We start from the raw sequence: 57,671 nt of genomic DNA on the forward strand, positions 1-57,671 counted from the left end.
AATTTCTTAACGATTCTTTTTCCGCCGTTATTTAATTCTATGATGTAAATACCAGTATTTAATCTGCTTACATCTATAGAAGTTCCGCTTAATAGTCCTGAATTAACTTGTTGTCCAAGATTATTCGTAATCCTGAAAGTAGCTCCATCGCTTTTTGCTAATGCAACATTCAACTCATTATCAACAGGATTTGGATATAAAGCAAAACTTGTGTTATCGGTAGTTTCGATTATTCCCGAAGTTATTTCTGGAGATACAATTGGACCTGCAGCTGTAATGTTTACAGTATAATCCTCTACTTGACCATAAGAGAAAGCCTCACAAGAAGTTGGGATTCCGTTGTATTTCATAGCAACTCTCAATCGTGTACTTCCTAGAGTAGCAGATGCTGGAATAGTGATTGTTCCTGTTACAGGAGTAGTTTTTGATGCTGCTTTTGTCCAAACAGTTTCACCTGAATCTGCAAAATCACCATCTTGATTATAATCTATAAAAACGGCATAACCTTCATTGTAGGTTGTAGAAGTCCAAACAGGAGTAATTGTAATTGTGTAAGCAGTTCCTGCGGCAGCATTTGTTGAAATTGCCGTATAGTTTTCGTAACCAGCTGTTCCTGTTGAGGTATTGCTGATTGTACCAAATACTACCTTACTGATTTTTTCGTCAGCAGTATTGTTTCCTTGTGATGCACAATAGCTTATTGTATTGGCTAGCGTTGTTACACTTACAGTATTACTTGCAGGAGAAACATTTCCGGCAGCATCTTTAGCCTTTACACTAAAAGTATAAGCTGTTAAAGCAGTTAATCCAGTTACAGTATAGCTTGTAGTTGTAGATGAACCTTTAAGAGTTGCTCCTTGGTAGATATCGTATCCTGTAACAGCTACATTATCTGTTGCCGCAGTCCATGTTAAATTGGTAGTTGATCCAGTTGTTCCAGATGCTGCAAGAGCAGTTGGAGCAGTTGGCGCAATTGTATCTGTAGAACCTGAATAAGCAGCTCCAACACCTACAGCATAAAATGCATTAGTTGTAGCAATTACCTCTGCAGAACCAGCACCGTATAAATCGATAGCCGATTGTATTCCTGATGTTCTTGCATTTGCAAAAGTAGAATTTGCAGTTAAATATACACTCTCTAAACGATAAGCGATTTTTGCAGCTTTATCAATTGTAATTCCTGTTACACTATAAGAACTTCCTATATCGTTTGTTCCTGTCTTACCTACAGACAAGATATAAAACCAATGGTTTAGTACACCAGAATTTGTATGAACACCACAATAATCATTGGATTGAGTAGGAGTTCCACAATTAATAACTTTCCAGTTTGTACCGCCATAAGTGTCAGGCTGACCTTCGGATTTAGGATTACTCATAGAACGTAAAGCAAGATGACCCGATCTTCTTTCGATATCTTCACCAACTAACCAAGTTGATTTTGTAGGCGCTGCTGCATATTCAATACAAGCACCCCAAATATCTGAGAAACCTTCATTCATAGCTCCAGATTCTTTTTGGTAAGCTAAGTTTGCTGTATAAGTACAAACTGCATGACCAATTTCGTGTCCTGCAACATCTATAGCAGTTAAGATGTCAAAATTAGTTCCGCTTCCGTCACCATAAGTCATAACACTACCGTCCCAGTACGCATTATCGTATGCATTACTGTAATGTACATAGCTTTTTATGATGGCACCTGCGTTATTAAAACTATTTCTACCATGTACAGTTGACCAATAGTCATATGTTTTTTCAGCTCCCCAATGCGCATCAAGTGCACCATTGTCTTTATTAGTATTTGCATACTCAGCAGCTGTCCAGTTATTATCTGCATCTGTAAAATTTACAGCAGCAGTATAACTAGTTCCTTTTTTCATATTATACGTGTTTATACCTAAACCTCTTGTTGCATCTGCCAGGATATAAGAAGACCCACTTAAAGTAGTTTGAATTACTTGCGTTCCACTATAACGTGTAGCTGCGTTTGCTGCAACAAAAGCCATTTTAAAACTAGCATCATCTTTTAGGTTCTTTGCATCGGCATTAGCAGATTTTGATTTACGTCCATGACTGTATTCTCCGAGATGCTTTATAGTTGCATTATAGAACAATATTTGACCGTTTTCTGCATCGATGTATAAATCCCCTCTACTTACCGGATTTGTCGCGTAAATGTCAAATTTATAGGCTAAACGAACCTTGTCCGTAGTTCTGTTGGTACCTTGATCTTCCATTGCGGGTAAAAATACCAGTTCGCCTTTTGGTTTTTCATAACCAATCGCTTTGGCATCTTGCGGATTTTCCCAAAGGTATTGTTGGGCACCAGTATAGCTAATTGCTCTATTAAGAGCATCTTGAGCGGATAGTTTTGGTGTAGTTTTTACTTTTTCGATGTTGTAATACTCACCATTCATAGAGACAAGTTTTCCGTCTTTGGAATGTAAGGTGTAGTTGGCAAACTCTACTTTAATACCTTGTTCATACAATTGAAATTTTTCGTGTGTGTAACCTTGTGTGTCAGACTCAGTTTTGACCCTTGCAAAAGATTGGTTTTCTTTCAATCCTAATTGATCTTTAAAGACTTTTTGAGAATCAGTACCTCTATAGGTCGATTGGTCACTAAAAGTGATTAAACTAGGTTGTCCATTTTCGGATACATTTTTTTGGCTTACACGTTTATCTGTTATTTGTGCAAACGCTGATAAGGAGAATGTGAGCACAACAGCGGTTGTTGTGGCAATTTTGGGTAATGTACTTTTCATAATCGATTTGGGGTTTAATGTTAATTTAATTATTAGTTTGTATAGTAATTAAAGCGTGTAGGTAAATACTTTAATTTGTTATAAAAATATAAACATTTTGTTAAATAAATTAACATAAATTCCAATAATCGATAAAATGCAACAATTGTTGTTAAATAATTATTAAATATTAACAAATTAAAAACAATCATCAGAAAAAACCTGTTTTTATTATTATATTATTGATTTGTAGTGTTTTGTTTGCTTCTTAACTCATTGATGTTGATTTAGTTGTGAAATATATGTGACCGCTAGGCAGAATAAGCTATGACAGAAAAAAGGCTAACATTTTTTAAGTGTTAGCCTTTTGTGTGAATTATTTAAAAAGAAGCGTTAATCGATAATCATCTCCGGAATATCGCCTTCAATTATTAAATTTGCTTCAGTTGAAGCAATAATATGTTCTACCGAAACTCCGGGTGCGCGTTCTAAAAGTTTAAAACCTTTTGGAGTTATTTCTAAAACAGCCAATTCGGTTACAACTTTCTTTACACAACCAACACCAGTTAATGGTAAGCTGCATTTTTTTAATATTTTAGATTCGCCAGCTTTGTTTACATGCATCATGGCAACAATAATATTTTCGGCAGAAGCCACTAAATCCATTGCTCCGCCCATTCCTTTTACCATTTTACCTGGGATTTTCCAGTTGGCAATATCTCCGTTTTCAGAAACTTCCATAGCACCAAGTATAGTTAAATCTACTTTTTGGCTACGAATCATTCCAAAACTAAGAGCCGAATCAAAGAAACTAGCTCCAGGAAGAGTTGTAATAGTTTGTTTTCCTGCATTAATAATATCAGCGTCTTCTTCTCCTTCAAAAGGAAAAGGTCCCATTCCCAGAACGCCGTTTTCGCTTTGAAATTCAACGTCAATTCCTTTTGGGATATAGTTTGCTACCAATGTTGGTATTCCGATACCTAAATTCACGAAATAACGGTCTTTAAGCTCTTGTGCAATTCGTTTTGCAATATCTTCTTTTGTTAACATATCTTTTTAATGTGTTAATTTTTTAAATGTGCCAATTAGTCAATTTGATAATTAGAAAATTTAAAACATTCTGTAGAGAATTATCTAATTGTCTTATCATCTCAATTATCTAATTCTTCACTCTAACAGTTCGTTGCTCAATCCTCTTTTCAAATTTTTCTCCTTGAAAGATACGTTGTACCATGATTCCGGGAATATGAATTTGATTTGGATCTAATGTACCAACTGGAACGAGTTCTTCTACTTCGGCAATTGTTATTTTTGCTGCACCAGCCATGCATGAATTAAAGTTTCTGGCAGTTCCTTTAAAGATAAGATTTCCAGCTTCGTCACCTTTCCATGCTTTTACAATAGCGAAGTCAGCTTTGAAGGCGTGTTCCATAATATGCATTTTTCCGTTGAACTCACGAACTTCTTTACCTTCGGCAACTTCGGTTCCGTAACCTGCAGGGGTGAAAAAAGCTGGTATTCCGGCTTGTGCTGCACGACAACGTTCGGCTAATGTTCCTTGCGGAATAAGTTCTACATCTAATTCTCCTGAAAGCATCTGACGTTCGAATTCGGCATTCTCACCTACATAAGAAGAAATCATTTTTTTGATTTGCTTTTTTTGCAATAATAATCCCAAACCAAAATCATCGACACCTGCATTATTAGAGATGCAAGTAAGACCTGAGTTTTCTGTTTTTACCAATTCGGCAATAGTGTTTTCTGGAATACCACATAAACCAAATCCGCCAAACATAATTGTCATGTCGTTTTTGATTCCTTGAATTGCTTCCTGAACTGAGTTGACTTTTTTACTAATCATATTATTTGTCTTGTATTGACGTATATTTTTGATAAAAATACCAATTTTAGATTAAATTATAACGATTTCGTAAAAAATAAATCTACAAGTAATTTGTCTGATATAATTTAACAACTATTGTGATTAACTGCAAAGGGAGCTATCCCGACGCTTCGGGATACGCAATCCCGACGCGTCGGGAGCAAAGTTTTTAAATCCTTTTAATCTGAGTAATCTGTGGCAAGGAAATTAAGTGCAAAGTTCACAAAGACAAAATCGCAAAGTTATTTTATAGATTAAGCTTTGTGCCCTTTGCGGTAAATCTTTTATTTCTTGGATTAATCTACAATCAATTTGTTCCAAAAAAAAATCCTTTTGCATCTTCCGAAAAATCAGAAGTAACAAAAGGATATTAGTTATTTTAAAAGCGAACTTAAACTAAAGTTCGAATTCGTCTGTGTTTTGTTCAGTGTCTGTTGTGTCTTTTACTTTCGGTGCAGAATAACAATCTACTTTTATTTGAAGATTTGCAGGTCTTTCGAAATCAGATTTAGATACTTGTAAAGCAGGGTCAGCGTAACAAAGTTTCATGAAATAACCCCAAACAGGTAGGGCAGCAGTTGCACCTTGTCCGTAAGTAATACTTTTGAAACGTGCCGAACGATCTTCGCAACCTACCCAAACACCAGTAACTAAGTTCGGAACCATTCCCATAAACCAACCATCAGATTGGTTTTGTGTTGTTCCTGTTTTACCAGCAATTGGATTTCGGAACATATATGGATATCCTGTCCAACGCTTATCACCGCTACCTCCACCTTCAGTACGTAGTCGTGAACCCGAACCACTTTCGGTAACCCCTTGAAGAAGTTTAATTACAGCAAATGCGATATCTTTATTCAGTACATCATGAGATTCTGGAATTGGCTCGTAAATTACTTCGCCACTTTTATTTTCAATTCGGTTTAAGAACTGTGGTTTTACATAAACACCTTGGTTTGCAAATGTGCTATAAGCAGCAACCATGTCTTCAACAGTAATTTCAACAGCACCTAATGCGATTGAAGGTTGTACCGGAATTTGAGATTTTACTCCCAATTTATGTGCTAGTTCAACTACAGCTTCTGGACCAACACGGTCAATTAATTTAGCCGAAACCGTATTAATAGAGTTTGCTAAACCTTGTTTTAAAGTAACCATTCCGCGGTATCTGTTATCCGAGTTTCTTGGTTCCCAGTCAGCAGTAACATGATGACGTCCTTTATGAATCATAAATGGACCATCTAATATTGAATCACAAGGAGACATATTTAGTTGCTCAATTGCAGCTGCGTAAACAAACGGTTTAAATGTAGAACCTACTTGTCTTGCTCCCTGACCTACGTGATCGTATTGAAAGTATTTGTAATTAATTCCACCAACCCAAGCTTTAATGCTACCAGTTTGTGGCTCCATTGCCATTAAACCAGCTTGTAAGAAGTGCTTGTAATAACGAATAGAATCCAGAGGAGTCATAATTGTATCTCTTTCACCTTTCCAGGTAAACACAGTCATTTTTGTTTTCTCACTAAATGACTTTATGATTTCTTCATCGCTTTTATCGGCAGCTTTCATTACTGTCCAACGGTATGAAGATTTCATCGCTTGGTTTATAATTCGTTGCGTTTCGGCTTCAGAAATATTAACGAAAGGAGCATTTTTATTTGTTTTAGATTGTTGGAAAAACTCTTCTTGTAAGTTTTTCATGTGTGCAGCAACAGCTTCTTCAGCATGTAATTGCATTCTGGAATCGATAGTCGTGTATATTTTTAGACCATCTTTGTAGATGTTATATTCAGTACCGTCTGGTTTTTTATTTTCGGCTACCCATTTTTTCATGTAGTCACGTAAATATTCTCTAAAGTAAGTTGCAGTTCCTTCACGGTGACTTTCTAGTTTGAATTTCAATGAGATAGGAAGAGCCTGTAATTTGTTTTTTTGGTCGTTAGTAATCATACCCGCTTTTTCCATTTGCGAAAGCACAACATTACGACGGTTTTTAACTCCTTGCGGATTTCTTACCGGATTGTATAAACCTGAATTCTTGAACATTCCGACTAATATAGCCGATTCATCCATTGTTAAGTCTTTTGGCTCTTTAGAGAAATAAGTTTGCGCAGCAGAACTTACCCCAACCGAATAATTACCAAAATCATATACGTTGCAATACATTGCAATAATTTCATTCTTAGTATATTGTCTTTCTAAACGAATAGCGATAATCCATTCTTTTACTTTTTGTACAATTCTAAAAGGCAAAAATTTAGATCCTTCTCCGTGAAATAATTGTTTTGCTAATTGTTGTGTAAGCGTACTTGCACCTCCGCTAGTTCCTAAACTAGCAATAGCTCTTAAAGTTCCACGACCGTCAATTCCTGAATGTTCGTAAAAACGCTCGTCTTCGGTTGCTACAAGTGCTTCAACCAAGCTTTTAGGTAAGTCAGAATATTTTAATTGTGATCTGTTTGTCTGGAAATATTTCCCGATAACAACTCCATCAGAAGAGATGATTTCGGTAGCTAAATTAGAATCTGGATTTTCTAAGTCTTCAAATGAAGGCATAGAACCAAAAATTCCCCATGAAGCAAATAAGAAAAAGGTAATAACACCTAATAAACCATAGCCAAAAATTTTCCAAAAGGTCTTTTTGTAATAATTGATGTCTTTATCAGTTTTTGTTGGATTGTTTTTTTTAGCAGCCATATAAATCTATTCTAATCTTTTTTTTCAATTCTAAAACCTACATCAGTTATTCCGTCAAGTTGTTGTACTCCAGGAACTTTTCCTGATTCTCTAACTGCTTGTTTGATATGAACTTTGTATTTTCCTTTAAACTTAACATCCTCTTTATAAAAGAGTTTGCTTTCTTTTATATCTGTAAATCCGTTCCCCATTAAAGTTCCGTCTGGATGTGCCATTTGGTATTCAAGAGTATCTACTTTTGTAAATCCGCTTTGGGTTTCGATAGCAACAATTAAAAATATATTGTTGAAGGGAAAATTGTTGTTATCTCTCAAATTTACAAACAAATTGTATCGTTTGGTCGAATCTAATTCGGGTAAGTCGAAGGTTACAATGCTGTCTTTATGCCAAGCATCTCCAACAGATTTGTATTCATCAAATACTCTTTTTTTGTCGCATGAAAAAAGAAGTATAGCCACCAAAAGAAGAATCCCGCTATTTTTTATTCTCATTTTTTGTAATAATTATTGGTTTTCTAGGGCCAGCTGGTTTTTTATCGTTCGCAGCATTATTGTTTGGCTTATTGTTATTATTGTTTCCAGCTGGTTTATTGCCTTTTGGATTTTGATTCTTTGGTGCTTGATTGTTGGGAGTAGTTGCAGGAGCAGCAGCTGCAGCAACATTTTCGCCAATAGTTTTGCGTTTTTTAGCTGGTTTTTTCTTTCTTTTTGGTTGGTCAAAACGAGTTAAGCTTTCTTGACCCATAGCATTATTGAAGTCTTTTTCAGGTTCTTGAGTGATTTCTATTGCAAAATCTTCAAGTGAAGAAACTCTGTTTTTGAGTTTGTTTTCGGCTATGATTTCTTTTACCTGATCAATTTTTAAAACATGCCAGTTTGCGAAGTTATTGGTATAAGCAAACCACATTAATCCTTTAAAAATATCTTGTTTTTGGCAAATTGCATCGCCTTTTTCAGTAACTAATTTGGTGTCGTAATCAGGAAAATCCTTAAGAGCATCCATGTAGGTGTCTAGCTCATAGTTTAAACAACATTTCAATTTTCCGCATTGTCCTGCTAGTTTTTGCGGATTCAAGGATAATTGTTGGTATCGTGCTGCTGAGGTGTTCACACTTCTAAAATCGGTTAACCAAGTAGAGCAACACAATTCTCTTCCGCAAGAACCAATTCCTCCTAAACGTGCAGCTTCCTGACGGAAACCAACTTGTTTCATTTCGACTCTTGTACTGAATTCTTTAGCAAAATCTTTGATTAAAAGTCTAAAATCGACTCTGTCATTTGCAGTATAATAAAAAGTAGCTTTTGAGCCATCTCCTTGAAATTCAATATCCGAAATTTTCATTTCTAGTTTTTGAGCTATCGCTAATTCACGAGCGCGAACTTTCATCGGCTCTTCTTTTTCGCGGGCTGCCGACCAAATATCGATATCTTTTTGAGAGGCTTTACGGTAAATTTTAGGAACTTCATTGCTAGTAGGACTAACTCCTTTTTTCTTCATTTGAATTTTTACTAATTCGCCTGTAAGAGTTACAATTCCTATGTCATGTCCTGGAGATGCTACTGTTGCAACGATATCTCCAATACTTAAAGTTAATTTATCTGAGTTTCTAAAAAATTCTTTTCTACCGTTCTTAAAACGTACTTCAACACAATCAAAAGGAGCTTCTCCGTTAGGCAAACTCATATTCGAAAGCCAATCAAAAACCGTTAATTTATTGCAGCTATCGGTGCCGCAAGTCCCATTATTTTTACAACCCTTAGGTGCGCCACCATCAGAAGTTGAACAACTTGTACATGCCATAATTTTATATGTAGTGTCGCAATAAATGCAACTTAAGTTCTTAAAAAAGATTAATGTGTAAAGATAGTATTTTTTTTAGTTTGCTTTTTAATGGATTAACACTAATGCTACGTTAAATACAAAAGACAGTCGTGTTTAAGAGAAAATTAATGGTTTTTATGATAGTATGAAACTGGATTTATCAAGAAAATTCGTTTGTTATTTATTTATCTTGCTTAAAAGGACTTATAGTTACAGGGTATTTTTTTTGAACAAAAAACTATTCTGATTATTCTTAAAAAAAATATTTAAGCTTATATTTGGTTTGTATTTATAGGTTTTATATTAAAAACTTAGCTTTTAGTGTTGGTTAAAAAACAAACAAAATATCCCTCTTTGGTACGAATTATTAGTTACTGGAATACAAATTATTATTTTGCTGTTGAGCTCATTGTCGATACTTTCAAAAATTATCAATCTTTTTATATTATTTAGAACAAAAACCATGAACAAATTATTTTACGTTTTATTCGCAATCCCTTTTTTTATTAGCTGTACGAATAAAAAGCCTTTAGATCAAAAAAACATAAATTCAGTTAAAAAAGATACAACTATTGCTAACGCTGTAGCTGTGGAAACACAAAAAGTGTCTGATTTAGATATATATAATGTTAATTCAATTTTTGGCGAAAAAGATACTATTGCGCTAATATCCCTGTCTGATAAATATCAATTAAGCGAACATAAGGATTCTCTTGCTATTCCTGATGTCAAAAAATTAGGAGAAAAAGAGGCTCAATATCTAGTGTTGAATTCGACATATAGAAACAGAATGCTATCTAAAATGAAAATTTCAGAAAAAGATAGTGTTTATGTTTACGATTATGCCACCAATATTGTCAATGCATTTTCTGTGAAATCTCTACAAGTAGTGGCTGCTATAAATGTATATGGGGCAGATTGGCCTTATTCACAAGATGATTATATGATTGGATTTGGACTAGATCCTAAATTACTAAAAGGATTCGATTCCTATTATTTGAATACTTTGGTTTGCATTGGTTCAAAGAATCCTTTTGCAATGAAGCAATTGAAAGCTATAAAGTGGAAAGAAACAACAATTGCTAAGGTGCCTGTTGTAGCTATAAATCCAGAATATAATGATTTGATAAAAATGACAAGTAAAAAAACGGCTTATAGTTATAAATCAAACGGATTTGAATATTTTTTACATGATTATATAAATGAAGAAACAGTATTGTTGAGAAGGTTGATTGTTAAAGAAGAAAAAACAAACAAGATTGTTTGTGATAAGTATTACCGTGAGAGCGAAGGTGGCTCGTTTGCACAATTAAACGATAATAGTGAGGATAAAGAAGTTAATCAATGGACTGGTAAACTGTTTAAGAACAAACCAGAGGTAGTTTTTGGTTTTGTATATGTTTCCTTCGGTTGCCCAGGGATCTCATTCTTAGATAAAAATGAACCTGATGTTTTTTTAAATTGTGATAACAGACACTAATTTAATACTATAAAAAAGAAAACCCTATTCTATATCATATAGAATAGGGTTTTCTTTTAGGTTTCCTTAACCGTAATAATCTTTACTAGACAAGCTTTTGGCTGCCAATTTGTAATTTTCGACAATCTGCTTGGTTTAAAGTCGTTTTAATTACCCCAATTATGCTATTCATTTGATTAAAAGTGAATACTTTTATAGATGAAATTATTTCAAATCACATAAACATTCAATATCATACGGCCTTAATGAAATATTTATTCTTGCTCTTTTTGTTTACTTGTAGCGTTACTTTTTCGCAAACAGAAACAGATTCTATTCCGTACAATCTTATGCTTAAAGTTAATTATGCTCCAGAGTCTCTAAGTATGGAAGATATTGACTTTAGTAAAGAAAAGCCCGAATGCATATTTGAACTTAAAGGAAAAACACCTTTAAAATATTCTTTCCGTTTACAAAATGACTCCATTGCATCCCTTTATCAATTTAAAAATAACAAATTAGAACTTCAGGAAAATGTTCATTATCAGCCATTCTTTTGGCATTTTGATAAGGATATGCTTTTCTCAAATTTTAAAATAGTTGATTTTGATAACGATGGAGACGAGGATTTACTGTGCTGGGTATTCTCTAATGTAAATGGTAATGAATGGACCATCATTTTTATAAATGACCAAACGCAACAAAAACTGGTTAGATTATATAATACTGCTGATGAAACTGATATTTGGGATAAACCTAGATTTGATAAAGAAACAAATACGATACATACGGAACTTTATGGAAGTGCTTTTGGAACTTCTGCAGAAAGTAGTTATAAATTACAAAATGAGCTTACTGTTATTCCACTAACAAAACATTTTCAGAACAGAACAGGTAAGCATATGTATGATTATGTATATATGGGAAGAAATGGTAAATGGAAGTTAAAATCTAAAAATAGAATAAAGCAATAAAATGAAACAAGTTATAATTCTGATCCTTTATTTATTATGCAATACAGTTGCATTAAAAGCGCAAAGTGCCGATATTAAACAGATTGAGAAGGGTATAAAGCTCCAAGCGATGGAAGGGAAATTTCAAAAAAAATCAGTAGATCTGAATAATGATGGGCGAATTGATGTTGTATATACTTACCAATGCGGAGAACCTAAATGCGTAGAGGTGTATTTAAATATAGACGGTACATATAAAAAAGTGATAAGCGAACCATTCGGAAATAGCAAGTTGGATGAAACCACAAGCAAAAAACAATTGCGATTGATATTACATCATTGCTGCGGCGAAAGTCCCTATGAGTCCAGACGTTTATTTGGTTTTGGTAAAAATGGGGCGTTACTAGAAGAGAACTATGTATTAACAAATAGTGAATATGTTGAAGAAAAGAATGCCATGTTGCTTCCGACTGTTTATTTAGCGACACCACGTTTTGTGAGCAACACTATAGATAATTATAACGTACGTTATTCCCCAACAATAAAAGCAACAAGCAAAAAAGGGATTGACGATTTTGTTTTTACTTGCGAGGAAGGCACAAATATTATAGCAAAATTAAAACAAAAGTCAACTATTAAAGTACTTGCAGAGAAAGTCGAAGCAGAGCGTACCTGGCTTTTTGTAGAAATAGAGAAGAGTGCCATTGCTGGGGAATGTAATCCTGTTAGTTTTGACTTTAAAGACCAAAAATTACGAGGTTGGATAAGTGGTAAATTTACTGAGAACATTGCCAAGAAATAAATTGCAAAATCATTAATGCATAAAAAAGAAACTTTATCTGCATTGGCAAATACTAAGTTTGTAAATGGTATAAAAGAATAACGGACTAGAAATAAATTAAAAGAGCCACAAATTGTGGCTCTTTTAATTATAATAGGTAAAATATTTCTATGTTTCTTTAACCGTAATAATCTTTACAGGACAGGCTTTGGCAGCCAATTCGCAACTTTCTGCAATCGCATGATTAGGTGATTTTAGAGTAAAAAAACCTTTTGCATTTACGGAATGAAGCAATACTGATTTTCCGTCTTTTTTTGACATCTGAAAATGTACCGGATCCATTTCGACGCAATAATTACAGCCGATGCATTTGTCTCTTTGTAAAGTAATAATAACCATTACGCTTCTACAATTTTATATAATTTATCAGACATTCTGATTCTGAAAGGTAATTTGAAGGTACAATCATCTCCTTTTGTAGCTTTATCTGCTACAATGTCATTTACAAACATTTCATCGATTACCATTTCCTGAGCTCCAGTGCTTGGGCCAGTTACCAGAATTCTATCTCCAACTTTAATATCGTAAGCTTCAATTTTAAATTGCCCAACTTCAGCCTTTGGAAAGAAGTGAGTTCCTTTACCCACATAGACTTTCTTTTGGGTTGCTGCTGATCCTGGAATATCACTCCATTCTCCTAATTCTTGCCCAAGATAATATCCTGACCAAAAACCACGATTGTAAACAGTGTTTAAAGCTTCCATCCAAACAGCGATTTTTTCTTTAGAGAAAGTTTTATCGTAGTAAGAATCTATTGCTTCACGATAGGTTTTTATTACCGTTGCCACATATTCGGGAGCACGACCACGGCCTTCTATTTTAAGAACCTGAATTCCAGAATCGATTACCTGATCAAGAAAATCTAGCGTACACAAATCTTTTGGGGACATAAGATATTCATTATCAACTTCGATTTCAAAACCTGTTTCCTGATCTATAACAGTATATTTTTTACGACAGTTTTGCTTGCAAGCACCACGATTTGCCGATGAGTTGTGCGAATGTAAACTCAAATAGCATTTTCCAGAAACAGCCATACATAAAGCACCATGTCCGAAGATTTCGATTTCGACTAAATTTCCGTTTGGTCCTTTTATTTGTTCTTTCTCAATTTGTTCTGTAATACTTTTTACCTGACGTAAACTCAATTCACGACTTAAAACCATCGTATCTGCAAATAAACTGTAGAATTTTATGGTCTCGATATTAGTAACATTAAGTTGGGTCGAGATATGCACTTCCATACCAATTGTTCTTGCCATTGCAATTACGGCTTGGTCAGATGCAATTACAGCGGTGATATTGGCTTCTTTGGCTTTGTTTAGTAATGTTTTTACAACTGATAAATCGTGATCGTAAATAATAGTGTTCAAAGTAAGATAGCTTCGTACGTTTTTGGTAGCACAACGATTGGCAATTTCTTGCAAATCATCCATGGTGAAATTCACGGTTGAACGTGCTCTCATATTGAGTTGTTCTACACCAAAATAAATAGAATCGGCACCATTATCTAGAGCAGCCTGAAGTGACTCAAAGCTCCCTGCGGGAGCCATAAGTTCAATTTTATTATTTGTTGTCATTTTTGATTTATTATTCAAATGACAAAAATAATGTGGGTATAGATTAGATTCCTATGATTTATATCATAGTCTATATTTTAAAAATTATTCGTAGTAGTATTAATAATCGTTGTCGACATTCATTGCGTTCCTGCGGTTGAAGCCGCAGGTTATGTTTTCTTTGCGTATGTTTTTTCAAATATAGCCCGTGGTTTCAACCACGGGGAGCGCATCGTTAAGCCTAGCAATCATTTATCCCCCAAGCCATGCAATTTTATAAAATCATCAAATTCATCTTGTCCTTTTTTCTTAAGATGATGTTGTTTTTGATTTTTTATATAATTATAAACAACATCTAACTGAGATTCGCTGACAGAGAAAGCTGCAAAACCATTCTGCCAAGCAAATTTTTCAAGGATAAGTTCTTCTCTATTTATAAAATGAGAAGAACTTCCTTTTATTTGCTTTATAATATCTGAGATAGATTTTTGCGGATTTTGTAAAAATAAGAAGTGCACATGATCAGGCATTCCATTAATGATTCTAACAGGGCATCCAAGTTCAATTAACTCTTCCCGAATGCAATCATATAAGTTTTTCTCAATTGAATAATCAATTAATTCCTGACGATTTTGGTTGCCCAAATTGCATGAATCCATAATTTCGTAAACGAATGCGACATGTAAATTAGCTTAAAATTTTAGCTAATTTATAATTTTATACAATTTATCTGATAAACGAATACGAAATGGAACTTCAAAAGTAACTCTATCGCCAATTTTAGCAGTAGTAGCAGCTATTTCGTTAACAATCATTTTTTCTAAAACCAATTCCTGATTTCCTGTAGTTGGTCCAGAGATTAAGATTGTATCACCAGCATTCAACTCTTGATTTTCGATAGTAAAAAGACCAACTTGAGCTTTTACATAATAATGTTCCGCTTTACCAAGAAGTACTTTTTTTACTTTTATTTTTTGGCGAATATCTGCTTGTTTTTGCTTCGCCAGTTCGCTAACGCTTGGGTCAACTGTACCTAAAGCGGCATTTGGTAGTTCTCCGGAATGTTTGAATTTTAAACTATCTGATTTTCCTTTTCTAAAAACCTTGTTTCCAACTTGCTTTCCGATTCTCAATCGTACCTGATCAACCAGAGGCATGTGTATGGTATCTAAACATTCAGTAGAGCAACAGTTTTCCATTGCAGTTTTACAATCATCACACTGAATAAATAATAAATGACATCCGTCATTCTCACAATTGGTGTGATTGTCGCAAGGTTTTCCACATTGGTGACATTGCGAAATGATATCTTCGGTGATTCTTTCGCCTAGACGATTATCAAATACAAAGTTTTTCCCGATAAATTTACTTTCTAAACCTTCAGCTTCAATTTGTTTGGCGTAATTAATAATTCCACCTTCTAATTGATAAACATTTTTAAAACCTTGATGCTTAAAATAAGCACTGGCTTTCTCACAACGAATTCCACCTGTACAATACATTACCAGGTTTTTATCCTCTTTATGATTCTTAAGTTGATCGTTAATTATTGGTAAACTCTCTCTAAAAGTTTCTACATCAGGAGTTATAGCTCCTTTAAAATGTCCCACTTCGCTTTCGTAGTGATTTCTAAAATCAACAACAATAGTATTTGGATCATCAAGAATTTCATTAAATTCCTTGGCTTTCAGGTGAACGCCTATATCAGTTACATCAAAAGTTTCGTCGTTTAAACCGTCAGCGACAATTTTGTGACGAACTTTAATGGTAAGTTTTAAAAAGGAATGGTCATCATGTTCTACAGCTTCATTCAATCGTATGCCTTTCATGAAATCGTAGATTTCAAGAGTTTCTCTAAAAGCCTCCAAATTTTCGGCAGGAATACTCATCTGAGCATTTATACCTTCGTTGGCAACGTAAATTCGGCCTAAAGCATCGAGGGTATTCCAGGCTACAAATAAATCATCGCGAAATTTTTTGGGATCTTGAATTTTGGCATACGCATAGAAAGACAACGTTAGTCGTTGTTTACCGGCATCATCAATCATGATGGCTCTTTCTTCTGCGCTCAAAGTGTTATACAGTTGCATGCTATAAACAGTTTTAAGTTAAGAAATTATTTTTTTGAAAGTGCAAAAGTAAGGAAAAAGGTTCAAAGTTGCAAAGGCTTGAAGTAACAAAGGTTCTGAGATACTAAGTTACCAAGGTTTTAAGTTTTTAAACGGGACTAACAAAAACAAAAAAGCACTAAATTAATAGTGCTTTTTAAATCTTTGTACCTCTGTACCTTAATACTTCTTTGAACCTAACTAGCAGAACTCATTAAAAGCATCTTGTAAATTCTCAGCAATTAATTCAGCTGGGCGACCTTCGATATGGTGACGCTCTAACATGTGAACTAATTCTCCGTTTTTAAACAAAGCCATACTTGGCGATGATGGAGGGAAAGGGAACATATGTTGTCTTGCTGCATCTACAGCTTCTTTATCAACACCTGCAAAAACAGTAATTAAATGGTCTGGTTTTTTAGCACCATCTAAACTCATTTTTGCTCCTGGACGTGCGTTTCTTGCTGCACAACCACATACAGAGTTTACAACTACTAATGTTGTTCCTTCTGATTTGATTGCGTTATCAACTTCTGCTGCACTATGTAAATCTTGAAAACCTGCTGATGTTAATTCAGCTTGCATTGGTTTTACCATTTCTTCTGGATACATATTTTTTATTTTTTAGTTTAACTTTAAGAATTGCAAAGTTACAAAGTTTAAAAACAAGAACTTTAATTCCGGTATAAAGTTTTGTTATAGTTTAGTGTTTGTTTTTAAATCAAATCATATAGTATAACATTATTCGGAATTTCTCTTATTTTGTGGGTTTACAGATAGATAAGATAAAGTTGCTATTTTATTTTTTATCAGGAAATTGATAATTGTATTGTTTCAACCGACCATTTGTACTTTCTGTTTTATGTTTAGTTGTTAAAATGGTTGACTTATTTTTCTCGGGAACTTCAAAGGTTGAAAGATAACTGCTTAGATATTTTTTGAGCATTTGTATGCTGTCAATTTCAACCGAGTAAACTATTCTTTTCCCTTCATTTTTTATCATTACAAGATTTGCTTTCTTTAACTCTAATAAATGTTTAGATATTGTTGATTGTGCCAACGGAATTAATTCGACGATTTCACCGCAAGTTCTGTTGTTTTTTTTCCAGAGCAGGGTCATAATCTGAATTCGCGTAGGATGTCCAAGTGCTTTGCAAATTTCTCCTACTACTTTTGTCTCGATATCAAAGTTTAAGTGTTTAGTAACTCCCATAAATTTGCCAATTAATTTACTATCGTTATTGTACGATTACATTAAATGTACATTAGTCTTAATTGTAAAGTTACAAAGTTTAAAAGTAAGAATTTTAATTCCTGAATAAAGTTTTTGTAATAGTTTAAAGTTTGTTTTTAAACCAAACACAATACTATATTTTCTTCTACTTTGTGGCTTTTCAATGGGAGAAATCAAGGATATCTACATTGCCTGTTTTATTATTTTATCAGGAAATTGATAGTTGTATTGTTTGAAATGGCTATTTCTACCTCTTGGTTTACGTTTAGTTGTTAAAACGGTAGCCTTGTTTTGTTCGGAAAGTTCGATGGTCGAAAGATAACTAGTCAAATACATTTTAAGCATTTGAATGTTTTCAACTTCAATAGAATAAATTGTTTTCTTTCCTTCGTTTGTTACAATTACAAGATTAGCTTTTTTTAATTCTAATAAATGTTTGGATATAGTTGATTGTGCCAGCGGAATTAATTCAACAATTTCACCACAAGTCCTGTTGTTTCTTTTCCATAACAAGGTCATAATTTGTATTCGCGTAGGATGTCCCAGTGCTTTACAAATTTTCCCTATTGCTTTAGTTTCTATATCAAAATTTAAGTGTTTAGTAACTCCCATAATTTCCCAATTTATTCATTATCGTGAATGAACGATTACATTAGATCTACATTATTATAGTAGATTTTCTTACTCCTTTTTTTCTCTTTACTTTGTTCACTATTGCTAGAGGTCAAGCCTTAGTTTTCTTCAATAATGAATTGAACATTATTTAGAATTTGCAAAGCTAAATCCGAACAAGTCTTTCTAACCGCCTCAATAAAACCTTATAACAAAAGAATAAGACATATTTTAGCTGTAGAATAAACCTCAGTTCTCAAGGCATCCACTACTTTTTTCGATAAAACGATATTCTTGTAATTTCTATAGGAAAGTAGTCAGAGTATCAAATCAACAGATAAATCGAGAATTATTTTAAGTCGTATTGGGATAAAAAAAATCTGCAAAGTAGAGACTTTGCAGATAGTAGAGTTTTGTTGGTTAACGATTATTTGGTAAACTTTACCTGATATGGATAGGTTTCGTAAATAGTATTGTCCTCATTAAGCGTAAATCCTTTAGCAGCATCTTCTCTTGCTGAAGCTGCCAAGGTTGTAATTTCTTCTTTTGGCTTACTTAGTTTGAACAAACAAATTGCTTTGTAATATTTTGCATCCGAAAACTGTGGGTAAATTTTTAAAGCTTTATCGAAAATAGCAATTGCTTCATCCCATTTTTTGAGTTCATATTTGGCTATTCCTTGGTAAAAATAAGCGGTGGGATGTTCTAGTTGTTGTCTGTTTTTATAGATATCATTTACATAATCGTCAAAAAGTTTTTCTGCTTTATCATATTCGTTTAATTGTAAATAACAAAGTCCGATATAAAAACTATAGGGATGATCCATTCTATATCCGTTTCCATAAAGAGTTATAGATTCTTCTAAATCCTGAATCGCTTCTTTGTAGTTTTTTACGAAAACACATTTCATAAAACCTCTATATGGCAACCATTCTTGCTTATCGTATAAAACAGCTTTGTCTAGAAAAGGCATTCCAACTTCATATTTTTTACATTTAAAATAAGGCATTGCTTTTTGTTGCCACAAATAGGCTATTGTATTGTCTTTTTTTAAGCCTTCATCAATACAATTTTGCCACTCCGACATTTGAAAAGTGTAATTGTATTTGTAAGCACAACTATCTAAAGATTGTTTAACGATAGCTTCCTGAGCCTTGTTTTTGGGCATTTGACCAAAGGAAAGAATTGTAGTAAAAAAACAGCAACCTAAAATAATGTTTTTCAAAAGGTAAGATTTAAAGTTAGAATTTATTTGAAAGAAAAATCACTCTAAATAACGCTTTTATAAATGGCATTTTTGGGCACTTTAAAATAACTTTAACATCTTCGATTAAGTTAGTTTCTTCGTCTAAAAACTTAAAAATCAATGCAGAATTTCCTTTCTGAAACATATCCGAAAAAATAGAGCTTCCCAGTTCATTGTTTCTGTCAAGGATATCCAATAAAAGCAAATCATAAAACCAGAATTTACTTTTTTTATGAAATTTCCGGAAATCAGTTTGAGTTTCAAGAAATGATACTAATTGTGTTGACTTTTTATCAGACTTTTTAAAAGTATATCCCGTACTAGCTTTGGTCCAGCCACCAGCCGTACCGATATTCAGTACTCGATTAGTGTTTCTTTTCCAGAAAGGATAACAAGTCATTGGGATGCTTCCTTGTTCCTTTTCGATTATTTCATAATCCTGAATACCTAGTTTTTGGATATAGTTTTTAATCTCTGATTCGTATTCTTGTTTTTCTAAAAGGGAATGCGAAAACAAAGTATATTCAATCAAAGCTTCGGTTGTAGATGTTGGTAAAACATACATAAAGCGAGTGTTTCCTTTTTGAGCAACCGAAAAATCCATGAAGGTAACCTGTTCCGAATTAAAAACAGCTTGGTTACTTTTGATAAACCATCCGATAAAATGCTGTTGTAAAACGGGATATTTTTGTTGACTTTCGACCAATGCTTTGTTGTAAATACTATTTAAAAGCTGGTTACAGGTGAAAGTATTTGTAGAAGTTGCGACAAAAACATGAGTTTCAAGTTCGTTAATGTCGGTTACTTTGTCGTTTAGGAAAGTGATGTTTTCTTGTTTTTTAATTAGTTCAAAAACAGAATTGTAAAAATCCAAACTGCGGATTTGATTGTATTTATAGGGCTTTAACTCTAAATCGCGTTTAAAGTTTTCATTGGCAAATAAAGCTAAATCCCATTTTTTTGAAATAGTGTTTTCCCAAATTGATTCTTCTTTCTCCCAAAAACACCAAGTTCGATCATTGGTTTTCTTTGTGTCTTCATCAATTAGCAAAATAGATTTTCCGGTAAACTTCCCAGACAACACCATTTTATAAACCGTCATCATTGCTGATAAACCAGTTCCTGTAAAAATGTAATCGTAATGCTTCATGTTGTGGGAAATCTATTTTTATCAAAAATAGGGAATTTTATTAAACTTATTATTTCCCAAACTTGTCCTTCTGATGAAGGAAGTAGCTTGATAATCTTTATAGAGAAATTGAACCGCAACATTTATCAAACTTTTTAATCTGTACAATCTGTGACAAAAAAAAATAACCGCAAAGAACGCAAGGCTTTTACGCAAAGGTCGCAAAGTTTAATAATTCATTTAATCTCTAAAATTCTATTTAATTCTTTGCGAAAGGAATGCGGATTAAACGGATTTAATTTCTAATATTTTAAAAAAATCCGTTTTAATCAGCGTCTTTACTTTAGTAAATCCGTTTCATCTGCGTTCCCTTATAGACAATATAGTATGTAAAATAGAGTAAATACTCAATCTTTGAGTTTCGCTAAAATCAATTCAAAATCTTTAGCATTGCGATAACTTGTATCTTGAAAAATGATTTCGTTTTCGGGATTTAAAACGCAAATAATGGGGTACGTTATTTGATTTTTTACTGTTCCTAATTGAATTGCCAATTCATTAACTCCACTTGAATTTCCGTTTGGCTTATAGTTGAAGGTTTGATTATTAAAACGGATTGTTCTTTTTTCTTCAGCATTAAAATCAACAAAATAGAATTCGGCGTTGAGTTGCGCTATTATTGTTTTGTTCTTGAAAGTTGAATTTTTCATTGCCTGACAATATTTACACCAATCGGTATGGATAAAAACAATGACTTTCCGTTTCTGGATTTGCTGTAAACTATCTATTTGCTCAAACGAATAGGAACTTAGTTGAGCAAAACCTGTTGAGGTAATTGATAAGAAGAAAAGAAATAGAATGAGCTTTTTCATTTGTTTTTTGCTAGTGATTAAAAGGGACGCGGATAAAACGGATTCGCTCAGGCGAAAACGCGGATAAAACCGGATTTTTTATTGTTTTTTTGAAATTTGTCCCGATGCTTCAGGTAATGTCATTAAGTTAAGAAAAACAGCTGCAATACTGTACCGAATAAATCTCACGCAAAGTCGCCAAGCCGCCAAGTTTATGCCTAAAACCTTTGCGCTTTTGCGTCTTTGCGCGAAAATAATTAACTATAATTAGATAAAAGTACTTAACTTAATGACATTGAGCTTGGGGATAGCGTCTTTACTTTTGTAAATCCGCGTCATCTGCGTCCTTTTTTGCTACTAACTTCTTTTAATGTGTGCAATCTGTAGCATAAATTATTCTTTATCTCAAGTTATACCGTAACCCAAAGAAACCTCGTATTCCTTGGTTTGGTCCGTAAACATAAGTCGTGTCGAATGTTAAACCATACGGGTTGCTTGGTGTTACAAGTACAGTTCCGTTTGGTGCGTATTCTACGCTTTTGTCAAATGGATCATTGGTTCTAGAAATCAAGAACGGATTGTTTCGCTTTGGTGTAAAGTTAAGTAGGTTTTTAATTCCTGCGTACAATTCAAAATTTCTCCAACCTGTATACGTAAACTGAATGTTTTGTAAACTATACCAAGGTGAGTTTGGACTTCTTGGGTCGGTATCGCTTAACAATGGTAATTTCATCGGACTGTAAAGGTTTCCAGTATAATCTATTGCTAAATCAATTGGGTCTATTTTATACGAAATGCTCCAAGTTGCTGTGAATTTTTCTGTTAGATATGGTCTTTCTCGAACTCCGTCCTGTACATTAGAAACGTCCATAATTGTAGCGCCAGTAATTAGTTTTAATCCGTTAGTAAAGTTCACGTCAATGTTTGTACTGATTCCCTGACTTACTGCATACCCATTAATATTGTCGTAAATGATTTTGTTTGGATCTGTTACATAATCTGAAACTATCTTATTACTAAATCGAGTATAAAAGGCGGTAGTTTCTATTCCTACGAAAGTTCCGCTCGAAAAGTATATTTTCTTGATGTAGTTTAAATTGGCATTAACCGATTTTTCGGGATTCAGATTGTTTGCAATAACAACTTCTCGTGAACCTGTTAAAGCAGCGTGATCTTCAGTAAATAAATTCACAACTCTATAACCCGTTCCGGCATTAAAACGGAGGATATTATTGTCGTTGAATTTTAGCTTATAAGCAAATCTTGGAGTGATGATATTCCCGTGAATAGAGTTGTAATCGTATCGAAGTCCTAATAGGATTTTGTTTTTTTCGTTGAGTGTTATTTCGTCTTGCAAGAAAATACCAGGCAGCCATGTTTTCTCTGGATTATTCTGACCTTGCAATGATGTCGAAGTTGTATTGTCGTCGTAATAAGTGTAGCGAGATGCAATCCCTGCAAGCAAATCGTTGCTTCCAATTTTCTTGTCCCAGGTAAGTTGAGCAAAACCTATTTTTTGGTTCGCAATATACGATGTAGTTCCGTAGCGACTATCTTGGTAATGAACGTTACCAGAAAAAGAGAATACTAGTTTTTCTTCTGTTGGTAACTGGTAACTTCCTATAAGTTCACCTCGTTTGGTGTAAATACTCTCACCATAAATTTCGTCGCCACCACGATATTTTTTCTCCCAGCGTACATCACCTCCCCAGCGATCTTCATACATTCCGCGTGCGGCAATGGTAAAAAGTCTGTTTTCTTTTCTTTTAAAAGTCCATTTTTGAAATAGAGAGATACGATCTTGCAATGTAACATCAGTAAAACCATCATTGTCATTATCGATTCTTTGGTTATAGTTAAAATAGTTAACCCCTAATAAAGCGGTTGCTTTTTTACCCACGTCAAATTTTACTCCCAAATCTATATTTGTTTCTAACCAACTTGTAGTAAAAACATCGGCGGAGAAAGTCGGTGCATTGGCTGCGCTTTTAGTAATAATATTGATTAATCCACCTACGGCTTCACTTCCGTATAAAGAGGATGCGGGACCTTTTACAATTTCAATTCTTTCTACCAATGAATTCGGAATACCCGATAATCCATAAACGGTCGATAAACTACTTACAATTGGCATTCCATCAATCATTACCGCTGTGTATGGACCTTCCAGACCATTTATATGAATATCTCCTGTGTTACAAACACCACAATTAAGCTGAGGTCGAACTCCATTTACGTTTTGCAATGCTTCATAAATATTGGCGGTAGGATTTTTTTTGAAGAATACTGGTGAATAAACCTCTACAGGTACGGCACTCTCTAATCTTTTTACTGCTTTTAAAGTTCCTGAAATTACTACTTCGTTTAGTTCATTTTCATCATTAGATAATTCAAAATCTAAAATTAGTGGTTGATTTTCTTTAACAGATATGTTTTTGATAATAGTTTGCAAGCCAAGCGATGAAATCTGAATCTTATAATTTCCTTGCGGGATATTCTCTAATTTGTAATTACCTAAACTATCGGTTTGGGTTTTATAATTTGTTTTTAATAATTGAACATTAGCTTGTGGGTTTTCCTGATTTTCGATAGATACTTTTCCAGTAATTGAAGTAGTATTTTGTGAAAATGAAACCTGAAGTATTGAAAACAGTAGTATTGTAAATAAATATTTCATTTTATGTAAATTATATTTTAGACAAATCTAAAAATTATATTCGACAAACAAAATTCTAATGTAAAAAAAGTATAATTTCATATTAAAAAAGCGGTTCATTGTTAAAGATGAACCGCTTACTATCCCGATCGCAAACCAAAACAATCGGGATTCTAAAAAACAAAAATTCAAAAAATGAAACGTTTAATTAAAATCTTCCTCTATAATTTCTTTGTTTATCATTGCGCCAGCAACAGATCCTGAGGAAACGGCCAAAGCAAGAGAACGTGCAAATGTGCTATTGTCGCCTGCGGCATAAATGCCTGGAATTGTTGTTTTTTGCAAAGCATCAACTTTTATTAAGCCTTGCTCGGTCATTTCGCAACCTAATTCTTGTGGTAAAAAGGAATGTTGCTCAAATGGAGGTTTGGCATAAAGAGCTTTAATTGCTGCTTTTGTACCGTTTTTAAAAACTATATTTATTAATTTACCTTCATTGTGCTCGAAATAATCAATTTGTTTTTCGACTATAGCAACATTATTCTTTTTAAGAATTTCGGTTTGTTCTTCGGTTAGTGCTGATGTACCATTTGTGAATAAGGTTAAGCTTTTTGTCCAGTTAGAAATCATCTTTGTGAATTCATATCCAATAGCTTCGTTTGCAATAATGCCGGTTGTTTCATTTTTTACCTCATATCCGTGGCAATATGGACAATGTAATATTGAGATTCCCCAGCATTTTGCAAATCCATTTATCTCTGGAAATAAATCTCTTAGCCCTGTTGTAAAAAGTAATTTTCGGGCAGTATATGTTTCTCCTTTTTCGGTTTCTATCTCAAAAGCGTTTTTGCTTTTTATAACTGCAGTTGCTTTAGCTTCTACGAAAGTTACCGTTGGGTATTTTAAAACTTGCTTTTTTGCTCTACTATTAATATCTGAGGGTTTTTTACCATCGAGGGTTATAAAATTGTGAGAATATGGCGTTTGTTGGTTGCAGGGTTTGCCGCTATCGATTATTAATACTTTCCGTAACGCGCGACCTAAAGCCATTGCTGCTGAAAATCCGGCATAACTGCCACCGATTATTATAACATCATATTTATTATTGTCTATCATAGTTTTATATTTATTGTTTATGAAAAACCTGTTAGGACGACTAATTTTAACACATAGGAACATAGATTTTGCACACACAAAAAAGGCGTTTCACTTGTTTTAACTGCACATAGCTATCTATGTGAAAGAAATATATTTCTTTTTGATTTCTTTTATTTACACATAAAATCTATGTTCCTATGTGTTAAATATTTTTTTGCAACCCGAATGAAAAGCGTATAGACGCAGTAATTGTACCCACCGCGCTATGAAAAGATTCTAGGTATAGGAAAGGGGTCTTTTTTTGAGAAACTTCCTTTTTGATAATCAATAATTTCATCTTCGGAGCAAAGGCACTTTTTAAGTTCTTTGGTGATTTTTTCTTCATTCATTTTTTGACCAATAAAAACGATTTCATTAAGTCGGTCGCCAAAATCGGAAGTCCAGCGTTCTTCGATTATATCCTGAAATTCTACAAAATTGTTATAAGACATGCGCTCGCCAAGCGGCATACTTGCCCACCAAACGCCAGCGCCCTCAGCTTTCATTGATCCACCAGCCTGACTCCAGTTTATGGCTTGTTCAGGACGTGATGCCATCCATAATAATCCCTTACTGCGAATTATATTTGAAGGGAAATCAGATTTAATAAAATGCCAAAACCGATGTGGGTGAAACGGCTTTGGGTCACGAAATACAAACGAACTTATTCCGTATTCTTCGGTTTCGGGTGTATGAATTCCTTCTAACTCTCTAATCCATCCTGCCGAGTTCTCGGCTTCTTCAAAATTGAATAATCCTGTATTTATAATCTCTGTCGGATTTACTTTGCCTAAAACTGAAGTAAGTATTTTGGCAACGGGATTTAGTTTCTGAATATAAACTTTAAGTGTTTGTAGTGATTCAGGAGGTATTAAATCTGTTTTGTTCAGGATAATAACATTGGCAAATTCTACCTGATCTACCAAAAGATTTACAATTGTTCGGTTATCGTTTTCTATATCAGATACATTTCGTTCTTGTAATGTTTCATCAGAACTAAAATCTTTGAAGAAGTTTAAACTATCTATAACCGTAACCATTGTATCGACATAACTAAACCGCGATAAATCGATATTTTCATCTTCATTTACAAAAGAGAATGTTTGTGCAACAGGAATGGGTTCGCCAATTCCAGTGCTTTCGATAAGTAAATAATCAAAGCGATTTTCTCTGGCAAGCTTTTCTACTTCAATCATTAAATCTTCTCGTAAGGTGCAACAAATGCATCCATTGCTCATTTCGACTAGTTTTTCTTCGGTGCGCGATAATGTGTGCTCATTTTTTACAAGTTGCGCATCAATATTTACTTCGCTCATATCATTAACAATCACAGCGACTTTTAAACCTTCTTTGTTGTGAAGTATGTGATTGAGCAAAGTTGTTTTTCCGGCTCCAAGAAATCCGCTTAATACAGTTACAGGTAGTTTTTTCATTGTTCTGTTTTTTTATGGCTTCTGTAATTTAAAAAATGACCGATTATCATTCCAATTCCTCCAATAAAGATTAAATAGGAATGTACATCTAGTACTATTTCTATGAGAATACTTATAAAAATGAGGGTTAAAGACAGAATAAGGATACTACTTACCAAAAGATTGGATTTCTTTATTATTTTTACAACAGCAAAGAATCCTATTGAAACAAATAATAAATCGATTAAGGGATTGTGATTAAGTCCTAAAGGAAGGATTGTAATGACAGGGAAAATTAAGCAATGTATCAGGCAAATAGATGCGCTCGAAATTCCTAATAAGTCCCAATTAAAGGTTGTTTTTGTTTTCATTATCTTGTATATTTGCTTAATGCAATGATGTTGCAAATATAGAAAATTATTTTAAATGCAACCATGTTGCGTTAATATTTTACATATGAAAGTTACCCGTAATACCGCGGCTAAGGGAGCCATTTTAGAATTAATTACCAATTCAGATTCGGCTTTGTCCCATTCAGAGATTCATAAACTAACCCAAGATTTATGTGATCGTGTTACCATTTATAGAATTTTAGACCGATTAGTGAATGAAGATGTTATTCATAAAATCGTGAATCTTGATGGTACTATTAAGTATGCCAAATGTCATCATGCAAACCATGTGCATATTCATAATCATGTACATTTTAGTTGTGAAAAATGCTTAAAGGTTACTTGTATGGAAAACGTGCAGCCAAGCTATATAATCCCTCGTAATTACAAAGTCAATGATGTAAACTTTACTCTTTCGGGATTGTGTCCGAATTGTTTATAAAACTATTTAACATTTAGACAAGGCTAAAAAAAATATTTGAGCAATGCTATTTTTGTATATATTTGCTTTAATAATTTTTATGAAATGACTAAATCTCTTGAAGAAGTTAACCAATCGGTTCATACGCAAAATAAAAAATCTGTTTTTAGAAAAATATTAGCATTTTTTGGCCCGGCTTATTTGGTGAGTGTGGGTTATATGGACCCAGGAAACTGGGCGACTGATATTGCAGGAGGAAGTCAGTTTGGGTATGCCTTACTTTGGGTTTTGTTAATGAGTAATTTAATGGCTTTGTTGTTGCAAAGTCTTAGTGCCCGATTAGGAATCGTAACCCAACGCGATTTGGCACAAGCTTCGCGAGAAACTTATTCTAAATTCATTAATTATATATTATATATTCTTGCCGAAGTAGCTATTGCAGCCTGCGATCTTGCTGAGGTTTTAGGAATGGCAATTGGTATTAATCTATTATTTGACATTCCGCTTATTGAAGGAGTTTTAATAACTGTTCTTGATACTTTCCTGTTGCTATTTCTTATCAATAAAGGAATCCGAAAAATGGAAGCTTTTATCATTGTACTTGTTGCAATAATTGGTTTTTCTTTTGTTTTCGAAATGATTTTTGCTGAGCCTGAACTAGATAAAGTATTATACGGATTGATTCCATCTTTACCAAATTCTGCGGCACTATACATTGCCATCGGAATTATCGGAGCTACGGTAATGCCACACAATTTATACCTGCATTCCTCATTGGTGCAAACCAGAAAGTTTGACCGAAGTCCAGCTGGAATCAAGCAAGCATTAAAATATAATCTTATCGATTCGACAATTGCACTTAATCTCGCGTTTTTTGTAAATGCAGCTATTTTGATTTTAGCCGCAGCAACTTTTCATCGTAACGGAATGTTTGAGGTAGCCGAGATTCAGGATGCACATAAGTTTTTAGAACCACTTTTAGGAACTAAGTGGGCGCCAATACTCTTTGCAGTAGCCTTAATTGCTGCAGGGCAAAGCTCTACAATAACAGGAACTTTAGCAGGGCAGATTGTTATGGAAGGGTATTTGAATCTTCGTATTCAGCCTTGGGTGCGACGTATTATAACACGTTTAATAGCGATTGTTCCGGCTGTAATCGTAATCTTGATTTATGGCGAGAGCGTCACGGGCAAATTATTGATTCTAAGTCAGGTAATCCTGAGTTTGCAATTGGGGTTTGCTATTATTCCGTTAATCCATTTTGTGAGTGATAAAACCAAGATGAAGGGATTTCATATTAGCCGATTAACTCAGGTTACGGCATGGATAATTGCCTCAATCATTGTTTCATTAAATGGGAAATTGGTTTTTGATGAAATAAGCGGTTGGTTAGCAGCTTCAGATAATCCTATTGTGCTTTGGCTTACCGTTGTTCCTCTGGCAATTGCTTTTATGGTCCTGTTACTTTATATCGTTGTGAAACCATTTGTTGCCAAAGCAAAATCTAATATACAAAATCATTCGCCTCATAATCTTAGCTTGCATTTTTCTGTAAAAGAAACGTATAACAAAAAGAATATTGCCATTACAGTAGATTTCTCTAATGCTGATGAAGCTGCAATTAATAGCGCTTTTGAGTTGGGAGGAATAGATGCAAATTATACTTTAATTCACGTGGTCGAAACTGTTGGTGCACATATGTACGGTCAGAATGTAGATGATCATGAAACTACAATCGATGAAAAACTTTTGCTAGAATATAAAGAGATGCTCATGGTAAAAGGATTTAAGATTCATACCGAACTTGGATTTGGTAAACCAAACAATATCATCCCAATCATTGTAAACAAAGGAAGTTTTGATATTCTGGTAATGGGAACTCATGGACATACCGGGTTTAAAGATTTGATTTTTGGTACGACAGTCGACAAATTGCGTCACAAAATTTCGATACCTTTGTTTATTGTTAAAAAATAGTTCTTTTATAAGGGAAAAGGTTCAGAGATGCAAAGAGACAAAGGTTTCCCTTAGTATCTAAAATCACTCCTATGATTTCGGGCTAAAATTAAAAATAAAATAATCTTTTCATTAGGGAGACAAAGATTCAGATAAGCAAAGACGCAAAGTTTTCCCAGAATCTGAAATCTAAAATCGACATTCTAAAATCTAAAATCAAATAATTTTTTCATTAGGGAGACAAAGATTCAGATAAGCAACGACGCAAAGTTTTCCCAGAATCTGAAATCTAAAATCGACATTCTAAAATCTAAAATCAAATGACCTTCTCAGAAGAAAACTATCTTAAAGCCATTTATCATTTAACCACTTCCTCTGAAGCTGAGGTTAGTACGAATGCTATTGCCGAAATGATGGAAACAAAAGCCTCATCGGTAACAGATATGCTTAAAAAACTATCCGAAAAGGATTTAATAAATTATAAAAAATATCAAGGCGTTTCATTAACTGATAATGGGAAACTAGCGGCAAAGATGATTGTTCGCAAACACCGATTGTGGGAAGTGTTTCTGGTAGATAAACTTGATTTCTCTTGGGATGAAGTGCATGATATAGCGGAACAATTAGAACATATTAAATCAGAACAATTAATCAATAAATTGGATGATTTTCTGGGTAATCCAACCGAAGATCCACACGGAGATCCAATTCCCGATGCACACGGTCGAATCATTAAAGTCGAAAAGCAATTGCTTTCAGAACTTGTAGAGAAACAGGTTGGTATTTGCGTAGGCGTAAAAGATACTTCGTCAGAATTCTTACAATATTTAGACAAACAAGAAATTGCTTTGGGGTCTAAAATTGAATGTGTATCGAAAGAAAGCTTCGATCAATCATTGAAAATCAAAGTAAATGATAAGGAATTGACGATTTCTAATAAAATTGCTTCGAATCTGTTTGTGAAGTTAGTTTAAGGGAGAGGTTCAAAGGAGCAGAGTGGCGAAGGCGCAAAGGTTCTTTGAGAAAGGTACAGAGGTGCAGAGGTTCAAAGACGCAAAGGTTTTCTGTAGAGACGCACCGCAGTGCGTCTACGTAATATAGGTTTCCCATAATGTGATTGTATGTCAGGCAGAGTCGAAGCCCAATACGTCTTTCCCAAAAGTTATTGAGTATATATACTATTCCATAAAATAAAGCAACACTAATGTTGTTATTCTAGTCTAGAACTGTATGTGGCTCAATTACAGAGGTTTCAATTTAAATAAAAATTCAAAAGGTTCAAAGATTGTCGAGTTTATACATAAACCGAGCAACCTTTGAACCTTTGTTTCTTAGTACCTCAGAACCTTAGAGCCTCAGTACCTTTCTCCTAGTGACATCCACAGTCATTTTCTCCGCAGTCACCCTTTTTCTTCTTAGGTTTCCAGAAAAACTTACGAATTAAAAATGCTATAGAAATGAATAAAATTCCGAATGCTATTATTTCCTGTATCATGATACATTATTTTAGTAATTGAAAAGCTATTAATGCAGTAATGTATGCGAAGCCTGTCATTAATACAAGCTGAACCATTGGCCATTTCCAAGAGTTTGTTTCTTTTTTGGTAATTGCAAGTGTACTTGCACACTGTAATGCAAAGGCATAAAAGAGTAATAGTGAGATTCCTGAAGCAAAATTAAAGATTTTCTCACCCGTTTGAGGGTTGATTTCTTCCTGCATTTTACTTTTTATAGTAGCTTCATTATCGGTACCACCCACACTATAAATAGTTGCAAGCGTTCCCACAAACACTTCTCGGGCTGCAAATGAGCTTATGATGGCAATACCAATTTTCCAATCGTATCCTAAAGGTGATATCACTGGTTCGATAGTTTTACCCATTAAACCGATATAAGAGTTTTCTATTTTTTGAGATGCAACCGCTTCTTCATATTCAAAGTCGCTTAGAGGCTTCTCTTTGTGTCTTTCGGTTACGATAGCTTCAGCATCATTAAAGTTCTTTCCTGGTCCGTATGAGGCTAAAAACCATAAAATAACCGATATCGCCAAGATTATCTTTCCTGCACCAAAAACGAATGCTTTGGTTTTCTCAACAACATTAATGGCAACGTTCTTGAATAATGGCATTTTGTAGTTTGGCATTTCGACTACAAAATACGTTTTGGATTTTATTTTTAGTATTTTATTTAAGATATAAGAAGATAAAATTGCCATTCCGAAACCTAGAAGATACAACAACATCAATGTTAAACCCTGCATATTAAGCACTCCAAAAACACGCTCGTCTGGTATTACCAATGAAATGATAATCGCATAAACAGGCAATCTGGCCGAGCAAGTTGTAAATGGTGTTACAAGAATAGTGATCAATCGTTCTTTCCAGTTTTCGATATTACGAGTAGCCATAATTGCCGGAATTGCACAAGCAGTTCCCGAAATTAAAGGCACAACGCTTTTTCCTGATAATCCAAATTTACGCATGATTTTATCCATAAGGAAAACTACACGGCTCATATAACCACTTTCTTCGAGTATGGAAATAAAGAGGAATAAGAAGGCGATTTGTGGGATAAATATTAAGATTCCTCCTATTCCAGGAATAATTCCTTGAGATAATAAGTCGGTTAAGATTCCGCTTGGTAATCTTTCAGCAGCCAATGCACTTAATGATGCAAATGTACTATCGATAAAGTCCATTGGTATTGTTGACCATTGGAATATTGATTGAAATATGATAAACAAGATGGCAAAAAATATAGCGTAACCCCAAACTTTGTGAGTTAATATGCGGTCTAGTTTTGCACGGAAATCTTTAGCAACAGTATGGTCAACTTTTAAACCTTCTTTTAAAACATCATTTATAAATTGATATCTCTTGATGGTTTCTTTTTGCTGTAAACGTTTTAATTCAGAATGCGATTTGGTAAATGTGCTTCTGATTTCGTTTCTATCCAAGTTTAAAAAATTCACATCTTGTGTAATCACCAACCACAATTTGTATAATAACTGGTTTGGGAAAGCGTGTTGTAAACTCTTAAAATACTCTGGGTCAATAACCGATGCGTTTAAACACGGTTCGTTCGGAATGTTTTTATAATTAACAATCAGGTTTTTAAGCTCATCGATTCCGTGACCTTTACGAGAACTTATTAAAGCAATTTTTGTTTTTAAATGTTCTTCAAGATAGGGGATGTCAAGCGTAATCCCTTTAGATTCCATTCTATCAGCCATATTAATAACTAATATAGTCGGAATTTCAAGGTCTTTTATCTGAGTATAAAGGAGTAAATTTCTTTTAAGATTTTCTACATCTGTAACAACAAGTGCTACATCTGGATATAATTTGTCGTTTTTGTTTAACAAAAGTTCAATTACCACATTCTCATCAATAGAGCTGGCATTTAAACTGTACGTTCCCGGTAAATCGAGAATGTTGGCTTTAATGTTATTTGGCAATTTGCAAAATCCCATCTTTTTCTCAACAGTAATTCCCGGATAGTTTCCTACTTGCTGATTAAGACCTGTTAATTGATTAAAAACTGAAGTTTTTCCTGTATTTGGATTACCTATTAAGGCAACGTTTATATTTTGAATGTTCATTGCAAATTCTATTTGATTATTTCTACTTCTATTACACGTGCTGTTTCTATGCGAATAGCCACATGCGAACCATTAATATTCAAATATAAAGGATCTCCGAACGGAGCAATTTGAAGCAATTCGACCATGTTACCTGGCAAGCAACCCATTTCTAATAATTTCAACGGAACTAAATCAATATCAAATTCTTTGATAATGGCTTTTTCGCCTTTTTTCAGGGTGTGGATAGATTGTTTCAAGTTTATTTAGATTGAATTAATATTGCAATATTAGTCATTTAATATTTATTTAAAGCCGTTTTGCCCTATGGTTTCAATGTTTTAAGATATAATTCACATATAGGATTGGCTCTGCTAAAAGTTAAATGAAAACCATTTATTCAGAGATTTAACGATTTTGAAAGAAAATTTAAAATCGAAAAGTTATTCGGTACACAAAAAGTTAATATCTTCTATAAGTTTTTGAATATCTTCTTTTTTGGTTCCGTCATAAAAACCACGTACGCGTCTTTTTTGATCTACCAAAACAAAGTTCTCTGTATGCACCATATCGTACAATTGATCAGGTCTTCCTAGTTTTACAGCCAAATATGATTTTCGAGCCATGGTGTAAATTTCTTTTTTGTCGCCAGTAACCAAGTTCCATTTACTATCTACAACACCGTTTTTTACAGCATATGCTTTTAGAACAGGAATACTATCGGTTTCTGGAAATACAGTATGCGATAGCAACATTACTTTAGGATTATCTAAAACCGCTTTTTGAACGTCGGCAAGATTTGCTGTCATTTTAGGGCAGATAGAACCACAAGTAGTGAAAAAGAAATCGGCTACATATATTTTTCCATCATAATCCTTTTGAGTAATCGTATCACCATTTTGATTTACAAACGAGAAATCGGCAATTGTATGGTACTTGCTTTTGTATTGCATGGTGCTATCAACCAGTTCTGGATTTACATCGGCTGGATTAAAAATAGGCAATGTTTTCTTCGGTTTTAATGCTGAATAAAACAACGAAATTGTAACGGCTGAAAATACGAATAGGACCAAGAAAAATTTCCTGTACTTGTAGAGTAAAGATTTCATAAACAAAATTTGGTGCAAAAGTACAAAAACCTCTTTTTAAATACGGTAACATTGTTTTTTTTAACCAAATTATAGGATGTGATTTCTGCCAAGAAGATAAGAATGTATTGTAATATTTATTGTTTTGTTATGAAACAACTAAAGATTTCCAGTTTTTGAAACTAAAAATCGTACAATCGTTAACATTTTATTCAAAATAATAACGATATGTTTGTGAATACTAAACTTAAAAACAAATATGAAAAAACAAGTTAATAGACATTTGTTGTTTGCAATTCCTGCAATGTTAGGATTTGCAATGTGTCAAGCTCAAAGCATGGCACCGAAAACATCAGGCATTGATATTTCTTTAATGGATAAAAATGTTAAACCAAGTCAGGATTTCTTTAGATATGTAAATGGGACTTGGCTGGATAAAACCGAGATACCTAGTGATAGAAATGCTTGGGGAAGTTTTAATGAACTACGTCAGAAAACAGACAATGATGCTTTGGCAATTTTGAAAGAAGCTTCAAAAAGTCAAAAATATAAATCGAATACAGATCAAGGAAAAGCAATCGCTCTTTTTAATACAATCTTAGATACAGTTGGAAGAAATAAGAGAGGAATTACGCCGCTGCAACCTTACTTAAAGAAAATTGATGCTATTAAAAATGTAGTCGATTTACAGAATTTCTTAGCAGAGATGGAATCTCAGGGTGGAGTTGGTTTCTTTGGATTTTATATAAGTGCTGATAAAAAGAACAGTAATGTTAATGCTATTAGTTTAAGTGTAGGTCGATTAGGACTGTCGGATAAAGATTATTATGTATCTGAAGATAAGGATTCTAAAGAGAAACGTGCTAAGTATGAACTCCATATTGCAAGAATGTTGCAATTAATAGGTGAGACTCCACAAAAGGCTAAAGAAAACGCTACTCAAATCTTAGCTTTAGAAATAGCTATGTCTGCACCAAGATTAGACCGTGTGGAACGTAGAGACGGAAGATTGCAATATAATCCTACGGCTGTTGCAGATCTTAAAAAAATGACTCCTGCAATACAGTGGGATAAATACCTAACAGGTATAGGAATGGCAAAAGTAGATACGATTATTGTAACGCAACCTCGTTACATGAAAGCATTACAAACCATTTTTACCGAAAATAAAGTAGGCGCTTGGAAAGAATATTTAAAATGGAGTATTTTAAATAAAACATCTTCACAGTTAACTACTCAAATAGAAGATGCTAGTTTTGATTTTTACGGGAAAACATTAACAGGAGCTATAAAGCAACGTCCAGCAGAAGAAAGAGCACTTCAGGTAATAAACCAAGTGGTTGGAGAATCTTTAGGTAAACTATATGTTGAAAAAATGTTTCCAGCTGAAGCTAAAGTAAAAGCCGAAAAAATGATTCAGAATGTAGTTTTGGCGTACCAAAACCGTATTACTGATTTGCCATGGATGTCAGCAGAAACTAAAACTAAAGCAATTGAAAAGCTGAATAAGATTGCCATAAAAATTGGTTATCCTGATAAATGGAAAGATTACAGCGAGTTGGTTATTAAAGATGTGTCCGAGGGAGGAAGTTATTTTGATAATAGCATCAACCTGGCTAAATGGAACTATAATCAAGATATTGCTAAATACAAAAAGCCAGTTGATAAAACGGTATGGGGAATGTCTCCGCAAACGGTAAATGCATATTACAACCCATCGTATAACGAAATTGTATTTCCAGCAGCTATCTTACAACCTCCATTTTACAATTATCAAGCAGATGAAGCTGTGAATTATGGCGGAATCGGTGCAGTAATTGGTCATGAAATTTCTCATGGTTTTGATGATTCGGGTGCACGTTATAATGCAAACGGTAATCTAGTTGACTGGTGGACAGCAGATGATTTAAAACAATTTACAGCTTTAGGAACTGCATTGGCAAACCAATATAGTGCATTAGAACCTTTACCAGGAATTCACGTAGACGGAAAGTTTACCTTGGGTGAAAACATAGGCGATTTAGGTGGTATTAATGCTGCTTATGATGGATTGCAATTGTATCTAAAAGCCAATGGAAACCCTGGATTAATAGATGGTTTTACACCAGAACAACGTTTCTTTATATCTTGGGCAACAGTTTGGAGAACTAAGAGTCGTGATGAAGCAATCAAAAGTCAGGTTAAAACAGATCCACACGCTCCGGGAATGTACCGAGCTTATGTACCATTACAAAATGTAGATGCTTTTTATAATGCATTCTCTATAAAACAAGGAGATGGTATGTATATAGAACCATCAAAACGAGTTAAGATTTGGTAAAATAAAAATACAAAAACGGCTGTCTTTAATAAGGCAGCTGTTTTTTATTTAAGTATTAAGTACCTAAAAGCAATTTCTTTATTATTAAATACTAATATCAGGAAAAGGCTTTGCGATACTAAAGGTAAAACCTAAAAAGTCCAACAATCTAAGGAGTCTAAGTCAGTCTAAAAATCTAAGCAAGTCTAAACAGTCTAATTAGTCTATTTCTTTATCTTCCTAATAGAAGAGTTTACTAAATACAAACCAATTAAAGTTACCAAAACTCCTATGACAATGGCAAGAGTAAGCGTTTCGTCAAAAAGGATGAAACCTAATAAAATGGCAACAATAGGATTAATGTAGGCATAAATACTACTAACTTCTTTTGGTAAATGCTGCAATGTATAGATAAAAGCAATAAAGGTTAAAACCGACCCGATAATTACCAGATACCCAATAGACCACCAAGAGGAAGCAGGGATTTGATTTAGAGGAATATTAGTTCCAGTTGTTTCGGTTATACCAAAAAGAATACAGCTCGAAATAAGCATTTGCAATCCTAAACTAAAATAAGGATTAAAGCTAGCTGCTTTTTTCATGGTATGTAAAATCCCGAAAGCCCAAGTTATGGTTGAAGCAACGGATAAAAAGATTCCGAATTGGAATTGAGGGTTTAAGAAATCAGAAAGGTGATCTATAAAAATGATACAAACACCTACAAAACAAATTAAGATTCCCGCAACGGCAAGTCGGGCAATGCGTTCCCCTTTAAAAAAACAAATTACAACAATCCATATTGGGAAAATAGCACCAATAATGGCGCCCAAACCACTGCTAATATATTTTACGCCCCAAGTGCTTAAACCATTACTACAAACAAAATTTAAGATACTTAAAACCAGGATAGTTTGCCATTGTTTTCCTTTTGGCCAAGGTTCTTTCTTGAGTATGAAATAACCAACATATAAAATTCCGCCCATAAACTGTCGGATAGTTGCGAGTTGCAACGCAGGCATATGTTTTACGCCTTCTTTGGATGCCAGCCATGTTGTTCCCCAAAAAAAACTAACCCAGCATAAAGCAAGTATTGGTAAACCAATAGATTCTACTTTGTTAGAAAATGCCTGCTGAATTTTAGCTCTCACGTACTGATCGTTTTATGATGTAAATATTCAGAAATAATTTTGAATTAATATCATAAAATTGCTTTTTTGCTTACATTTTTTAATCTAAATATGTAACAAATTTTCAAAAGACAGACCAATCGATTACAAACTTAAATCTAACAAAAATTAACATTTTATTCAAAATAATAACAATAAGTTTGTGAGTAACTATAAAACCTTATTTAAAAATGAAAAAGAACAATAGTAAGAATTTGCTATTTGCAATACCGGCAGTGTTAGGTTTTGCAATGTGTCAGGCTCAAAGTCAGGCGCCTTCGGCATCTGGAATTGATGTATCCTTAATGGATAAAAAAGTTAAGCCAAGCGAAGATTTCTTCCGTTATGTAAATGGAACTTGGTTAGACAAAACTGAAATTCCTAAAGACAGAACTACATGGGGAAGTTTTAATGAATTGCTGAAGAAAACAGATGCAAATTCGTTAGCTATTTTAAAAGAAGCATCGAAAGATCCAAAATATAAATCGAATACGGATCAAGGAAAAGCAATAAATCTTTTCAACGCAATCCTGGATACTGTTGGAAGAAACAAACAAGGAATCACGCCTTTAAAACCATATCTTAAAAAAATCGACGCAATAAAGAATGTTGCTGATTTAGAGAAGTTTTTAATTGAAACGGAACCTATTGGCGGAATTGGATTTTTTGGAGTTTACGTAGGAGCTGATGAAAAAAACAGTACTAAAAATTCTGTAAGTCTTGGTTTAGGTAGATTAGGTTTACCGGATAAAGATTATTACACATCTGAAGAAAAAGACTCAAAAGAAAAACGTGAAAAATATGTACTTCACGTAGCTAGAATGTTGCAATTTATAGGAGAAACTCCTGCAGCAGCAAAGCAAAATGCTGAGAAAATATTAGCATTAGAAATCGAAATGTCTAAACCAAGATTAGATAGAGTAGAACGCAGAGATAGCAGATTACAGTACAATCCAACTTCGATTGCTGATTTGCAAAAAATGACACCAGCTATTAACTGGAAAAATTACCTTACAGGAATTGGAATGGCTAAAGTGGATACTGTTATTGTTCTGCAACCAAGATATATGAAAGCTATGGAAACTATTTTCAAAGAAAACAATATAGCAGCTTGGAAAGAATACATGAAATGGTCTTTATTAAGTGCATCATCATCACAATTATCTACTGATATTGAAAGTGCAAACTTTGATTTCTACGGAAAAACTTTAACTGGAGCGATTAAACAACGTCCACGTGAAGAAAGAGCACTTCAGGTTGTAAACCAAACTATTGGTGAAGCTTTAGGTAAATTATATGTAGAGAAATTATTTCCAGCTGAAGCTAAAGCAAAAGCAGAGAAAATGATTCAGAATGTAATTTTAGCTTACCAAAACAGAATAAACAATTTAACTTGGATGTCTGCTGAAACTAAAGTTAAAGCGATTGAGAAATTAAACAAGATTACTATAAAAATTGGATACCCTGATAAATGGATAGACTACTCAGCTTTAGAAGTTAAAAGTCTTGCTGAAGGCGGAAGCTATTTTGAAGACATGAAAAACTATTCTAAATGGAGTTTCAATAAAGGACTTTCTGATTTACCTAAACCTGTTGATAAAACAGAATGGGGAATGTCTCCACAAACTGTAAATGCATATTACAACCCATCGTATAACGAAATTGTATTCCCTGCAGCTATTTTACAACCTCCATTTTATAACTACGAAGCAGACGAAGCTGTAAATTATGGTGGAATTGGTGCTGTAATCGGTCATGAAATTTCTCATGGTTTTGATGATGCTGGTGCTCGTTATAATGCAGAAGGAAACCTTGTTGATTGGTGGACAGAAAATGATTTGAAAGAATTTACAAAATTAGGAACTGCTCTTGCAGATCAATATAGTGCATTAGAGCCACTTCCGGGAGTTCACGTAGATGGTAAATTTACTTTAGGTGAAAACATTGGAGATTTAGGTGGAGTAAACGCTGCTTACGATGGTTTACAATTGTACTTAAAAGCAAATGGTAATCCAGGTTTAATCGACGGATTAACTCCAGAGCAACGTTTCTTTATTTCGTGGGCTACGGTTTGGAGAACTAAAAGTCGTGATGAAGCTTTGAAAAATCAAGTAAAAGTAGATCCGCACTCTCCAGGAATGTACCGTGCGTATGTGCCTATCCAGAATATGGATTCTTTCTATGAAGCATTCTCTATTAAAAAAGGAGATAAAATGTACATAGAACCAGAGAAAAGAGTTAAAATCTGGTAATATCAAGTTTATAAAAAAAAGGGGCTGCTTTATTAAAGCAGCCCCTTTTTTTTGAGGTTCTAAGGTTCTAAGGTTCTAAGGTTCTAAGGTTCTAAGGTTCTAAGGTTCTAAGGTTCTAAGGTTCTAAGGTTCTAAGGTTCTAAGGTTCTAAGGTTCTAAGGTTCTAAGGTTCTAAGGTTCTAAGGTTCTATAAAAAAATCCGTTTTTTACAAAACGGATTTTTTTATTTATACGATTTTGTTTTGTAATCCTGCAAGGTTTCTTTTAACCTTATAGGACTTGTACATGCTCTAAATTGACACATTTTCTAATTATCTTAATTGGCTCATTAACTTATTTGCCTCTTTTTAAATTTAACTCACTTTAAAAGAAAACAAATTATTCTTACATTTGATTTCTAAATTAATTAGATTTAAAATGGGGATATTTGATAGGTTAAAAAATGAGTTTCTAGATATTATCGAATTTATAGATAATAGCAATAACACTCTTGTTTACAGATTTGAAAGATTTCAGAACGAAATAAAGAACAATAGTAAACTTATTGTTAGAGAAGGCCAACAAGCCATCTTTATGAATGAAGGTAAGATTGCCGATATTTTTAACGCAGGAACTTACAATTTAAATACCCAAAACTTACCTATTTTATCTACTTTAAAAGGCTGGAAATACGATTTTAACAGTCCATTTAAAGCAGAGGTTTATTTTATAAACACTCGAAATTTCATCGACCAAAAATGGGGAACAAAAAACCCTTTAATTTTAAATGATGATCGTTTTGGAATGCTCGAAATTAGAGCCTTTGGAACTTATACTTTTAAAATTGTTGATGCTCAAAAATTCATATTAGAAATTGTTGGTACTGACGGGCATTTTACTACCGAAGAAATTAACGAACAATTAAAAAGCATAATAGTATCTCGTTTTACCGATGCTATAGGCGAAGCCAACTTACCTATAGAATCTTATGTAGGCAACACTAGTGAGCTTTCGGCTACTGTCTTTACTATCATGAAAGATGATTTTGCTGCTTACGGAATTGAGCTTAGCAAATTCTTACTTGAAAATACTTCTATGCCAGAGGATGTTAAGAAAGAGATTTTTGAATTAAGTCGTCTTAACAAGATCGACATGAAAAAGTTTACGCAGTATAAAACAGCTCAATCTATTGAAAAAGCTGCCGAAAATCCATCTGGAATAGCTGGAACTGCCTTTAGTTTTGGAACTGGTATGAATATGGCGAGACAAATGATGCAATCTTTTGAAGAGCCTTTTCAAACAAGCTCTTTCTCCTCTTTTTCGAGTCATCAGATGCCTCCTCAGGCACCACCGCCTTTACCAACAACGGGAATAACTTATTTTGTAGCTATAAATAATGCGCAAGCTGGACCTTTTAACGAAAATCAGATTTCGCTTTTAATAGAAAAAGGACAATTATTAGCTGATACTTTGGTATGGAATCAAGGAATGACGGGATGGGAAAAAGCATCTAGTGTTCCTGGATTGCAAAACTTATTTTCTCAAACTCCTCCTCCTCTACCTAACATCTAATTTATAAAATGGAAAACGCCGAAATTAAAAATGAAACATTAAAAGCTTTCGACTGTAATAATTGTGGAGCTGGATTAAAATATAAGCCTGGAACAACTGCCTTAATATGCGAATATTGTAATACCAAAAATAACATCCCACAGGAACAAACGATTATTGAAGAAAATGATTTTGTAGCTTATCTTGAAAAATTAGAGTCCGAAAATTCAGTTGTTGAAGAAACGTTACAATGCAAAAGTTGTGGTGCTGCTTCGACTATAAATATAAATTCAAAATCTTCGGATTGTCCGTATTGCAACACTCCATTAATGGATGGCAATAAAAAAGAAGATAAAACTATAAAGCCTCAATATTTATTGCCTTTTAAAATAGACAAACAAAAGGCATCTCTATTGGCTTATAATTGGGCAAAAGACACTTGGTTTACAAAAAAAATCCAACCGTCTTCTATCGATTTATCTGGGGTTTATGTTCCTCATTGGACATATGATATGCAAACCAGTACAAATTATGCGCTGGAAAGAAAACAAGTAAACGGTAACAATACTTATACGCAATCTACTTCGGGGAATCTTTCTCTCTCTTTTGATGATGTTGTGGTTCCTGCTTCTGGAACTGTAGATGCTAGTTTGCTAACAAAAGCAGGTCCTTGGATTACCAAGAATCTTGTTAATACAAACGACCAATATCTGAGTGATTATATTGTAGAGAAATATAAAATAAGTTTAAAACAAGGTTTTTACGTAGGTAAAAGAGCTGTTGACGAAGCTATTCGTCAAAAAGTAAGCTCTCAATTTGGAATAGGCAGTAATACAACAATTAAGTCTATCCAGAGTCAATATCATAATATAAAATTCAAACATATTTTATTACCACTTTATGTTGTTACTTATGATTATAATGGCAAAAAAAATATTCTTTACATTAATGGTAATACCGGAGTTGTAGCTGGCATAAGACCTAAGAGCCCTATTCATAATTTTTTTAAGAAAGTTGCAATAGTTCTTTTTATAATTACAGGTGCTCTTGTATTACTACTTATTTTATTGACTTGGTTCGGTGCTGCTTAATGGGATAATGTCTCAATGAGAAAATGAGAAAATTAGATAATTATAAACCCGATAGATCTAAAAGCCTATCGGGTTTGTTTTTTTTATAATCCTGCAAGGTTTTAGAAACCTTGTAGGTATTATTCTAATTTTGTTGATGCTAATAAATTCTGTATTGTTATTCTAACAATCCCCAAGCTTCGGGATAAAACTTGTTAGGTATTTTTTTATTGATTCTTATACCTACAAGGTTTTAAAAACCTTGCAGGATTTGTACATTATCTAATTTTCACATTAACACATTATCTAATTACCTTATTTTACTCCCACTTCTAGCCCTGATAGTAGCGGCATCCTTTATGTTTTTTCTTTAAAAACATAAAGATATAGCGGATAGCAGGAAATAGCTCCTTACTTCGCAACTCCTTATGGCAATTACAAACATTTCGATTATATTTGCATTTCGATTGAAAGACAATTTTTAATATCAATTCTAAAATTAAAATGAGACACACAAAAGTTAAAGACTTATTAAACAGTACTACGACGCTTCAGGAGGTTAATGCAAAAGGATGGGTAAGAACTTTTAGAAATAATCAGTTCATCGCTCTTAATGACGGTTCTACCATTAATAATATACAATGTGTTGTTGATTTTGAAAATACACCAGACGAAACTTTAAAGAGAATTACTACTGGTGCAGCGATTTCTGTAACAGGAAATTTGATTGAAAGTAAAGGTGCTGGTCAGAGTGTTGAAATTCAGGTTACAAAACTGGAAATCTTAGGAGATTCAGACGCTGAGAAATTCCCAATACAGCCAAAAAATAAACCGAGCTTAGATTTCTTACGTGAAAATGCGCATTTACGTGTACGTACGAATATGTTTGGTGCAATTATGCGTGTACGTTCGGTATTATCATTTGCGGTTCATAACTATTTTCAACAAAAAGGTTTTGTGTATGTAAATACGCCAATTATTACTGGATCTGATGCTGAAGGTGCTGGAGAAATGTTTAAAGTTACTGCTTTACCATTTGACAATACTCCAAGAACTGAAGATGGAAAAGTAAACTATAAAGAAGATTTCTTCGAAAAAGAAACAAACTTAACCGTTTCTGGACAATTAGAAGGAGAAACATATGCAATGGCTTTGGGTCAGATTTATACTTTTGGACCAACTTTTAGAGCAGAAAATTCAAATACTTCTCGTCACTTGGCAGAATTTTGGATGATTGAGCCTGAAGTTGCTTTCAATAATCTTGATGACAACATGGATTTGGCTGAAGATTTTATTCAGTATGTAATTAAATATGCTTTAGACAACTGTCAGGATGATTTAAAATTCCTGGAAGCTAGACTTCTAGATGAAGAAAAATCTAAACCTCAGGCAGACAGAAGCGAAATGGCTTTGTTAGAGAAATTAAACTTCGTATTAGAGAACAACTTTAAACGTGTATCTTATACAGAAGCTATTGATATCTTAAGAGATTCTACTCCAAATAAAAAGAAAAAATTCAACTATATCATTAACGAATGGGGAGCTGATTTACAATCGGAGCATGAGCGTTACTTAGTTGAAAAACACTTTAAATGTCCGGTAATTTTATTTGATTACCCAGCCAACATAAAAGCGTTTTATATGCGTTTAAATGATAACACTGAACCAGGAAAAGAAACAGTTCGCGCAATGGATATCCTTTTCCCTGGAATTGGAGAAATCGTAGGAGGTTCTGAAAGAGAAGAACGTTACGACGTTTTAATCGAAAAGATGAAAGCCTTAGAAATAGACGAAGAAGAATTATCATGGTATTTAGACACCAGAAGATTTGGATCGGCTACACACGCAGGTTTCGGACTTGGTTTTGAAAGACTTGTTCTTTTTGTAACTGGAATGACAAACATTAGAGACGTAATTCCTTTCCCGAGAACTCCTGGAAATGCAGAGTTTTAGTAGAAAGTTATTTGTTATTTGTTATGAGTTAAGCGTTAAACCTTAACTCATAATTATTTTAAAAATAAAAACGTTATGAATTATAAGTTATAAGTCAAGCAACTCATAACTTATAACTCATAACTCTTAACCCAAAATATGCTAAAGCAATTTTTAAATTTAAAATTATCTCAGAAATTATCTCCTCAGCAAATTCAGTTGATGAAGTTAATTCAATTGCCTACGCAAGCTTTTGAGCAACGTTTATTAGAAGAAATGAACGAAAATCCAGCTCTAGAAGCTGGAAAAGAAGAAGAGTACGAAGCTGACGAATTTGCTAATGAAGAATACGATGATTATGATGATGCTGAATCGGACAGAATCGAAGCAGACGACATTAACATCGACGAATATTTAAGCGACGACGATACTCCAGATTATAAAACGCAAGCCAATAATTATAGTGATGACGACCAGGAACGCGAAACTCCATTTGCATCGCCTGTTAGTTTTCATCAGGATTTAATTAATCAGTTAAATACTTTTATCTTAAATGACGAAGAACGTGAAATAGCCGAATTCCTTGTAGGAAGCATCGATGATATGGGTTACATACGAAGAAGTATTCCCGATATTGTAGATGATATGGCATTTACACAAGGTATTTATACCGATGAGGCAATGGTCGAAAAAATGCTGAATGTAATTCACGAACTAGAACCTTCGGGCGTTGGTGCACGTGATTTACAGGAATGTTTATTGCTACAATTAAAACACCGAACTCCAACAGAATACGTAGAATTGGCAATTGATATTATCGAAAACCAATTTGATGCTTTTACCAAAAAGCACTACGATAAACTGTTACAAAAATATAATGTTTCGAATGAACAACTTAAAAAAGCAGTTCATGAAATAGAAAAATTAAATCCTAAACCAGGTGGCGCATTTACAGGAAACAATAAAGTTACCGAGAATGTAGTTCCCGATTTTGCGATACGTATTGTTGACGGCGAGCTTGAATTGACCTTAAACGGAAGAAATGCTCCATCGTTACACGTTTCTAAAGATTATCAGGAAATGATGCAAACGTATAAGGATTCCAGAGATAAATCGACAGCTCAAAAAGATGCTGTGCAGTTTATAAAACAAAAACTGGATTCGGCTAAATGGTTTATCGACGCAATCAGACAACGTCAGGAAACATTATTTGTAACCATGAATGCGATTATGCATTATCAGGAAGAATACTTCCTGGATGGCGACGAAACCAAACTAAAACCGATGATTCTTAAAGATATTGCCGATATGGTTGGGTTGGATATTTCGACAATTTCGCGTGTTGCAAACAGTAAATATGTTGAAACTCCTTATGGAACAAAACTGATAAAAGAATTTTTCTCGGAAGCGATGAAGAATGATCAGGGTGAAGATGTATCGACTCTAGAAATCAAGAAGATTTTACAAAATACAATCGAAGAAGAAGACAAAAGAAAACCTCTTCCTGATGATCAGCTTGCTGAAATTCTTAAAGAAAAAGGATACCCTATTGCTCGAAGAACTATTGCAAAATATCGTGAGCAACTTGATATTCCTGTAGCAAGAATGCGTAAAAAAATGTAATTATTTTTTTTACCATTAAGAAATTAAGAAAATTAAAGTTTTAATTCTTCTATTGATTAAACATAAAAAGAAACCCGACAATTAATTAATAATTGTCGGGTTTCTTTTTTGTAATTTCTTTATTTATACTGCTCAGGAATTATTTTTATCTTGAATAAAAACTCATTCTTTTTATCGTTATAACTATAAATAAGAGTGAAATTATTATCTCTAAAATCTTTAAGTCCCGGATTTGCCTTGGCAGTACTTAGCAAACTTTCTTCGATGTTCTTGCTTAAAGCCCCAACATCTGTAGTTTCTTTGTCGTTATTTACTAAGGTTAAATTGTATTGAGCAACTCTTTCCTGAATTAAACTAACGCTATCTAAACGAATTCCTTCCTGAATCGTTAATGGACAATTTTTATTGTACTTATTAACCAATTCCGTCATATGTTTATCGACAGCAGATGGTCCTTTAAAAAAATAATACTGAATCAAATTTGCAGAAATTGCCAGAATCGCCACAATTACAACTGCTATTATTACTTGCGTAATTACTTTTCTTTTCTTGCTTTTTTCCTGCATTATTATTTATTTAGTTATTGTTTCCAGAAAAATAATAAGTCTATTTTTCCTGATTCTTTTTCATGGCATTATAATAAGCTGCACGGCTTAACGGCTCATATTCTTCGGTTTCGCCTAACATAACCAATTTATCATTGTCGGTTTTACGGAAACTATAATTTGCCAGATTTCCTGTTCTTGTACAAACAGCGTGAACTTTAGTTACATATTCGGCTGTAGCCATAAGTCCCGGCATTGGCCCAAACGGATTTCCTTTAAAATCCATGTCCAATCCTGCTACAATTACACGAATTCCCTGATTAGCAAGGTCATTACAAACGGTAATAATTTCGTCGTCAAAAAACTGAGCTTCATCAATCCCGATAACATCACAGCCTTGTGCAAGAATAGCAATATTTGCTGCTGCAGGAACTGGTGTTGAACGAATTTCGTTTGCATCATGCGACACAACCATTTCGTCATGATAACGGGTATCAATAGCTGGTTTAAAAATTTCGACCTTTTGCTTGGCGAATTGAGCTCGTTTTAATCTGCGGATTAATTCTTCGGTTTTACCCGAAAACATTGACCCACAAATAACTTCAATCCATCCAAATTGTTCTTTGTGATTTACTGTATTTTCGAGAAACATTTTGTATTTTTCTACCTTTAAAGATGAATAGTTTTTATTACTTTGTACTGGTAATAAATCAACATAAAAATTCGATACTTTTACGTTTTTTCAAAAGTAGAAAATTTTTATCAAATCAAAGATTCGGGAGCATTAATTTAAAGAAATAAAAAAAATATTGCACAATGTTTCTTTCATTTTTTGATTTTCATCAAAAAGAATACGCATTAATAAACAAGCCTAACACATTATAATTTTCAAACGTTATGAAAAAAAAATTGGAAGCCGATTTAATCAGCATTGCACATCGAATTTTAAAACTTAAAAACAAGTCCGATATCAATCAATTATATCTTGAAACGCAGAAATTATATGAAAAATTGGCCGTTTTGAAATTTATTGATGAAAATTTTGAAGATACCAAACCAACTATTGGTCGTAGCCAAATAGATGCTACCATTGCAACTGCATTTGAAAAAGAAGAAGCAATACAACCAGAAAAAACTATTGTAATCGAAGAACCGATTGCAAAAGAAGAAATCATTGTAAATGAAGTTATAGAAACTCCTATCGAAGAGGTTACTGAACCAGTTGCAGAAGCAGTAATAGAAACCAAAACAGAAGAGGTTATAGAAGACGTTGTTGCAGAAACTGAAGAAGCTATCGAAGAGATTCCTGAGCCAGTTGCAGAAGAAGTAATTGAAACCAAAACCGAAGAGATTATAGAAGAAGTTGTTGCGGAAACCGAAGAATCTATCGAAGATATTCCTGAGCCATTTTTAAAAGAAGTAATCGAAACTGAAGAGATTACAGAAGAAGTTGTTGCGGAAGTTCCTGAACCAATAAAAGCCGAAGAGGAAAAAGTTGAAGAAGTAGTAGAAACTCCAACTCTGGATTTTGCTCCTGCTTTTGAGCTAACTCCTGAAACAGAAGAAGAAACTCCAAAAAAATCAGACGTTGTACATATCTCATTTGAGGATTTAGGTATTGATTATAGTAATGCCCAATTTGTAAAAGTTGATAGTTTTGAAGCCGTATCTCCTACTCCATCAGCTCCAATAGAGTTTAAAGAGAAAAAGAAAGAAGTAGTTGCAAAAGAAACAACTACAACTGCAGTTTTAGAAGAATCCAGACCAGTTTCTTTAAACGAAAAACTTTCAAAAGGATTTCATGTTGATCTTAACGACCGTATTGCATTTACAAAAAATCTTTTCGGGAATAGCCCAGAAGATTACAATCGCGTTTTAAACCAATTAATCACATTTGATAGTTTTGGCGAAGCCAATGAATTTCTTGAAAACATGGTGAAACCAGATTATAACAACTGGGAAGGAAAAGACGAATATGCAGAACGTTTCGTAAGCATTATCGAGAAAAAATTCTCATAAAAAATAAAACACAAATTTCAAGAAAGTATTTTAGAACTTTGACACTCGAGCGATAGCGAAGGACGGATGAAGTAAAGAGTTACTAACTTAAATTGTCTATAAAGGGACGCGGATGATACGGATTTACAAAAGTAAAGCCGCGGATTAAAACTGATTTAAAAACAATCGAAAATAAAATCCGTTTTAATCCGTGTTTTCGCGATAGCGAATCCGCATAATCCGCATCCTTTCGCAAAGAGTTAGATAGAATCATTTGTGTTAACTAAAAATTGATTAAACAGAATTCAGAAAAAATTATGTCTAAATTATATATTGTTCCCACGCCTATTGGCAATCTTGAAGACATGACTTTTCGAGCCATTCGCATTCTTAAAGAAGTAGATTTAATTTTAGCCGAAGATACCCGTACAAGTGGCAAACTCTTAAAACATTTTGAGATTGGCACACATATGTACAGCCATCATATGCATAACGAACACAAAACTACCGAGAGTTTAATTGCAAGATTAAAAGCCGGAGAAACTATCGCCTTGATTTCGGATGCGGGAACTCCTGCAATATCCGATCCTGGTTTTTTGCTTACTCGTGCTTGTGTCGAAAATAAAATCGAAGTAGAATGTTTACCTGGTGCAACTGCTTTTGTTCCCGCATTGGTAAATAGCGGATTACCAAATGATAAATTTGTTTTTGAAGGTTTCTTGCCTGATAAAAAAGGAAGACAAACTCGTTATTTGGCTCTAGCCGAAGAAACCCGAACCATGATTTTGTATGTTTCTCCACATAAATTAGTAAAAACTTTAGCTGAATTTATCACTTATTTTGGTGAAGACAGACAAGTTTGTGTATGCAGAGAATTATCAAAACTACACGAAGAAAATGTTCGCGGAACTGCACAAGAAGTATTGGCACACTTTGAAAAAACAGCTCCACGCGGAGAAATTGTCGTAGTTATTGCCGGAAAAACAATAATAAAAGAACCCAAGAAAAGTAAATTTTCTAAGGACGACAAAGAAGAAGAAGAAGAAGAAGAAGAGAACTAAAAAATAATTTATGCCACAGATTAAAAGATTCTCACAGATTAAAAATTGAACAATTTATATTTTTCAAAAAAAAATCCTTTAAATCCTTTAATCTGTGGCAAAAAAAATTATCTGCAAAACTGAGCAGATGCCAATAAAGCTTAAAACTATGACAATCCAAGCCTTTTTAGAAAAACTAAAACAAACTCCAAACGAAATAACTTTCCCTGAAACTATTGCTGTAATCGAAGAAAATTACACGTTTACACCAACTGCATTCCAGAACGGAACTCAACACAATGCTGCTGGCGAAAACTCAGGTTCTTGTAAATTATTTGCTTTTGCAAAAGCACAAAACCTTTCTAAGGAAGAAACCTTGGCTTGTTTTGGAGCTTTTTATTTTGAAGAAGTTTTAGGAGATCCAAACGGAACCAATCATCAAAACATTAGAAACTTCATCAACTTAGGTTGGGACGGAATTAAGTTTGAAGGTGAAGCTTTGAAACAAAAATAATCCTGAAACCTTTGTCAAAGTTTTAAACTTTGACAAAGGTAAAACCAAATATTTTGCCGCAGATTTCACAGATTAGCACAGATTAAAAAAATCCTTTATCCCGATCCCGAAACGTCGGGACGGGAGTGGCAAAAAAAACATATCAGATTAAACGATTTTTGATTTCTAAAATCTAGAATCTACACTCTAAAATCTAAAATCAACCATGCGTTGGACATTAAAACCAAAACCTTCCGAAGATAAAATCAAACATTTGGCACAAGTTCTAAATGTAGAAGATTTTGTTGCAACACTTTTAATCCAACGTGGTATCGAAACTTTTGAAGATGCTAAGAATTTCTTTCGTCCGTCGTTAGAACATCTACATGATCCGTATCTTATGAAGGATATGGACAAAGCAGTTTCCCGAATAGAACTTGCAATTGCTAATCAGGAAAACATTCTTGTTTTTGGCGATTATGATGTCGATGGTACAACGGCTGTTTCTTTAGTTTCTTCTTACTTAAAATCATACTACCCAAATGTAGCAACTTACATTCCGGATCGTTATGCCGAAGGTTATGGGGTTTCTTTCATGGGAATTGACTTTGCCGATGATAATGGATTTTCGTTAATTATCGCTTTAGATTGTGGTATAAAATCTATCGATCATGTCGCTTACGCAAAAGAACGAAACATAGACTTCATTATTTGTGATCACCACCGTCCTGGGGAATTTCTTCCCGATGCGGTTGCCGTTTTAGATCCAAAAAGAGAAGATTGTTTTTATCCTTATGATGAATTATGTGGTTGTGGTGTAGGTTTTAAATTAATTCAGGCTTTAGGAACAAATCGTAATCAAACTATTGATGATTTATTTCCTTACTTAGATTTGGTTGCAACTGCAATTGCTGCAGATATTGTACCAATGACGGGTGAAAATAGAGTTTTGGCTTATTACGGCTTACAAGTTATTAATAGTGATCCAAGACCAGGAATAAAAGCTTTGGTTCACCAAGTAAAGAAAAAAGTGCTCGACATTACTGATGTTGTTTTTATCATAGCTCCACGAATTAATGCAGCTGGACGAATTAAGCACGGTAATCACGCTGTCGAATTATTAACTGAATTCAACTTTGAGCAAGCACAACAATTTGCATCCGAAATAGAAAAATACAATGCCGACCGTAAGGATCTGGACAAACAAATTACCAAAGAAGCTTTTCAGCAAATAGAAAAAAACCAAGAACAAAATCGCTTTTCGACAGTAGTTTATCAAGAAGACTGGCACAAAGGCGTAATTGGTATTGTAGCTTCCAGATTAATAGAAACGTATTATCGCCCTACACTTGTTTTTACAAAAAGTGGAGATAAATATGCTGCTTCGGCAAGATCTGTAAAAGGCTTTGATGTATATAATGCTCTCGATGCTTGTTCCTCTCATTTAGAACAATTTGGAGGACATATGTATGCAGCCGGAATGACTCTAAAAGAAGAAAATTACCCTGCTTTTAAAGAAGCTTTTGAAAGACAAGTAGAGAAAACTATTCTACCCGAAATGCTAACTCCCGAAATTGAGATCGATGCCGAAATCAATTTTACAGATATTACTCCAAAATTAATTCGAATTTTAAAACAGTTTGAACCTTTTGGACCTCTTAATATGACTCCTGTTTTTATGACCAAAAACATAAAGGATACAGGTTATGCAAAAGCAATGGGTGCAGATGAAGATCACCTTAAACTTTTTGTAAAGCAATCCCGAAGTCTCGGGACCGAAGGAATTTCGGCAATAGGATTTGGTTTAGGTAAAAAATTAGACCTAGCAACTAATCAAAAAACATTTCAAGCCGCTTATTGCATCTCAGAAAACGAATGGAATGGCAACGTTTCTATCCAATTAATGTTAAAAGATATCCAGTAACATGAAAGATAAAGCCAAGAAAAATGACCCATACGCAGCATTGCGTATTAGAGAATTCAATGTCTTTTTATTATTGCGTTTTGCCATGGTTTTTGCTTGGTCTATGCAATTTATTGTAATCGAATGGGAAGTTTATAGTTTAACCAAGGATCCTCTTTCGTTAGGAATTATAGGTTTAATGGAAGTAATTCCTGCAGTTTCTATGGCTCTGTTTGCTGGTCATATTGTAGATCAAAATGAAAAAAAGGGATTATTAGTAAAATGTATTTTAGGCTTTTCGGTTATTAGTTTTGGTTTATTTTTATTAACATGGCCAAAAGTAGTAAGTGGTTTCTCTAAAGATGCTATTTTATATTCTATTTACTTTTTGGTTTTTCTAGGTGGACTAGTAAGAGCTTTTCTAGGCCCAACTATTTTCTCTCTTATATCTTTAATTGTACCCAAAAAATTATACCCAAATGCTGCAACATGGAGTAGTTCGGTTTGGCAAGTAGGTTCTGTTTTAGGCCCTGCAATTGCGGGTTTCTCTATTAACTGGATTGGTGTACATTGGTCTATGTGTTCTGTTTTTGCCTGTTCTCTTTTTGCCTTAATTGCCTTATCACAAATAAGTACCAAACCTATTTTGAATCCAAAAATTGGTGAACCAATCATGGAAAGTTTAAAAGAAGGAATCAAGTTTGTGTTTAACAACAAAACCATCTTAGGTGTATTATCTCTGGATATGGTCGCAGTTCTGTTTGGTGGAGCTGTTGCTTTGTTACCCATATTTGCTCAAGATATTTTAAAAGTTGGCCCAGAAGGATTTGGTATATTAAGAGCCGCTCCGGCAATTGGAGCTTTTATTACGATGCTAATCTCTGCCTACGTTCCTTTGTATAAAAAAGCGGGAATGAAACTTTTGGGTGCTATTTTTGTTTTTGGACTATGCATTATTCTCTTTGGTGTTTCTACCATATTCTGGCTTTCGGTTGCCGCTTTATTTTTAAGTGGTATTGCTGATGGAATTTCGGTTGTTATCCGACAAACCATTTTACAACTAAAAACTCCGGATCATATGCGTGGTCGTGTTGCTGCTGTAAACTCAATGTTTGTAGGTTCTTCTAACGAATTGGGAGCTTTTGAAAGTGGTTTAACTGCTAGATTAATGACACCTGTAATTTCAGTGGTCTTTGGCGGAAGCATGACACTATTAACTGTTTTAGGTTTTGGAATATCGTCCCCAACTTTTAGAAAACTAGATTTACAAAAAGACATGGAAGACCATCAAAACATGTAGTAAATGAAAATAACATTCTTATTCTCGTTTCTTTTTTTGACATTCTTAGCGAATGCTCAAGCATTATATATAAAAACATACGGAAACAAAACTGATACACCAATTATATTCATCCACGGTGGACCAAGTGGTAACGCTACTCTTTTTGAAGGCACTAATACTGCCGAAGAACTTTCTAAAAGAGGATTTTATGTAATTGCATATGACCGTAGAGGCGAAGGAAGATCTACAGATCCAAATGCCACATTTACCTATAATGAAGCCTTTAAGGATTTAAACGCCATTTATAAAACTTATAATCTAAAAAAAGCAACATTACTCGCTCATAGTTTTGGCGGCTTGGTCGCTACACTTTATTCTGAAAAATATCCTGAAAAAATTAATTCTCTAATTCTTATCGGAGCTTTATTTTCACAACAAAAAACATATAATCATATTCTGGATTCTGTCAAAAAAATCTACACTAAGAATGATGATTTAGCTATGCTTGATAAAGTTTCTCATGTAGAAAAACTTGACAAAAATTCTGCTGAATATAGAAAAGGTTGCTTCGAACTGGCTGGAGAGAATAATTTCTTTAAAATGCCAAAACCTACAACTGAATCTAAAGCATTATATCATCAATATGAAATAAGTGATTTTTATAAAACGAATATTCGAAATAAAAATGCTCCTCTGTTGTTTTATAAAAATGAAAAGCAAAACAATATTGATACAAAACCTATTCTTCAGAAATTAAAAATAAAAGGAATGCCTATTTATGCTATATATGGAAAGCAGGATGGTATTTTTTCGGTTTCAGAAATCGCTGCTTTAAAGAATATTGTTGGCAAACAAAATTTCGTATCTATCGAAAACTGCTCTCATTATTTATTTGTAGACCAACAAAAAGAATTTCTAGATAGCATTTATAAGTGGCTTAAATAAATCAGGCAATTTTTAAATCATTTAGTTCAGTTATATAAAACCATATAAGTTATATAAGTTCATTTAAGCTTTACGCAAATAAGCTTCGTCTTATATTTTCTTATATAACTTATATGGTTCATTCCCCCTTTTTAATGCAATAATTAAGAATGTTGATCAAAACTCACCTAATCTAATTTTAGGCTATTTATTTCGTTAACAAAAATTAACCTATTTTATGATTTTTTTATTTAGAATTAATATAAATAATAATTATATTTGTTTCTATAATCGAAGAACATGAGAGAAATAGAACAAATATATCATAACGACTTTGGAATTTCCTTTTATTGGAAAAACCATAATGAGACCCTTTTTGACAAAATACAACTGATTTTTAAAGAAACAGGGTTCTACTTTTCAGTATCTGAACTAAAAGATTTTGATGATTTAATCGAAGATAGTTTGCTTACAAATGCATGTTGTGATGAATGTACTTTAAAAAACAAATGCCATAAGTTTTTGCTAAAAACTCCTTGTACCCAAATAGATTTGGCTGTTTCGATGGACGAACTAAAAGCGATTGAAGATTTGGTAAAAGGTTCTTTATTTAAAATTGAACTTGAAGAATATGTTTACGGAGTTGGCTTAAATTAAGACAAATTCTCTAATTTTTAACATCAATGCTTTCATAATTAAATATATTTTGATTTTATTCAAAAAAAAGTATATTTACATTAATGAAAAATACCAGTACGCTTTTTATCCTTTTATTTTTAGTTGTTTTATTATCTAACTGCAGCAATAAATCCGATGAATATATTGATCCCCGCGGAACCGATTATGCAGGCTCCGAAAGCTGCATACAATGTCATCAAGCCGTATATCAAAAAGCAATACAAAGTTCACACTATAAAGCAACCGCAGCAGCTATAAAGGGGAATGTTTTAGGTAATTTTAGTTCTGGAGACCATGTTTTTGTTTACGATAAAAACACCAAGATGGTCATGGAAGAACGAAATGATAGTCTTTATCAGGTTTTATACAAAAACGGAAAAGAAGTTGAAGCCCGCAAACTCGAAATAGTTTTTGGAACCAAACACGCTCAAACTTCCGTATTCTGGCGCAATAACAACACATACGAATTGCCTCTTTCCTATTATACATCTGTTCATAGTTGGGCAACAAGTCCAGGGTTTTCGGCTGAAAAACCTTATTTTGACCGAAAGGTGGTCAAAGATTGTTACGCATGCCATAGCTCTAATATAAGCAGCAGAAATGTAGATCAAAACTCTAAAGACAAGAACTTTCTGTCTATGGATGTAGAAGATGTGATTAATAAAAAAACAATCGTTTATGGTATTGATTGTGAGCGTTGCCACGGACCTGCCAAAGAACATGCTAACCAACACTTGAAATTTCCAGACTTAAAAGTTGCAAAAAACATTGTTACCTATAAATCATTATCCAGACAACAAAAATTAGACGCTTGTGCATTATGTCATTCTGGAAATGACGGAATGAAAATAAAATCCAGATTTGACTTTAAACCCGGAGACAATCTTTCGGAGTATTTTAGAAGTTCGCATAGCCCAACCGACACAACCGATTTTGATGTGCACGGGAACCAATTTAAGTTATTACTACAAAGTAAATGTTTTACAAAAAGCGAAACCATGGATTGTATTTCTTGTCATAATCCACATGAAAATGCAACAAAAAACTTAGCTACATACTCAAAAATATGTATGAGTTGCCATAACACGGTAAAACACAATACGACAACAATTAAAACAATCTCCGATAACTTACTAAAAGATAATTGCATAGAATGCCATATGCCGAAAAAACCATCGGGAGTAATTAGCTTCCGACTTTCTAAAGCATCCAAAGACTCCAACTATATGTTAAGAACACATAAAATTGCTATTTACCCGACTAAGAAAAAGTAATTATTAGGTAGCTTTAAACATATAAGTCATTTAAGAAAATATAAGATTTAGAATACTTGCATTAAATGAACTTACATAACTTAAATGGTTCACTCTTACCCAATCTACTTAAACAATTTAAGAGAATATAAACTTTTGAATACTTGTTATAATCAAACTTAAGTAGTTAAACGAACAAGGCAATTATTTCCCGAATTCTTTTAGTTCAAAAGTTTCACCGTCGAAAACACCGTAGGTAAAATATCCTATCCAATCTCCTAGGTTAACATAATTAGAATCCTCACCTACAGAAATAATCATAGGCAAATGACGGTGACCAAAAACAAAGTAATTATAATGTTTGGTTTCTAGTTTACGTTTAGCATACAATACCAACCATTCGTTTTCTTCACCTAAGAATTTCACGTCTTCGTCGCCAGAAATCAATTTATTTTTTACAGATAAATATTGTGCTAATTTTACACCAACATCTGGGTGGAGCCAACGAAAAATCCATTTTGAGAACGGATTTGTAAAGACTTTTTTCATTCTTTTATATCCTTTATCTCCAGGACCTTTTCCGTCGCCATGACCAATCAGGAATGTTTTACCTCCAAAAGTAAATTCTGCATTATCATGATAAACAGGAATATTAAGTTCAGTCTGAAAATAGTCACTCATCCATAAATCATGGTTCCCTACAAAGAAATATACTGGGATTCCGCTATCACGAATTTCTGCCAATTTACCCAAAACACGAATAAATCCTTTTGGCACAACAGTTTTATACTCGAACCAAAAATCGAATAAATCACCTAATAAAAAAATTGCTTCAGCATCTTTTTTTACCTCATCAAGCCACGCAACAAATTTTTGTTCGCGGGGAAAACTTAACTCAGGTGTTGGTGCTCCAAAATGTTGATCGGAAGCAAAATATACTTTTTTATTATTGGGTAATTGCATGAAAATAGATTTCGATTACAAATTATCGCTTGCGTACCATTCAGCAAATGATGATTCAGTTTCTTGAAGTTTTAAAGAGAAAAGAGAGATATTTGTTGGCAATCTTTTGATAATTCTTTCAGAAAAATCAACAACCATATTTTCACTTGTTGGCTGATAATCAACCAAAATTACGTGATGTCCACGGTTTTTTAATTCCTTTGCTAATTCTATATGTGGTGTCGTTTCATTAAAAACGGTAGCATGATCAAACTGATCAACGATTTCTTCTTTTACAATTTTCTTTAGATCCGAAAAATCAATTACCATTCCATGCTTTACATTATCACGGTCTGTAATTGGAGAACCAATAACTGTTACAGACAGTTTATAACTATGTCCGTGAACATTTTTACATTTTCCATCATATCCGTAAAGCGCATGTCCTGTTTCGAAACTAAATTGTTTTGTAATTCTGATATTACTCATCGAGTTGTATTTTAGATTGCAAATTTACAAAATTAAAAACCGTTTTTTTCTCTTTTTTTGGCTCTACTATACATCCAATAGGCAACTCCTACTAAAATCACAAACGGAATAAAGGAACCTATAACTACTCCTATTTGATAACTGGCATCGGGAGCAGACTTGATTTTCTCTGCAACGTCCACTTTAAGAGCGAATAAAACAATATTCATATTTATTAATTTTTAAATTGTGCCAAGGCTTTCTTTGTAAAATCAGACAAAACTAATTTTCCTGAAATACGAGCGCGTTCAGAAAGTAATGAATCCCAATTTTCTGTTCCTTCCCAAATAACTTTCTTCATCTCAACCAATGCATCAGGATTATAACTTGCTAATTTTAAAGCAAAATGAGATAATTCTTCGTCCAACTCTAGTTCATTTTCAAGCACTTTGGCAAAAAGACCTTTATGGTTTGCCCAAATTGCCGATTTCC

51 protein-coding genes (1 of these 51 running past the window's edge) are annotated in these 57,671 nt (G+C 33.7%); 20 read left to right on the forward strand and 31 right to left on the reverse strand.

Going from position 1 to position 57,671, the window contains the following annotated elements:
- The 6 genes from B8T70_RS09665 to B8T70_RS09690 form a co-directional block, all read right to left on the reverse strand.
- On the reverse strand, nucleotides 1-2,765 hold a 2,765-nt coding region (locus B8T70_RS09665; RefSeq protein ID WP_086894710.1), incomplete at its 3' end, for a M4 family metallopeptidase.
- A gap of 372 nt (nucleotides 2,766-3,137) precedes the next feature.
- Nucleotides 3,138-3,794, reverse strand: a complete 657-nt coding sequence (locus B8T70_RS09670; RefSeq protein ID WP_039118417.1) for a CoA transferase subunit B — start codon at nucleotides 3,792-3,794, stop codon at nucleotides 3,138-3,140.
- 109 nt (nucleotides 3,795-3,903) lie between these two features.
- Nucleotides 3,904-4,605, reverse strand: a complete 702-nt coding sequence (locus tag B8T70_RS09675; protein WP_086894711.1) for a CoA transferase subunit A — start codon at nucleotides 4,603-4,605, stop codon at nucleotides 3,904-3,906.
- A 417-nt stretch (nucleotides 4,606-5,022) separates the two neighbouring features.
- Nucleotides 5,023-7,326 (reverse strand): penicillin-binding protein 1A, encoded by a 2,304-nt coding sequence (locus B8T70_RS09680; RefSeq protein WP_039113505.1) that lies wholly within the window; start codon nucleotides 7,324-7,326, stop codon nucleotides 5,023-5,025.
- 11 nt (nucleotides 7,327-7,337) lie between these two features.
- Nucleotides 7,338-7,817 (reverse strand): gliding motility lipoprotein GldH, encoded by a 480-nt coding sequence (locus B8T70_RS09685; RefSeq protein WP_039113506.1) that lies wholly within the window; start codon nucleotides 7,815-7,817, stop codon nucleotides 7,338-7,340.
- Entirely contained in the window at nucleotides 7,801-9,126 is a 1,326-nt protein-coding gene (locus tag B8T70_RS09690) for a regulatory iron-sulfur-containing complex subunit RicT (RefSeq protein WP_086894712.1), read from the reverse strand. The genes B8T70_RS09685 and B8T70_RS09690 overlap by 17 nt, the downstream gene beginning before the upstream one ends.
- 484 nt (nucleotides 9,127-9,610) lie before the next feature.
- On the opposite strand from B8T70_RS09690, the gene B8T70_RS09695 reads away from it, so the two are divergent.
- From B8T70_RS09695 to B8T70_RS09705, 3 genes are all read left to right on the forward strand, one after another.
- A complete protein-coding gene (locus B8T70_RS09695; RefSeq protein WP_086894713.1) occupies nucleotides 9,611-10,627 on the forward strand; it encodes a hypothetical protein in 1,017 nt (338 codons plus the stop codon).
- A gap of 182 nt (nucleotides 10,628-10,809) precedes the next feature.
- Nucleotides 10,810-11,580 (forward strand): hypothetical protein, encoded by a 771-nt coding sequence (locus B8T70_RS09700; protein WP_123912093.1) that lies wholly within the window; start codon nucleotides 10,810-10,812, stop codon nucleotides 11,578-11,580.
- A 1-nt stretch (nucleotide 11,581) separates the two neighbouring features.
- On the forward strand, nucleotides 11,582-12,361 hold the full coding sequence (locus B8T70_RS09705) for a hypothetical protein (RefSeq protein ID WP_086894715.1): 780 nt from the start codon (nucleotides 11,582-11,584) through the stop codon (nucleotides 12,359-12,361).
- A 147-nt stretch (nucleotides 12,362-12,508) separates the two neighbouring features.
- Here the strand turns inward: B8T70_RS09705 and B8T70_RS09710 are convergent, their stop codons facing one another.
- The 14 genes from B8T70_RS09710 to B8T70_RS09775 form a co-directional block, all read right to left on the reverse strand.
- Complete coding sequence (locus tag B8T70_RS09710) at nucleotides 12,509-12,739, reverse strand: ferredoxin (protein ID WP_086894716.1); 231 nt, start codon at nucleotides 12,737-12,739, stop codon at nucleotides 12,509-12,511.
- Nucleotides 12,739-13,980 carry a peptidase U32 family protein gene (locus tag B8T70_RS09715; RefSeq protein ID WP_086894717.1) on the reverse strand — a complete coding sequence of 414 codons (1,242 nt, stop codon included), beginning with the start codon at nucleotides 13,978-13,980 and terminating at the stop codon, nucleotides 12,739-12,741. The genes B8T70_RS09710 and B8T70_RS09715 overlap by 1 nt, the downstream gene beginning before the upstream one ends.
- Before the next feature lie 227 nt (nucleotides 13,981-14,207).
- The gene (tnpA, locus tag B8T70_RS09720; protein ID WP_242667448.1) at nucleotides 14,208-14,618 is read right to left on the reverse strand and encodes an IS200/IS605 family transposase; all 411 of its coding nucleotides are present in this window, start codon (nucleotides 14,616-14,618) and stop codon (nucleotides 14,208-14,210) included.
- 45 nt (nucleotides 14,619-14,663) lie between these two features.
- On the reverse strand, nucleotides 14,664-16,049 hold the full coding sequence (locus B8T70_RS09725; protein ID WP_086894718.1) for a rhodanese-related sulfurtransferase: 1,386 nt from the start codon (nucleotides 16,047-16,049) through the stop codon (nucleotides 14,664-14,666).
- 219 nt (nucleotides 16,050-16,268) lie between these two features.
- Complete coding sequence (locus tag B8T70_RS09730; RefSeq protein ID WP_039113515.1) at nucleotides 16,269-16,679, reverse strand: BrxA/BrxB family bacilliredoxin; 411 nt, start codon at nucleotides 16,677-16,679, stop codon at nucleotides 16,269-16,271.
- 187 nt (nucleotides 16,680-16,866) lie between these two features.
- On the reverse strand, nucleotides 16,867-17,280 hold the full coding sequence (locus B8T70_RS09735; protein ID WP_052250035.1) for a helix-turn-helix transcriptional regulator: 414 nt from the start codon (nucleotides 17,278-17,280) through the stop codon (nucleotides 16,867-16,869).
- Nucleotides 17,281-17,484: 204 nt separating this feature from the next.
- Nucleotides 17,485-17,913, reverse strand: a complete 429-nt coding sequence (locus B8T70_RS09740) for a helix-turn-helix transcriptional regulator (RefSeq protein WP_052250034.1) — start codon at nucleotides 17,911-17,913, stop codon at nucleotides 17,485-17,487.
- A gap of 427 nt (nucleotides 17,914-18,340) precedes the next feature.
- Nucleotides 18,341-19,138 carry a tetratricopeptide repeat protein gene (locus tag B8T70_RS09745; RefSeq protein ID WP_086894719.1) on the reverse strand — a complete coding sequence of 266 codons (798 nt, stop codon included), beginning with the start codon at nucleotides 19,136-19,138 and terminating at the stop codon, nucleotides 18,341-18,343.
- A 16-nt stretch (nucleotides 19,139-19,154) separates the two neighbouring features.
- On the reverse strand, nucleotides 19,155-20,309 hold the full coding sequence (locus tag B8T70_RS09750; protein WP_086894720.1) for a lycopene cyclase family protein: 1,155 nt from the start codon (nucleotides 20,307-20,309) through the stop codon (nucleotides 19,155-19,157).
- A gap of 386 nt (nucleotides 20,310-20,695) precedes the next feature.
- A complete protein-coding gene (locus B8T70_RS09755) occupies nucleotides 20,696-21,160 on the reverse strand; it encodes a thioredoxin family protein (protein WP_086894721.1) in 465 nt (154 codons plus the stop codon).
- A gap of 379 nt (nucleotides 21,161-21,539) precedes the next feature.
- Entirely contained in the window at nucleotides 21,540-23,816 is a 2,277-nt protein-coding gene (locus B8T70_RS09760; protein WP_086894722.1) for a TonB-dependent receptor, read from the reverse strand.
- Between the two features lie 183 nt (nucleotides 23,817-23,999).
- Nucleotides 24,000-24,911, reverse strand: coding sequence for an NAD(P)/FAD-dependent oxidoreductase (locus B8T70_RS09765; protein ID WP_086894723.1), 912 nt, complete (start codon nucleotides 24,909-24,911; stop codon nucleotides 24,000-24,002).
- 245 nt (nucleotides 24,912-25,156) lie between these two features.
- The gene (locus B8T70_RS09770; protein WP_086894724.1) at nucleotides 25,157-26,365 is read right to left on the reverse strand and encodes a GTP-binding protein; all 1,209 of its coding nucleotides are present in this window, start codon (nucleotides 26,363-26,365) and stop codon (nucleotides 25,157-25,159) included.
- Nucleotides 26,362-26,715 (reverse strand): MerC domain-containing protein, encoded by a 354-nt coding sequence (locus B8T70_RS09775; RefSeq protein ID WP_086894725.1) that lies wholly within the window; start codon nucleotides 26,713-26,715, stop codon nucleotides 26,362-26,364. The genes B8T70_RS09770 and B8T70_RS09775 overlap by 4 nt, the downstream gene beginning before the upstream one ends.
- A gap of 85 nt (nucleotides 26,716-26,800) precedes the next feature.
- Between B8T70_RS09775 and B8T70_RS09780 the strand changes: the two genes are divergently transcribed.
- The 3 genes from B8T70_RS09780 (at nucleotide 26,801) to B8T70_RS09790 (ending at nucleotide 30,087) form a co-directional block, all read left to right on the forward strand.
- Nucleotides 26,801-27,178 (forward strand): Fur family transcriptional regulator, encoded by a 378-nt coding sequence (locus tag B8T70_RS09780; RefSeq protein ID WP_039113526.1) that lies wholly within the window; start codon nucleotides 26,801-26,803, stop codon nucleotides 27,176-27,178.
- Between the two features lie 84 nt (nucleotides 27,179-27,262).
- Nucleotides 27,263-29,134 carry an Nramp family divalent metal transporter gene (locus B8T70_RS09785; protein ID WP_086894726.1) on the forward strand — a complete coding sequence of 624 codons (1,872 nt, stop codon included), beginning with the start codon at nucleotides 27,263-27,265 and terminating at the stop codon, nucleotides 29,132-29,134.
- Between the two features lie 299 nt (nucleotides 29,135-29,433).
- A complete protein-coding gene (locus tag B8T70_RS09790) occupies nucleotides 29,434-30,087 on the forward strand; it encodes a metal-dependent transcriptional regulator (RefSeq protein WP_039113528.1) in 654 nt (217 codons plus the stop codon).
- 395 nt (nucleotides 30,088-30,482) lie between these two features.
- Here the strand turns inward: B8T70_RS09790 and B8T70_RS09795 are convergent, their stop codons facing one another.
- The 4 genes from B8T70_RS09795 to B8T70_RS09810 form a co-directional block, all read right to left on the reverse strand.
- Nucleotides 30,483-30,608: a FeoB-associated Cys-rich membrane protein gene (locus B8T70_RS09795; protein WP_082001810.1), complete on the reverse strand. Its 126-nt coding sequence runs from the start codon at nucleotides 30,606-30,608 to the stop codon at nucleotides 30,483-30,485.
- A 6-nt stretch (nucleotides 30,609-30,614) separates the two neighbouring features.
- Nucleotides 30,615-32,714, reverse strand: coding sequence for a ferrous iron transport protein B (gene feoB / locus B8T70_RS09800; protein WP_086894727.1), 2,100 nt, complete (start codon nucleotides 32,712-32,714; stop codon nucleotides 30,615-30,617).
- Between the two features lie 8 nt (nucleotides 32,715-32,722).
- Entirely contained in the window at nucleotides 32,723-32,953 is a 231-nt protein-coding gene (locus B8T70_RS09805) for a FeoA family protein (RefSeq protein ID WP_039113531.1), read from the reverse strand.
- Nucleotides 32,954-33,136: 183 nt separating this feature from the next.
- Nucleotides 33,137-33,802 carry an SCO family protein gene (locus B8T70_RS09810; RefSeq protein ID WP_039113533.1) on the reverse strand — a complete coding sequence of 222 codons (666 nt, stop codon included), beginning with the start codon at nucleotides 33,800-33,802 and terminating at the stop codon, nucleotides 33,137-33,139.
- A 238-nt stretch (nucleotides 33,803-34,040) separates the two neighbouring features.
- On the opposite strand from B8T70_RS09810, the gene B8T70_RS09815 reads away from it, so the two are divergent.
- A complete protein-coding gene (locus B8T70_RS09815; RefSeq protein ID WP_086894728.1) occupies nucleotides 34,041-36,101 on the forward strand; it encodes a M13 family metallopeptidase in 2,061 nt (686 codons plus the stop codon).
- A 203-nt stretch (nucleotides 36,102-36,304) separates the two neighbouring features.
- Here the strand turns inward: B8T70_RS09815 and B8T70_RS09820 are convergent, their stop codons facing one another.
- The gene (locus B8T70_RS09820) at nucleotides 36,305-37,228 is read right to left on the reverse strand and encodes a DMT family transporter (RefSeq protein WP_039113536.1); all 924 of its coding nucleotides are present in this window, start codon (nucleotides 37,226-37,228) and stop codon (nucleotides 36,305-36,307) included.
- A gap of 209 nt (nucleotides 37,229-37,437) precedes the next feature.
- Between B8T70_RS09820 and B8T70_RS09825 the strand changes: the two genes are divergently transcribed.
- From B8T70_RS09825 to rpoN, 5 genes are all read left to right on the forward strand, one after another.
- Nucleotides 37,438-39,498 (forward strand): M13 family metallopeptidase, encoded by a 2,061-nt coding sequence (locus B8T70_RS09825; protein ID WP_086894729.1) that lies wholly within the window; start codon nucleotides 37,438-37,440, stop codon nucleotides 39,496-39,498.
- A gap of 417 nt (nucleotides 39,499-39,915) precedes the next feature.
- Nucleotides 39,916-41,049 carry an SPFH domain-containing protein gene (locus B8T70_RS09830; protein WP_086894730.1) on the forward strand — a complete coding sequence of 378 codons (1,134 nt, stop codon included), beginning with the start codon at nucleotides 39,916-39,918 and terminating at the stop codon, nucleotides 41,047-41,049.
- An 8-nt stretch (nucleotides 41,050-41,057) separates the two neighbouring features.
- Nucleotides 41,058-42,119, forward strand: a complete 1,062-nt coding sequence (locus tag B8T70_RS09835; protein WP_086894731.1) for a hypothetical protein — start codon at nucleotides 41,058-41,060, stop codon at nucleotides 42,117-42,119.
- A 483-nt stretch (nucleotides 42,120-42,602) separates the two neighbouring features.
- A complete protein-coding gene (gene asnS / locus B8T70_RS09840) occupies nucleotides 42,603-44,051 on the forward strand; it encodes an asparagine--tRNA ligase (RefSeq protein WP_086894732.1) in 1,449 nt (482 codons plus the stop codon).
- Nucleotides 44,052-44,189: 138 nt separating this feature from the next.
- Nucleotides 44,190-45,653 carry an RNA polymerase factor sigma-54 gene (gene rpoN / locus B8T70_RS09845; RefSeq protein WP_039115436.1) on the forward strand — a complete coding sequence of 488 codons (1,464 nt, stop codon included), beginning with the start codon at nucleotides 44,190-44,192 and terminating at the stop codon, nucleotides 45,651-45,653.
- A gap of 119 nt (nucleotides 45,654-45,772) precedes the next feature.
- On the opposite strand, the gene B8T70_RS09850 is transcribed toward rpoN, so the two are convergent.
- Nucleotides 45,773-46,219: a hypothetical protein gene (locus B8T70_RS09850; RefSeq protein ID WP_086894733.1), complete on the reverse strand. Its 447-nt coding sequence runs from the start codon at nucleotides 46,217-46,219 to the stop codon at nucleotides 45,773-45,775.
- A 40-nt stretch (nucleotides 46,220-46,259) separates the two neighbouring features.
- Nucleotides 46,260-46,850 carry a thymidine kinase gene (locus tag B8T70_RS09855; RefSeq protein ID WP_039115440.1) on the reverse strand — a complete coding sequence of 197 codons (591 nt, stop codon included), beginning with the start codon at nucleotides 46,848-46,850 and terminating at the stop codon, nucleotides 46,260-46,262.
- Nucleotides 46,851-47,095: 245 nt separating this feature from the next.
- Here B8T70_RS09855 and B8T70_RS09860 point away from each other — a divergent pair, with 245 nt between their 5' ends.
- From B8T70_RS09860 to B8T70_RS09895, 8 genes are all read left to right on the forward strand, one after another.
- Nucleotides 47,096-48,217 carry a hypothetical protein gene (locus B8T70_RS09860; RefSeq protein WP_086894734.1) on the forward strand — a complete coding sequence of 374 codons (1,122 nt, stop codon included), beginning with the start codon at nucleotides 47,096-47,098 and terminating at the stop codon, nucleotides 48,215-48,217.
- Nucleotides 48,218-48,513: 296 nt separating this feature from the next.
- Entirely contained in the window at nucleotides 48,514-49,257 is a 744-nt protein-coding gene (rsmI, locus tag B8T70_RS09865) for a 16S rRNA (cytidine(1402)-2'-O)-methyltransferase (protein ID WP_086894745.1), read from the forward strand.
- A 148-nt stretch (nucleotides 49,258-49,405) separates the two neighbouring features.
- Complete coding sequence (locus tag B8T70_RS09870; protein WP_086894746.1) at nucleotides 49,406-49,750, forward strand: HopJ type III effector protein; 345 nt, start codon at nucleotides 49,406-49,408, stop codon at nucleotides 49,748-49,750.
- 205 nt (nucleotides 49,751-49,955) lie between these two features.
- Nucleotides 49,956-51,653 (forward strand): single-stranded-DNA-specific exonuclease RecJ, encoded by a 1,698-nt coding sequence (recJ, locus tag B8T70_RS09875; RefSeq protein ID WP_086894735.1) that lies wholly within the window; start codon nucleotides 49,956-49,958, stop codon nucleotides 51,651-51,653.
- A gap of 1 nt (nucleotide 51,654) precedes the next feature.
- Nucleotides 51,655-52,932 carry an MFS transporter gene (locus B8T70_RS09880; RefSeq protein ID WP_086894736.1) on the forward strand — a complete coding sequence of 426 codons (1,278 nt, stop codon included), beginning with the start codon at nucleotides 51,655-51,657 and terminating at the stop codon, nucleotides 52,930-52,932.
- Nucleotides 52,933-52,935: 3 nt separating this feature from the next.
- Nucleotides 52,936-53,859 carry an alpha/beta hydrolase gene (locus tag B8T70_RS09885; protein WP_086894737.1) on the forward strand — a complete coding sequence of 308 codons (924 nt, stop codon included), beginning with the start codon at nucleotides 52,936-52,938 and terminating at the stop codon, nucleotides 53,857-53,859.
- Between the two features lie 279 nt (nucleotides 53,860-54,138).
- Nucleotides 54,139-54,495, forward strand: a complete 357-nt coding sequence (locus B8T70_RS09890; protein WP_086894738.1) for a hypothetical protein — start codon at nucleotides 54,139-54,141, stop codon at nucleotides 54,493-54,495.
- Between the two features lie 83 nt (nucleotides 54,496-54,578).
- Nucleotides 54,579-55,790, forward strand: coding sequence for a cytochrome c3 family protein (locus tag B8T70_RS09895; protein WP_086894739.1), 1,212 nt, complete (start codon nucleotides 54,579-54,581; stop codon nucleotides 55,788-55,790).
- 183 nt (nucleotides 55,791-55,973) lie between these two features.
- Here B8T70_RS09895 and B8T70_RS09900 read toward each other — a convergent pair whose 3' ends face one another.
- The 4 genes in view from B8T70_RS09900 to B8T70_RS09910 are tightly spaced (at most 32 nt apart) and all read right to left on the reverse strand, a layout consistent with a single transcriptional unit that may run on beyond the window.
- Nucleotides 55,974-56,732 (reverse strand): UDP-2,3-diacylglucosamine diphosphatase, encoded by a 759-nt coding sequence (locus B8T70_RS09900; protein WP_039115452.1) that lies wholly within the window; start codon nucleotides 56,730-56,732, stop codon nucleotides 55,974-55,976.
- Between the two features lie 15 nt (nucleotides 56,733-56,747).
- On the reverse strand, nucleotides 56,748-57,200 hold the full coding sequence (locus B8T70_RS09905) for a 6-carboxytetrahydropterin synthase (RefSeq protein ID WP_039115454.1): 453 nt from the start codon (nucleotides 57,198-57,200) through the stop codon (nucleotides 56,748-56,750).
- A gap of 32 nt (nucleotides 57,201-57,232) precedes the next feature.
- Nucleotides 57,233-57,409: a hypothetical protein gene (locus tag B8T70_RS23785; protein ID WP_165572296.1), complete on the reverse strand. Its 177-nt coding sequence runs from the start codon at nucleotides 57,407-57,409 to the stop codon at nucleotides 57,233-57,235.
- Between the two features lie 5 nt (nucleotides 57,410-57,414).
- Nucleotides 57,415-57,671, reverse strand: partial view of an enoyl-CoA hydratase/isomerase family protein gene (locus B8T70_RS09910; protein ID WP_086894740.1) — the final stretch only. Its footprint extends 511 nt past the window's final position; only the last 257 of its 768 coding nucleotides appear in the window; its start codon lies off the right edge, out of view — the gene reads right to left on this strand; its stop codon occupies nucleotides 57,415-57,417.

Source organism: Flavobacterium sp. AJR (genome assembly GCF_002156885.1).
GTDB lineage: Bacteria > Bacteroidota > Bacteroidia > Flavobacteriales > Flavobacteriaceae > Flavobacterium.

Bases quoted from the DNA above. Each gene is read 5' to 3' on its own strand.
- B8T70_RS09905 (WP_039115454.1), bottom strand. From the start codon at position 57,200: ATGAGTAATATCAGAATTACAAAACAATTTAGTTTCGAAACAGGACAT.
- B8T70_RS09895 (WP_086894739.1), top strand. From the start codon at position 54,579: ATGAAAAATACCAGTACGCTTTTTATCCTTTTATTTTTAGTTGTTTTA.
- B8T70_RS09890 (WP_086894738.1), top strand. From the start codon at position 54,139: ATGAGAGAAATAGAACAAATATATCATAACGACTTTGGAATTTCCTTT.
- B8T70_RS09725 (WP_086894718.1), bottom strand. From the start codon at position 16,049: ATGCAACTGTATAACACTTTGAGCGCAGAAGAAAGAGCCATCATGATT.
- B8T70_RS09775 (WP_086894725.1), bottom strand. From the start codon at position 26,715: ATGAAAACAAAAACAACCTTTAATTGGGACTTATTAGGAATTTCGAGC.
- B8T70_RS09855 (WP_039115440.1), bottom strand. From the start codon at position 46,850: ATGTTTCTCGAAAATACAGTAAATCACAAAGAACAATTTGGATGGATT.
- B8T70_RS09750 (WP_086894720.1), bottom strand. From the start codon at position 20,309: ATGAAGCATTACGATTACATTTTTACAGGAACTGGTTTATCAGCAATG.
- B8T70_RS09715 (WP_086894717.1), bottom strand. From the start codon at position 13,980: ATGACAACAAATAATAAAATTGAACTTATGGCTCCCGCAGGGAGCTTT.
- B8T70_RS09690 (WP_086894712.1), bottom strand. From the start codon at position 9,126: ATGGCATGTACAAGTTGTTCAACTTCTGATGGTGGCGCACCTAAGGGT.
- B8T70_RS09870 (WP_086894746.1), top strand. From the start codon at position 49,406: ATGACAATCCAAGCCTTTTTAGAAAAACTAAAACAAACTCCAAACGAA.
- rsmI (WP_086894745.1), top strand. From the start codon at position 48,514: ATGTCTAAATTATATATTGTTCCCACGCCTATTGGCAATCTTGAAGAC.
- B8T70_RS09730 (WP_039113515.1), bottom strand. From the start codon at position 16,679: ATGTATCCAGAAGAAATGGTAAAACCAATGCAAGCTGAATTAACATCA.
- B8T70_RS23785 (WP_165572296.1), bottom strand. From the start codon at position 57,409: ATGAATATTGTTTTATTCGCTCTTAAAGTGGACGTTGCAGAGAAAATC.
- B8T70_RS09765 (WP_086894723.1), bottom strand. From the start codon at position 24,911: ATGATAGACAATAATAAATATGATGTTATAATAATCGGTGGCAGTTAT.
- B8T70_RS09770 (WP_086894724.1), bottom strand. From the start codon at position 26,365: ATGAAAAAACTACCTGTAACTGTATTAAGCGGATTTCTTGGAGCCGGA.
- tnpA (WP_242667448.1), bottom strand. From the start codon at position 14,618: ATGGATTCATGCAATTTGGGCAACCAAAATCGTCAGGAATTAATTGAT.
- recJ (WP_086894735.1), top strand. From the start codon at position 49,956: ATGCGTTGGACATTAAAACCAAAACCTTCCGAAGATAAAATCAAACAT.
- B8T70_RS09815 (WP_086894728.1), top strand. From the start codon at position 34,041: ATGAAAAAACAAGTTAATAGACATTTGTTGTTTGCAATTCCTGCAATG.
- B8T70_RS09790 (WP_039113528.1), top strand. From the start codon at position 29,434: ATGACCTTCTCAGAAGAAAACTATCTTAAAGCCATTTATCATTTAACC.
- feoB (WP_086894727.1), bottom strand. From the start codon at position 32,714: ATGAACATTCAAAATATAAACGTTGCCTTAATAGGTAATCCAAATACA.
- B8T70_RS09835 (WP_086894731.1), top strand. From the start codon at position 41,058: ATGGAAAACGCCGAAATTAAAAATGAAACATTAAAAGCTTTCGACTGT.
- B8T70_RS09760 (WP_086894722.1), bottom strand. From the start codon at position 23,816: ATGAAATATTTATTTACAATACTACTGTTTTCAATACTTCAGGTTTCA.
- B8T70_RS09680 (WP_039113505.1), bottom strand. From the start codon at position 7,326: ATGGCTGCTAAAAAAAACAATCCAACAAAAACTGATAAAGACATCAAT.
- B8T70_RS09885 (WP_086894737.1), top strand. From the start codon at position 52,936: ATGAAAATAACATTCTTATTCTCGTTTCTTTTTTTGACATTCTTAGCG.
- B8T70_RS09780 (WP_039113526.1), top strand. From the start codon at position 26,801: ATGAAAGTTACCCGTAATACCGCGGCTAAGGGAGCCATTTTAGAATTA.
- B8T70_RS09785 (WP_086894726.1), top strand. From the start codon at position 27,263: ATGACTAAATCTCTTGAAGAAGTTAACCAATCGGTTCATACGCAAAAT.
- B8T70_RS09860 (WP_086894734.1), top strand. From the start codon at position 47,096: ATGAAAAAAAAATTGGAAGCCGATTTAATCAGCATTGCACATCGAATT.
- asnS (WP_086894732.1), top strand. From the start codon at position 42,603: ATGAGACACACAAAAGTTAAAGACTTATTAAACAGTACTACGACGCTT.
- B8T70_RS09830 (WP_086894730.1), top strand. From the start codon at position 39,916: ATGGGGATATTTGATAGGTTAAAAAATGAGTTTCTAGATATTATCGAA.
- B8T70_RS09675 (WP_086894711.1), bottom strand. From the start codon at position 4,605: ATGATTAGTAAAAAAGTCAACTCAGTTCAGGAAGCAATTCAAGGAATC.
- B8T70_RS09795 (WP_082001810.1), bottom strand. From the start codon at position 30,608: ATGATACAGGAAATAATAGCATTCGGAATTTTATTCATTTCTATAGCA.
- B8T70_RS09735 (WP_052250035.1), bottom strand. From the start codon at position 17,280: ATGGGAGTTACTAAACACTTAAACTTTGATATCGAGACAAAAGTAGTA.
- B8T70_RS09710 (WP_086894716.1), bottom strand. From the start codon at position 12,739: ATGGTTATTATTACTTTACAAAGAGACAAATGCATCGGCTGTAATTAT.
- B8T70_RS09900 (WP_039115452.1), bottom strand. From the start codon at position 56,732: ATGCAATTACCCAATAATAAAAAAGTATATTTTGCTTCCGATCAACAT.
- rpoN (WP_039115436.1), top strand. From the start codon at position 44,190: ATGCTAAAGCAATTTTTAAATTTAAAATTATCTCAGAAATTATCTCCT.
- B8T70_RS09825 (WP_086894729.1), top strand. From the start codon at position 37,438: ATGAAAAAGAACAATAGTAAGAATTTGCTATTTGCAATACCGGCAGTG.
- B8T70_RS09755 (WP_086894721.1), bottom strand. From the start codon at position 21,160: ATGAAAAAGCTCATTCTATTTCTTTTCTTCTTATCAATTACCTCAACA.
- B8T70_RS09850 (WP_086894733.1), bottom strand. From the start codon at position 46,219: ATGCAGGAAAAAAGCAAGAAAAGAAAAGTAATTACGCAAGTAATAATA.
- B8T70_RS09670 (WP_039118417.1), bottom strand. From the start codon at position 3,794: ATGTTAACAAAAGAAGATATTGCAAAACGAATTGCACAAGAGCTTAAA.
- B8T70_RS09810 (WP_039113533.1), bottom strand. From the start codon at position 33,802: ATGAAATCTTTACTCTACAAGTACAGGAAATTTTTCTTGGTCCTATTC.
- B8T70_RS09695 (WP_086894713.1), top strand. From the start codon at position 9,611: ATGAACAAATTATTTTACGTTTTATTCGCAATCCCTTTTTTTATTAGC.
- B8T70_RS09880 (WP_086894736.1), top strand. From the start codon at position 51,655: ATGAAAGATAAAGCCAAGAAAAATGACCCATACGCAGCATTGCGTATT.
- B8T70_RS09740 (WP_052250034.1), bottom strand. From the start codon at position 17,913: ATGGGAGTTACTAAACACTTAAATTTTGATATAGAAACTAAAGCAATA.
- B8T70_RS09705 (WP_086894715.1), top strand. From the start codon at position 11,582: ATGAAACAAGTTATAATTCTGATCCTTTATTTATTATGCAATACAGTT.
- B8T70_RS09685 (WP_039113506.1), bottom strand. From the start codon at position 7,817: ATGAGAATAAAAAATAGCGGGATTCTTCTTTTGGTGGCTATACTTCTT.